General features: G+C 29.8%; 56 protein-coding genes (2 of these 56 cut by a window edge). 35 read left to right on the forward strand and 21 right to left on the reverse strand.

Annotation, left to right across the window (positions count from 1 at the left end; genetic code table 11):
- A protein-coding gene (locus tag ACKTTQ_RS08325) for a PhoH family protein (protein WP_093871611.1) crosses the window boundary here: on the reverse strand, positions 1 to 676 show its 5' portion. Its footprint begins 275 nt before the window's first position; only the first 676 of its 951 coding nucleotides appear in the window; the start codon lies at positions 674 to 676; the stop codon falls past the left edge of the window.
- A 120-nt stretch (positions 677 to 796) separates the two neighbouring features.
- On the opposite strand from ACKTTQ_RS08325, the gene ACKTTQ_RS08330 reads away from it, so the two are divergent.
- Genes ACKTTQ_RS08330 through gldG form a run of 5 tightly spaced genes read left to right on the forward strand, consistent with a single transcriptional unit; the run spans position 797 to position 4,850 of the window.
- Positions 797 to 1,663: an SAM hydrolase/SAM-dependent halogenase family protein gene (locus ACKTTQ_RS08330; RefSeq protein WP_113787352.1), complete on the forward strand. Its 867-nt coding sequence runs from the start codon at positions 797 to 799 to the stop codon at positions 1,661 to 1,663.
- A 2-nt stretch (positions 1,664 to 1,665) separates the two neighbouring features.
- Positions 1,666 to 1,962 carry a putative quinol monooxygenase gene (locus tag ACKTTQ_RS08335; RefSeq protein WP_113787353.1) on the forward strand — a complete coding sequence of 99 codons (297 nt, stop codon included), beginning with the start codon at positions 1,666 to 1,668 and terminating at the stop codon, positions 1,960 to 1,962.
- Positions 1,962 to 2,504: a GNAT family N-acetyltransferase gene (locus tag ACKTTQ_RS08340; protein WP_299134903.1), complete on the forward strand. Its 543-nt coding sequence runs from the start codon at positions 1,962 to 1,964 to the stop codon at positions 2,502 to 2,504. Before ACKTTQ_RS08335 ends, ACKTTQ_RS08340 begins: the two co-directional genes overlap by 1 nt.
- A complete protein-coding gene (gene gldF, locus ACKTTQ_RS08345) occupies positions 2,498 to 3,217 on the forward strand; it encodes a gliding motility-associated ABC transporter permease subunit GldF (protein WP_093871615.1) in 720 nt (239 codons plus the stop codon). The genes ACKTTQ_RS08340 and gldF overlap by 7 nt, the downstream gene beginning before the upstream one ends.
- A complete protein-coding gene (gene gldG / locus ACKTTQ_RS08350; protein ID WP_408048935.1) occupies positions 3,210 to 4,850 on the forward strand; it encodes a gliding motility-associated ABC transporter substrate-binding protein GldG in 1,641 nt (546 codons plus the stop codon). The genes gldF and gldG overlap by 8 nt, the downstream gene beginning before the upstream one ends.
- On the opposite strand, the gene ACKTTQ_RS08355 is transcribed toward gldG, so the two are convergent.
- The gene (locus tag ACKTTQ_RS08355) at positions 4,847 to 5,605 is read right to left on the reverse strand and encodes an NAD(P)-binding domain-containing protein (protein ID WP_408048936.1); all 759 of its coding nucleotides are present in this window, start codon (positions 5,603 to 5,605) and stop codon (positions 4,847 to 4,849) included. The two genes, gldG and ACKTTQ_RS08355, sit on opposite strands and share 4 nt — an antisense overlap.
- Positions 5,592 to 6,257, reverse strand: a complete 666-nt coding sequence (locus tag ACKTTQ_RS08360; protein ID WP_093871618.1) for an aquaporin — start codon at positions 6,255 to 6,257, stop codon at positions 5,592 to 5,594. Before ACKTTQ_RS08360 ends, ACKTTQ_RS08355 begins: the two co-directional genes overlap by 14 nt.
- Positions 6,258 to 6,359: 102 nt before the next feature.
- Between ACKTTQ_RS08360 and ACKTTQ_RS08365 the strand changes: the two genes are divergently transcribed.
- Positions 6,360 to 7,202, forward strand: coding sequence for a DUF2911 domain-containing protein (locus ACKTTQ_RS08365; protein WP_408048937.1), 843 nt, complete (start codon positions 6,360 to 6,362; stop codon positions 7,200 to 7,202).
- Positions 7,203 to 7,292: 90 nt separating this feature from the next.
- Here the strand turns inward: ACKTTQ_RS08365 and ACKTTQ_RS08370 are convergent, their stop codons facing one another.
- From ACKTTQ_RS08370 to ACKTTQ_RS08385, 4 genes are all read right to left on the reverse strand, one after another.
- Positions 7,293 to 7,760, reverse strand: coding sequence for a GNAT family N-acetyltransferase (locus tag ACKTTQ_RS08370; protein ID WP_408048938.1), 468 nt, complete (start codon positions 7,758 to 7,760; stop codon positions 7,293 to 7,295).
- Positions 7,747 to 9,420: a sodium:solute symporter gene (locus ACKTTQ_RS08375; protein WP_408048939.1), complete on the reverse strand. Its 1,674-nt coding sequence runs from the start codon at positions 9,418 to 9,420 to the stop codon at positions 7,747 to 7,749. Before ACKTTQ_RS08375 ends, ACKTTQ_RS08370 begins: the two co-directional genes overlap by 14 nt.
- A 120-nt stretch (positions 9,421 to 9,540) precedes the next feature.
- On the reverse strand, positions 9,541 to 10,284 hold the full coding sequence (locus ACKTTQ_RS08380) for a hypothetical protein (RefSeq protein WP_408048940.1): 744 nt from the start codon (positions 10,282 to 10,284) through the stop codon (positions 9,541 to 9,543).
- 112 nt (positions 10,285 to 10,396) lie between these two features.
- The gene (locus ACKTTQ_RS08385; RefSeq protein WP_093871623.1) at positions 10,397 to 10,747 is read right to left on the reverse strand and encodes a 4Fe-4S dicluster domain-containing protein; all 351 of its coding nucleotides are present in this window, start codon (positions 10,745 to 10,747) and stop codon (positions 10,397 to 10,399) included.
- Positions 10,748 to 10,818: 71 nt separating this feature from the next.
- Here ACKTTQ_RS08385 and ACKTTQ_RS08390 point away from each other — a divergent pair, with 71 nt between their 5' ends.
- The 6 genes from ACKTTQ_RS08390 to ACKTTQ_RS08415 all read left to right on the forward strand — a co-directional run bounded on the left by ACKTTQ_RS08390 (position 10,819) and on the right by ACKTTQ_RS08415 (position 17,064).
- The gene (locus ACKTTQ_RS08390; RefSeq protein ID WP_093871624.1) at positions 10,819 to 11,880 is read left to right on the forward strand and encodes an acyl-CoA reductase; all 1,062 of its coding nucleotides are present in this window, start codon (positions 10,819 to 10,821) and stop codon (positions 11,878 to 11,880) included.
- 52 nt (positions 11,881 to 11,932) lie between these two features.
- Complete coding sequence (gene serC, locus ACKTTQ_RS08395; RefSeq protein ID WP_408048941.1) at positions 11,933 to 12,997, forward strand: 3-phosphoserine/phosphohydroxythreonine transaminase; 1,065 nt, start codon at positions 11,933 to 11,935, stop codon at positions 12,995 to 12,997.
- Between the two features lie 70 nt (positions 12,998 to 13,067).
- Positions 13,068 to 14,021: an NAD(P)-dependent oxidoreductase gene (locus ACKTTQ_RS08400; protein ID WP_408048942.1), complete on the forward strand. Its 954-nt coding sequence runs from the start codon at positions 13,068 to 13,070 to the stop codon at positions 14,019 to 14,021.
- Positions 14,022 to 14,024: 3 nt separating this feature from the next.
- Entirely contained in the window at positions 14,025 to 15,263 is a 1,239-nt protein-coding gene (locus ACKTTQ_RS08405; protein ID WP_093871627.1) for a DUF1015 domain-containing protein, read from the forward strand.
- 11 nt (positions 15,264 to 15,274) lie between these two features.
- A complete protein-coding gene (locus tag ACKTTQ_RS08410) occupies positions 15,275 to 15,937 on the forward strand; it encodes a YggS family pyridoxal phosphate-dependent enzyme (protein WP_408049029.1) in 663 nt (220 codons plus the stop codon).
- A gap of 29 nt (positions 15,938 to 15,966) precedes the next feature.
- On the forward strand, positions 15,967 to 17,064 hold the full coding sequence (locus tag ACKTTQ_RS08415) for a 3'-5' exonuclease (RefSeq protein WP_093871629.1): 1,098 nt from the start codon (positions 15,967 to 15,969) through the stop codon (positions 17,062 to 17,064).
- 49 nt (positions 17,065 to 17,113) lie between these two features.
- Here ACKTTQ_RS08415 and carB read toward each other — a convergent pair whose 3' ends face one another.
- On the reverse strand, positions 17,114 to 19,963 hold the full coding sequence (gene carB, locus ACKTTQ_RS08420; protein ID WP_093871630.1) for a carbamoyl-phosphate synthase large subunit: 2,850 nt from the start codon (positions 19,961 to 19,963) through the stop codon (positions 17,114 to 17,116).
- Positions 19,964 to 20,069: 106 nt separating this feature from the next.
- Entirely contained in the window at positions 20,070 to 20,231 is a 162-nt protein-coding gene (gene rpmH, locus ACKTTQ_RS08425) for a 50S ribosomal protein L34 (RefSeq protein WP_093871631.1), read from the reverse strand.
- A 219-nt stretch (positions 20,232 to 20,450) separates the two neighbouring features.
- Between rpmH and ACKTTQ_RS08430 the strand changes: the two genes are divergently transcribed.
- The 3 genes from ACKTTQ_RS08430 to ACKTTQ_RS08440 all read left to right on the forward strand — a co-directional run bounded on the left by ACKTTQ_RS08430 (position 20,451) and on the right by ACKTTQ_RS08440 (position 24,477).
- Positions 20,451 to 22,064, forward strand: coding sequence for a CTP synthase (locus ACKTTQ_RS08430; protein WP_093871633.1), 1,614 nt, complete (start codon positions 20,451 to 20,453; stop codon positions 22,062 to 22,064).
- Positions 22,065 to 22,254: 190 nt separating this feature from the next.
- Positions 22,255 to 24,141 carry a membrane protein insertase YidC gene (gene yidC, locus ACKTTQ_RS08435; RefSeq protein ID WP_408048943.1) on the forward strand — a complete coding sequence of 629 codons (1,887 nt, stop codon included), beginning with the start codon at positions 22,255 to 22,257 and terminating at the stop codon, positions 24,139 to 24,141.
- A gap of 162 nt (positions 24,142 to 24,303) precedes the next feature.
- Positions 24,304 to 24,477 (forward strand): hypothetical protein, encoded by a 174-nt coding sequence (locus ACKTTQ_RS08440; protein WP_158530854.1) that lies wholly within the window; start codon positions 24,304 to 24,306, stop codon positions 24,475 to 24,477.
- A 60-nt stretch (positions 24,478 to 24,537) separates the two neighbouring features.
- On the opposite strand, the gene ACKTTQ_RS08445 is transcribed toward ACKTTQ_RS08440, so the two are convergent.
- A complete protein-coding gene (locus ACKTTQ_RS08445) occupies positions 24,538 to 26,256 on the reverse strand; it encodes a T9SS type A sorting domain-containing protein (RefSeq protein ID WP_408048944.1) in 1,719 nt (572 codons plus the stop codon).
- 799 nt (positions 26,257 to 27,055) lie between these two features.
- Here ACKTTQ_RS08445 and ACKTTQ_RS08450 point away from each other — a divergent pair.
- Positions 27,056 to 28,321, forward strand: a complete 1,266-nt coding sequence (locus tag ACKTTQ_RS08450) for a S8 family serine peptidase (RefSeq protein ID WP_093871636.1) — start codon at positions 27,056 to 27,058, stop codon at positions 28,319 to 28,321.
- A gap of 444 nt (positions 28,322 to 28,765) precedes the next feature.
- On the opposite strand, the gene ACKTTQ_RS08455 is transcribed toward ACKTTQ_RS08450, so the two are convergent.
- Entirely contained in the window at positions 28,766 to 29,125 is a 360-nt protein-coding gene (locus tag ACKTTQ_RS08455; protein WP_113787372.1) for a hypothetical protein, read from the reverse strand.
- Positions 29,126 to 29,185: 60 nt separating this feature from the next.
- Positions 29,186 to 29,449 carry a hypothetical protein gene (locus ACKTTQ_RS08460; RefSeq protein ID WP_408048945.1) on the reverse strand — a complete coding sequence of 88 codons (264 nt, stop codon included), beginning with the start codon at positions 29,447 to 29,449 and terminating at the stop codon, positions 29,186 to 29,188.
- A gap of 532 nt (positions 29,450 to 29,981) precedes the next feature.
- Between ACKTTQ_RS08460 and ACKTTQ_RS08465 the strand changes: the two genes are divergently transcribed.
- On the forward strand, positions 29,982 to 32,456 hold the full coding sequence (locus tag ACKTTQ_RS08465) for a TonB-dependent receptor domain-containing protein (protein ID WP_408048946.1): 2,475 nt from the start codon (positions 29,982 to 29,984) through the stop codon (positions 32,454 to 32,456).
- 207 nt (positions 32,457 to 32,663) lie between these two features.
- Positions 32,664 to 33,119 carry a helix-turn-helix domain-containing protein gene (locus ACKTTQ_RS08470; protein WP_408048947.1) on the forward strand — a complete coding sequence of 152 codons (456 nt, stop codon included), beginning with the start codon at positions 32,664 to 32,666 and terminating at the stop codon, positions 33,117 to 33,119.
- A 95-nt stretch (positions 33,120 to 33,214) separates the two neighbouring features.
- Here the strand turns inward: ACKTTQ_RS08470 and ACKTTQ_RS08475 are convergent, their stop codons facing one another.
- A complete protein-coding gene (locus tag ACKTTQ_RS08475) occupies positions 33,215 to 33,388 on the reverse strand; it encodes a hypothetical protein (protein ID WP_176974425.1) in 174 nt (57 codons plus the stop codon).
- 149 nt (positions 33,389 to 33,537) lie between these two features.
- Between ACKTTQ_RS08475 and fumC the strand changes: the two genes are divergently transcribed.
- The 4 genes from fumC (at position 33,538) to ACKTTQ_RS08495 (ending at position 40,153) form a co-directional block, all read left to right on the forward strand.
- Positions 33,538 to 34,935: a class II fumarate hydratase gene (gene fumC, locus ACKTTQ_RS08480; protein ID WP_093871640.1), complete on the forward strand. Its 1,398-nt coding sequence runs from the start codon at positions 33,538 to 33,540 to the stop codon at positions 34,933 to 34,935.
- An 85-nt stretch (positions 34,936 to 35,020) separates the two neighbouring features.
- Positions 35,021 to 35,494 (forward strand): nucleoside deaminase, encoded by a 474-nt coding sequence (locus tag ACKTTQ_RS08485; protein WP_408048948.1) that lies wholly within the window; start codon positions 35,021 to 35,023, stop codon positions 35,492 to 35,494.
- A 250-nt stretch (positions 35,495 to 35,744) separates the two neighbouring features.
- Positions 35,745 to 38,933, forward strand: coding sequence for a LodA/GoxA family CTQ-dependent oxidase (locus ACKTTQ_RS08490; RefSeq protein ID WP_408048949.1), 3,189 nt, complete (start codon positions 35,745 to 35,747; stop codon positions 38,931 to 38,933).
- A 98-nt stretch (positions 38,934 to 39,031) separates the two neighbouring features.
- Positions 39,032 to 40,153 (forward strand): NAD(P)/FAD-dependent oxidoreductase, encoded by a 1,122-nt coding sequence (locus tag ACKTTQ_RS08495; protein ID WP_408048950.1) that lies wholly within the window; start codon positions 39,032 to 39,034, stop codon positions 40,151 to 40,153.
- A 41-nt stretch (positions 40,154 to 40,194) separates the two neighbouring features.
- On the opposite strand, the gene ACKTTQ_RS08500 is transcribed toward ACKTTQ_RS08495, so the two are convergent.
- The 4 genes from ACKTTQ_RS08500 to ACKTTQ_RS08515 form a co-directional block, all read right to left on the reverse strand.
- Positions 40,195 to 40,848, reverse strand: a complete 654-nt coding sequence (locus ACKTTQ_RS08500) for a trypsin-like serine peptidase (RefSeq protein ID WP_408048951.1) — start codon at positions 40,846 to 40,848, stop codon at positions 40,195 to 40,197.
- A gap of 282 nt (positions 40,849 to 41,130) precedes the next feature.
- Positions 41,131 to 42,630: a hypothetical protein gene (locus tag ACKTTQ_RS08505; RefSeq protein ID WP_408048952.1), complete on the reverse strand. Its 1,500-nt coding sequence runs from the start codon at positions 42,628 to 42,630 to the stop codon at positions 41,131 to 41,133.
- A gap of 229 nt (positions 42,631 to 42,859) precedes the next feature.
- On the reverse strand, positions 42,860 to 43,243 hold the full coding sequence (locus ACKTTQ_RS08510; RefSeq protein ID WP_369813928.1) for a DUF6768 family protein: 384 nt from the start codon (positions 43,241 to 43,243) through the stop codon (positions 42,860 to 42,862).
- Positions 43,236 to 43,796 carry an RNA polymerase sigma factor gene (locus ACKTTQ_RS08515; RefSeq protein ID WP_408048953.1) on the reverse strand — a complete coding sequence of 187 codons (561 nt, stop codon included), beginning with the start codon at positions 43,794 to 43,796 and terminating at the stop codon, positions 43,236 to 43,238. Before ACKTTQ_RS08515 ends, ACKTTQ_RS08510 begins: the two co-directional genes overlap by 8 nt.
- A 133-nt stretch (positions 43,797 to 43,929) precedes the next feature.
- Here ACKTTQ_RS08515 and rlmD point away from each other — a divergent pair, with 133 nt between their 5' ends.
- From rlmD to ACKTTQ_RS08565, 10 genes are all read left to right on the forward strand, one after another.
- Complete coding sequence (rlmD, locus tag ACKTTQ_RS08520; protein ID WP_408049030.1) at positions 43,930 to 45,381, forward strand: 23S rRNA (uracil(1939)-C(5))-methyltransferase RlmD; 1,452 nt, start codon at positions 43,930 to 43,932, stop codon at positions 45,379 to 45,381.
- 6 nt (positions 45,382 to 45,387) lie between these two features.
- On the forward strand, positions 45,388 to 45,873 hold the full coding sequence (locus ACKTTQ_RS08525) for a DUF6452 family protein (RefSeq protein WP_093871647.1): 486 nt from the start codon (positions 45,388 to 45,390) through the stop codon (positions 45,871 to 45,873).
- Positions 45,854 to 46,564 (forward strand): DUF6048 family protein, encoded by a 711-nt coding sequence (locus ACKTTQ_RS08530; RefSeq protein ID WP_408048954.1) that lies wholly within the window; start codon positions 45,854 to 45,856, stop codon positions 46,562 to 46,564. The genes ACKTTQ_RS08525 and ACKTTQ_RS08530 overlap by 20 nt, the downstream gene beginning before the upstream one ends.
- Before the next feature lie 61 nt (positions 46,565 to 46,625).
- Complete coding sequence (locus ACKTTQ_RS08535) at positions 46,626 to 47,573, forward strand: isopenicillin N synthase family dioxygenase (protein ID WP_408048955.1); 948 nt, start codon at positions 46,626 to 46,628, stop codon at positions 47,571 to 47,573.
- A 2-nt stretch (positions 47,574 to 47,575) separates the two neighbouring features.
- On the forward strand, positions 47,576 to 47,899 hold the full coding sequence (locus tag ACKTTQ_RS08540) for a translation initiation factor (RefSeq protein ID WP_093871650.1): 324 nt from the start codon (positions 47,576 to 47,578) through the stop codon (positions 47,897 to 47,899).
- Positions 47,900 to 48,057: 158 nt separating this feature from the next.
- Entirely contained in the window at positions 48,058 to 49,002 is a 945-nt protein-coding gene (locus ACKTTQ_RS08545; RefSeq protein ID WP_093871651.1) for a DUF1835 domain-containing protein, read from the forward strand.
- Positions 49,003 to 49,872 (forward strand): nucleoside phosphorylase, encoded by an 870-nt coding sequence (locus tag ACKTTQ_RS08550; protein ID WP_299134967.1) that lies wholly within the window; start codon positions 49,003 to 49,005, stop codon positions 49,870 to 49,872.
- The gene (locus ACKTTQ_RS08555) at positions 49,873 to 50,733 is read left to right on the forward strand and encodes a substrate-binding domain-containing protein (RefSeq protein WP_408048956.1); all 861 of its coding nucleotides are present in this window, start codon (positions 49,873 to 49,875) and stop codon (positions 50,731 to 50,733) included.
- 17 nt (positions 50,734 to 50,750) lie between these two features.
- Complete coding sequence (locus ACKTTQ_RS08560) at positions 50,751 to 50,906, forward strand: hypothetical protein (protein ID WP_158530857.1); 156 nt, start codon at positions 50,751 to 50,753, stop codon at positions 50,904 to 50,906.
- Positions 50,907 to 50,979: 73 nt separating this feature from the next.
- On the forward strand, positions 50,980 to 51,282 hold the full coding sequence (locus tag ACKTTQ_RS08565) for a hypothetical protein (protein ID WP_299134974.1): 303 nt from the start codon (positions 50,980 to 50,982) through the stop codon (positions 51,280 to 51,282).
- Between the two features lie 421 nt (positions 51,283 to 51,703).
- Here the strand turns inward: ACKTTQ_RS08565 and ACKTTQ_RS08570 are convergent, their stop codons facing one another.
- A complete protein-coding gene (locus tag ACKTTQ_RS08570; RefSeq protein ID WP_408048957.1) occupies positions 51,704 to 52,345 on the reverse strand; it encodes a protein-L-isoaspartate(D-aspartate) O-methyltransferase in 642 nt (213 codons plus the stop codon).
- Positions 52,346 to 52,532: 187 nt separating this feature from the next.
- Between ACKTTQ_RS08570 and ACKTTQ_RS08575 the strand changes: the two genes are divergently transcribed.
- The 3 genes from ACKTTQ_RS08575 to ACKTTQ_RS08585 all read left to right on the forward strand — a co-directional run bounded on the left by ACKTTQ_RS08575 (position 52,533) and on the right by ACKTTQ_RS08585 (position 56,265).
- Positions 52,533 to 53,492 carry a Gfo/Idh/MocA family protein gene (locus ACKTTQ_RS08575; RefSeq protein ID WP_093871655.1) on the forward strand — a complete coding sequence of 320 codons (960 nt, stop codon included), beginning with the start codon at positions 52,533 to 52,535 and terminating at the stop codon, positions 53,490 to 53,492.
- Between the two features lie 84 nt (positions 53,493 to 53,576).
- Complete coding sequence (locus ACKTTQ_RS08580) at positions 53,577 to 54,464, forward strand: 3-hydroxybutyryl-CoA dehydrogenase (RefSeq protein WP_299134978.1); 888 nt, start codon at positions 53,577 to 53,579, stop codon at positions 54,462 to 54,464.
- A 16-nt stretch (positions 54,465 to 54,480) separates the two neighbouring features.
- Positions 54,481 to 56,265, forward strand: coding sequence for an aminopeptidase P family protein (locus ACKTTQ_RS08585; RefSeq protein WP_408048958.1), 1,785 nt, complete (start codon positions 54,481 to 54,483; stop codon positions 56,263 to 56,265).
- A 31-nt stretch (positions 56,266 to 56,296) separates the two neighbouring features.
- Here ACKTTQ_RS08585 and ACKTTQ_RS08590 read toward each other — a convergent pair whose 3' ends face one another.
- The 3 genes from ACKTTQ_RS08590 to ACKTTQ_RS08600 all read right to left on the reverse strand — a co-directional run.
- Positions 56,297 to 56,752 (reverse strand): HAD domain-containing protein, encoded by a 456-nt coding sequence (locus ACKTTQ_RS08590; protein WP_408048959.1) that lies wholly within the window; start codon positions 56,750 to 56,752, stop codon positions 56,297 to 56,299.
- 90 nt (positions 56,753 to 56,842) lie between these two features.
- Entirely contained in the window at positions 56,843 to 57,400 is a 558-nt protein-coding gene (locus ACKTTQ_RS08595; RefSeq protein WP_408048960.1) for a YbhB/YbcL family Raf kinase inhibitor-like protein, read from the reverse strand.
- A 97-nt stretch (positions 57,401 to 57,497) separates the two neighbouring features.
- Positions 57,498 to 57,671: the final stretch of a helix-turn-helix domain-containing protein gene (locus ACKTTQ_RS08600; protein WP_408048961.1), read on the reverse strand. 657 nt of this gene lie beyond the right edge of the window; the window shows 174 of its 831 coding nt (coding positions 658-831); its start codon lies off the right edge, out of view; its stop codon occupies positions 57,498 to 57,500.

Consider the following 57,671-nt stretch of genomic DNA (forward strand, 5'->3'; position numbering starts at 1 on the left):
TATCTAATGTTCTACCACGCATAAAGGCCAAAGGTGCTATTTGAATTATTCCTTTTTCTAAATGAGACTCTAATCGTTCATGCGGAATCATATCCCTTAATGCATCATATAAAGGTTGCATATAAGGGTCTAGTTTCTCTTTTAAATCACCTGGAAGAAATCCTAAATTCTCACCAGATTCTACCGCTGGTCTTGTTAAAATTATTCTACGAACTTCTTTCTCCTTTAATGCTCTAACAGCTAATGCCACTGCTGTATACGTTTTTCCTGTTCCTGCTGGACCAACAGCAAACAACATGTCATTTTTCGTCATTAACGAAACCATTTTACGTTGATTTTCTGTTTGAGCTTTAATTTGTTTACCACTAACTCCATGTACCAATACATCAGATACTTTTCCTGACTGTGGCTTATCTTCTTTTCCTGTAGAGGTTATTAAACGTTCTATAACATTTTCATCAAGTTTGTTATACTTCATATAGTATTTGATTAGCATACCAACACGCTTTTCAAATTCATCTAAAATTTCGGGTTCTCCATAAATTTTTAATTTATTTCCTCTAGCAACAATTTTTATTTTTGGGAAGTATGTTTTTAATTGACTTATGGTGCTGTTTTGAGCTCCAAAAAAGTCGTTTGGATTAATTTCTGTTAATTCAATAATACGTTCGTTCAAATGATATAAGTTTTAATATTATTCACACTAAAAATAATGATTATTTTTATTGAATTGCTTAGTTTTGCTATAATTTTCAATATAATTTTTCACAATTTAATTAACAAGTAACTAATATTAATGTCTCTTATTACATTAACTACTGATTTTGGAACTAAAGACCACTTTGTAGGGGCTGTAAAAGGAGCTATTTATTCAGAGCTACCAAATGCTATTATAGTAGATATAACTCACGACATATCTCCTTTTAACATTACTGAAACTGCATATATTTTAAAAAATGCTTACAAGAGTTTCCCTGACAACACCATACATATTATTGGTGTAGATTCAGAGCTAAGTATTGATAATAAACATATAGCTATTGAATTAGATAATCAGTTTTTTATTTGTCCTGATAATGGATTAATTTCCATGATTGCATCAGAGGTAAACCCTACTCGAATTGTTGAAATAAACATCCATAATCATACAAATAGTAGCTTTCCTGTTTTAGATATATTTGTTAAAGTAGCTTCACATATTGCTCGTGGTGGTAATTTAAATGTTATAGGTAAAGAAATTTCAAACTATAAAAAGATTACTGAAATTCAACCAAAAGTAAATCAACAACAAACTATTATTAAAGGTGGTGTTATTTATATTGATAATTATGGTAATGCAATTACAAATATTAATAAGAAGTTATTTAGCTCAATTGGTAAGGGGCGTAACTTTATTATAAACGCTAGTAGGTATCAATTTAAAAAAGTATTGAATGGTTATAATGAAATTGTTGACTATACATTACCTGAAGAAAAAAGACAATATGATGGAGACAAGCTAGCTCTTTTTAATTCAGCTGACTTTCTTGAAATTGCTATTTATAGAAGTAACTTAAAAACTGTTGGAGGAGCCTCTACCCTACTTGGTTTAAAGTATCGAGATACTATTACTATTGAATTTGAAGATATTGTTAAGCCTGAATTTGTAACAATAAACCAATAATTATGTTTGTACGTATTGTGAAAATGAGTTTCCACTCAGAAAAAACTGAAGAATTTCTTGCTAATTTTAATGAAAAGAAAGAATACATACGAAAATCATCAGGTTGTCGTTTATTAGAGTTGTATAGAGACAAAACGAACCCTAATATATTTTTTACCTATAGTTACTGGGAAACAGAAGAAGATTTAGAAAATTACAGAAACTCTGAACTGTTTAAAGGAGTTTGGGCAAAAACTAAAATTCTTTTTAATGATAAACCAGTTGCATGGAGTGTTGATAAATTAGCATCTTTGCTTTAATGAAAGAATTATTTAATCCTTTTCCTATTTTAAAAACCGAACGTTTAGTTTTAAGGAAGCTTGTTGATAGTGATCAAAAAGCTACTTTTGAGATACGTTCTAACAAAGAAGTAAATAAATTTATTGACAGACCTGTTCCTAAAAGGATTTCGGATATAGAAGACTTTATAAAAATGATTGACCAATTAATTAACGCCAACAAAGGTGTGTATTGGGCTATTGAGTACAATAATATTTTAATAGGCTCTATTGGGTTGCGTCATTTTAATGAAGACTTTACCTATGCCGAAGTTGGATATGAATTACATACTGATTTTCAAGGAAAAGGCTTTATGAGTGAAGCTTTAAAAGAAGTTTTAAACTATGGTTTCAACAAACTCCTTTTAAATGAAATTGAAGCTTATACGCACAAAAAAAACAAGAACTCTATAAGCTTATTAAAGAAACATAATTTTAACATTCGATCTGAAAAAAAAGATGTAGATTTTGAAAATAATATTATTTTAGGATTAATAAAAACAGATTATAATCATATATGTTAGCCATACTAAAAAAAGAATTCAACTCATTTTTTTCCTCACCCATAGCTTATTTAGTTATTGGTGTATTTTTACTCGTAAACGGATTGTTTTTATGGGTGTTTAATGACAATTTAAATATCTTAAATGCTGGCTTTGCTGATCTTAACAGCTTTTTTTACTTGGCTCCCTGGTTACTATTATTTTTAATTCCTGCTATCACCATGAAAAGTTTTGCAGATGAATTTAGCAACGGAACTATTGAAATATTAAAAACAAGACCTTTGACAGACTGGCAAATTGTACTTGGAAAATTCTTTGCTTCTTTATTATTAGTTAGTATTGCTTTAATACCTACAATAACGTATGTATACACAATTCACAACCTAGGCAAACCTATTGGTAATATCGATATGGGTAGCACACTAGGTTCCTATATTGGAATATTCTTTTTAGCAGCCACATACACTTCAATTGGTTTATTTACCTCAACACTTTCAAAAAATCAAATAGTAGCTTTTATCATAAGTGTATTTATCACTTTTATTTTATTTTTTGGGTTTGAATCTATAAGTAGTTCTTTAGGAAAATCTGGATACACGCTACAACAATTCGGAATTAATGAACACTATAAAAGTATTAGTCGCGGTGTAATAGACACTCGTGATATTATTTACTTTATTTGTGTTACTTTTTTCTTTTTATTCATTACTAAACAACAATTAAAAAATGAGTAAAAAAATTCAACACATACTATTCGTTTTTATAGGTATATTAGTTATAAACTATATAAGTAAAAGTGTATATAAACGTTTTGACATCACTCACAACAAACGTTATTCTTTATCAAAAGTAAGTACAACACTAATCAATAAATTTGAAAATCCTTTATTAATAAATGTATATTTAGAAGGTAATTTTCCTTCAGAATTTAAACGTTTACAAATAGAAACTCGTCAGTTTTTAGAAGAGCTACAAGCTGAAAACTCAAACATACGATTTCGTTTTATAAATCCTGATAATATCAGAGAGGAACTTATTAAAAAAGGAATGCTTCCTAGCAGACTAACTGTTGATGAAAATGGAAACTTATCTGAAGCTATTATTTTTCCTTGGGCTGAAATAAGTTTTGGTAACAAAACAGAATTAGTTTCTTTATTACCAGATTCAGCTTTAAAAACTCAAGAAGCTCAATTACAAAATGCTATTGAAAAACTAGAATATTCGTTTGCTAGTGCTTTTAGTTTAATTTCTAAAAAAGCTAAACAAAAAATAGCAGTTATTTCTGGAAATGGAGAATTGAGTGATATGTATTTGTATAGTATTCTATCTAAACTGAAAAACAAATACAGACTTGCTAAATTCACATTAGACAGTACCCAAAATAATCCTCAAAAAACATTAACTGATTTAACTAAATACGACTTAGCTTTTATAGCTAAACCTACTCAACGTTTTACTGAAAAAGAAAAATTAGTTTTAGATCAATACATTAATAATGGAGGTAGAAGTTTATGGATGGTAGACACAAACTATGCTGACACTGATAGTTTATACAATGAAGGTAAAATGTTAGCTTTTCCTCGTGATTTAAATTTAACCGACTTACTTTTTAGCTACCAAGTTAGAATTAACAATAAACTTATTCAAGATTTATATAGCGCTAAAATCCCGCTAGCTACAGGAAACATAGGTAATCAAGCACAATTTCAACATCTCAATTGGTTTTATCACCCATTAGTTAATGGAAACCCTAATCATCCAATCACAAAAAACATTGCACCAGTTCGTTTTCAATTTACCACTCAAATTGACACTTTAAAAGGAAATATTAAAAAAACACCTTTATTTATATCATCAGTACTAACAAAAAAAATTGGTACACCTAATTTTGTTGAACTACAAAGTATTAGTAAACAACCAAAACAGAATGAATATAATGGTGGTCCACAATTATTGGCTGTTTTATTAGAAGGGAAATTTACTTCTGCTTATAAAAATCGTGTCAAACCATTTAACACTCCAAGCTTTTCTTCTGATACCAAAGAAAATAAAATGATTGTGATAGCAGATGGTGATATCGCTAAAAATCAACTTTTAAAAGGAAAACCTTATGATTTATCAAAAGACAAATGGACAGGTGCATATTACGGAAACAAAGAGTTTTTATTAAATGCCGTTGATTACTTATTAGATGACACAGGACTCATTCAACTTAGAAATAAAACTATCCAAATTAATCTTTTAGATAAACAAAGAGCCTATACAGAAAAACGTTTTTGGCAATTTTTAAACATTGGAATTCCACTTATACTATTAACATTATTTGGTTTTTCTTTTAATTATTGGAGAAAGAAAAAATATAGTTAAATACTCAATAAGTTATCATGAGTAAAAGTATATTCTAATACTTTTTGTATTTTTTCCGAATTTATAATTTTGTATTGTAAAGGCATAGAGTTATCAAAAACTGGTAGCTCCTTTCCCAATATCTTTCTTGCATTTTTATAAAATTCTTCACGAGTTGGATGATGATTTGAACAAACATTAAATACCTCACCAAAGGCATCTTGAATTATCACTTCCTTTATAACTGATATACAATCGTCTTGATGTACCATATTCACAAAACCTTTAGGATATCGTATTGCTTTGTTTTTAAACCAATTTCCTGGTTGCCTATCATAACCAAAAAGACCTGCAAATCGAATAATAGTAGTTTTAAAACTTCTGTTTTTTAAAAATAGCCCCTCTATTTCAACTAAAGGAGAATTAACAGTTTTATCTTCTTCAGTCATTTCTTTATTTAAACTAGGATACACAGAAGTAGAACTAATAAACAACACCTTTTTCACAGGTGATTTCTCTATCCTTGAAATCAAATTACTAAAGTCTTCTATATTTTTAGAGGTAATAGCTATAACTAGAATTTCAGAATTTAAAAAATCACTAATATCATTATCTAAAGAAATATCTACTAAAAAAGGAATGATTTTTAAAGCTCTAAAAACATCCATTTTTTGTTTAGAAGTAGTTGACCCTTTTACTCCGTATCCATTATTTATTAAATCAATTGCTAATGGTTTTCCTAACCATCCGCATCCCAAAATACTAACACGCTCCATCACAACAACTATCGTCTTTTACCAATTTGCATGAAACTACTGCTAGTAATGCACCTAAAATTGGTGCTAAAATATATAACCATAAATGCTCAAAATGTCCAGATACTATAGCAGGAGCTATAGAACGAACTGGGTTCATAGATGCTTTAGTCATTGGACCTGCAAACATAGCTTCTAATAAAACTACTCCTCCAATTGCTATACCGGCCATTACTCCTACTTCTTTACTTCCTGTAGAAACATTAATAATCGTAAGCATTAAAAAGAACGTTAACAATAGCTCTAATACAAAAGCTCTCCAAGGCTCTAAAACAGGTATTGTTGCTCCATAATATTCACTATCTGGAAATATAATCCATAATAGTATACTTGCCAATAAAGCCCCCAATAATTGAGCTATAATATACTTAGGAACTTCTTTCCATGAAAACTTTTTAGCATATGCAAAAGCAATAGTTACCGCAGGATTAAAATGTGCTCCTGAAATTTCTCCAAAAGCATAAATCATAGCCATTACTATTAACCCCCAAGTTATTGCAACACCAACATGAGTTAAATCAGCTCCTCCTGTTATTTCGTTTACAGTCATTGCTCCTGTTCCACAAAAAACAAGTGAAAACGTACCTATTAATTCAGAAATATATTTTTTCATGACTGCAAATATACGCTTCGTTATTTTAAGCTTTTGTTAACATTTTCCATTTATTTTCGTTGTAATTTTAGCAAACTAATTAAAAACAAACCCATTCATATCATGAAAAAAATATTATTAAGTTTGTTTGTTGTGGCTTTATCAACAAACATAAATGCTCAAGTAAAAACTCCAGCTCCGAGTCCTTCTTCAAAACTTGAACAAAAAGTAGGTTTATCTGATGTTTCTGTAGAGTATTCTAGACCAGGAATGAGAGGTAGAACTATTTTTGGAGACTTAGTTCCTTATGGTAAATTATGGAGAACTGGTGCTAATGCTAATACAAAAGTTACATTTAGTGATAATGTTACTATTGACGGAAAAGAATTAAAAAAAGGTACCTATGCATTATACACTAAACCAGGTAAAACTTCTTGGGAAGTGATTTTTTATGCTGACTCTAATAACTGGGGAACTCCTCAAAAATGGGACGATAAAAAAGCTGCGCTTACAACTACTGCTAAAGTAGTACCAATGCCAATGAAAATAGAATCATTTACAATTACAATTGATGATCTTACTAACAATTCTGGAGTTTTAGGTATGTTATGGGAAAACGTTTATGTAGGTGTTAAATTTAACACTCCAACTGACAAAGGTGTTGAGGCTAGTATTGCTAAAGTTATGCAAGGTCCTAGTGCTGGTGACTATTTTTCTTCTGCTGTCTATTACTTACAAGAAGGTAAAGATATAAACAAAGCTAGAACATGGATTAACAAAGCAATTGACATGACTAAAGATCAACCTCGTTTTTGGTATTTACGTCAACAATCATTAATCTTAGCAAAAGCAGGAGATAAAAAAGGAGCTATTAAAGCTGCTAAAGCTTCTTTAGCTGGTGCTGAAAAAAGAGGGAATGCTGACTATATTAAAATGAACAAAGACTTTTTAGCTAAAATGAAATAATTTCATTTTAAAACAATAAAAAAGCCTGGAAATTTAATTATTTCCAGGCTTTTTTATTTGTTAACTTTAATTAATTTTCTTGATACTTAATTACAATATATTTCTTAAATCAACTCGCATGTTTAACAAATTCTTTTTAAAACCTGCTTTTTCATAAGCTTTAATAGCCCCTATATTTTCAGTATAAACATCAAGCCGTACTTCATGAATTTTTTTTGACTTAATCCAATCAAATAAAGCCTGTACAACAATTTTATTTATCCCTCTTCCTCTGTGTGATGGACTTGTATACATAAAACCTAAATAAGCAAACTTATCAAACTTAAAATATTTTTTTGGCGTTACTATACTTGCATAACCTGAACTTACAGGCATATCATTATCAACAACTACTATCACTTCAATATCATCAGCTAAAATCATTGCTTTAATGTCATAATAAGATATTTTTTCTTCCTTTAAAGTTACATCAAAAGGACGCTCAGCCTTAATTATCTCTTGTTCAAACTCTAATAACACTGGTAAATCTTCCAATGTTGCTTTTCTAGTCGTTATCATTTATAAATATATTCTTATCTAATATTTGAATTAAAACAGCTATTAACATTACCAATCCGCAACCTAAAGCGTTTAACCACAAATATGGTAACCAATCTAGATACCATACAGTAACAATCAATATTTGAGTTATAATCGCAGCTATAAACACTGCATTTCCTTTTACAGCTTTTATAAAAAAGGCTAATAAAAACACTCCTAAAACATTCCCATAAAATATAGAACCGATAATATTTACCAATTGTATAAGGTTATCAAATAAATTAGCTACACAGGCTACTATAATAGCTAAAATCCCCCAACCTAAAGTAAACCATTTAGACATTTTTACATAATGCGCATCAGAATATTCTTTAGTAACATTTCTTTTATATAAATCCATCGCTGTTGTTGAAGCTAAGGCATTTAATTCAGAGGCTGTAGACGACATAGCAGCTGATAATATTACAGCTAACAATAAACCAATTAATCCTTTTGGTAAATTATTTAATATGAATTGAATAAATACATAATCTTTATCATTGGTTTCAACCTTAGAATCAGCTTTTTCTATAATTTCTTTTGCTTTTTCTTTAAGCTCTTTGTCGTGTTCATTTAGTTTTTGAATTTGTTTTTTATTTTCATCAGTTAATCCTTCAAAAATTAATGTTTTCTTTTCGTTTTCAATTCTTTGATGTTGAGTTTCTAACTGCTTATATTCCAAAGCATATTCAGATTTAACAACTGCTTCTTGTGCTTTAGGGTTAAAATTCAAAGGAGAACTATTAAACTGGTAAAATACAAATACCATTACCCCAACCAACAAAATAAAAAACTGCATAGGTACTTTTAATAATCCGTTAAAAATTAATCCTAACTGACTTTCTCTTACTGATTTCCCAGATAAATATCTTTGAACCTGACTTTGATCAGTTCCAAAATACGAAAGCATTAAAAATGTTCCTCCTAAAATACCTGTCCAAACTGTATATCTATTATTTAAATCCCAAGAAAAATCTAGCACTTTCATTTTATCACTTGCACCGGCTATTTCAAGAGCTTTTGTAAACGTTATTCCGTCTGGTAAGTAATCTAAAATAATATAAAAAGCAATAAACATCCCTGCAAAAATGACGCCCATCTGTTGCTTTTGAGTTACACTTACTGCTTTAGTTCCACCAGAAACTGTATAAATAATAACTAATAATCCTATTATTACGTTTAAAGTAATCAAATCCCAACCTAAAACAGCCGATAATATAATAGCAGGTGCAAAAATGGTAATTCCAGCAGCTAAACCTCTTTGAATAAGAAATAATATTGCTGTTAATGTTCTTGTTTTTTTATCAAATCGCCCTTCTAAAAACTCATAAGCAGTATATACTTTTAATTTATGGTAAATAGGAATAAAAACTAAACAGATAATTACCATTGCTATAGGTAACCCAAAATAAAATTGAACAAACCCCATTCCACTATGAAAAGCTTGTCCTGGTGTGGATAAAAAAGTTATCGCGCTTGCTTGTGTTGCCATTACTGACAACCCAATAGTCCACCATTTACTATCATTGCCCCCTTTTATATACTCTTCAACATTTTTACTACCTTTAGTTTTCCATGCTCCATAAATTACAATAAACGCTAACGTTAACGAAAGAACTATCCAATCAATACTTTGCATACTCTAGTTATTAAAAATATTAGTAATTATATAAAACAGTACTAAGTACACTAAATTGGCTACTAAAACAAGTGTGTATTCACGTTTCCATGTATATTTTTGGGGACTCATAATATTATTTTATTGTTTTGGTTTTTCAAAAAAACTATCAGCTAATGGTGCTTTACTTAACAATGCTGAAGAAAATTGAGTAGGTTCTCTAGTAGGTTCTAGTGGATTACCATCTTCATTTTTCTTGTACCAAGTTATTGATTTTGGTAATACTAAACCGTTAACATTTTCCCAATCATTATATCTAATAATATTAAATTTACTAGATGGTTTTTTAGAAAAATAAGTAACAGTGTACCCTAACCATTCCATTTGATATGTTTCAGGATGGTAATATATAAAATAATTATCATCAGGAGAAGTTCCTACATTTGCTTTATATGATATTTTTATACCTGGATAAGATACTCCCTCAAATTCTAGAGGTTTAGTTTCTGAATATGTTATTCCATCATCTGCCAATACAAAAGGCATTGCATAGAAATAAAAATACAAATTATAATAAAATTCAGGATTCCCTTTAAAAGCAGCAGAATCTTGTTCTTTCAACCAAACATTTTCTCCATCAAATCCTAATGAATATTTATCTGTACTCACAACTGCTTTTCTTGAATTTAATTCAGTGGTATGTTCTTCATTTTTTACAGTAAAAGATAATGTTTTATAGCTTTTCCAAACATCAATTCCTCCATGCTTTTCTATAACCTTATCCAAACTCTCTGGATAACTTTTTTTGATTTTTTGTTTTTTAACAGACTTATTACACGATATGAATACTACTAAAACTAGTATTACTAAAATTATTTTTTTCATTTTATAAAACGGTTTATAAGTTTTTGTCGAAAATATTTTTTGAAATTACGATTTTTTAAAACAAAAAAATCCTGAGCAAAAACTCAGGATTTAAATTTATTTTCAAAAAAAATTATTCGTTATGCATAAAACGTTGTTTTCCTAACAACTCTTCTTCAGTTTCAACATTATCATCATCAGGCACACAACAATCAACAGGACAAACAGCCGCACATTGAGGCTCTTCATGAAATCCTTTACATTCTGTACACTTATCTGCAACAATATAATAAATTTCATCTGAAATTGGCTCTTGCTCTTCTTCAGCATTTGCGTTATTTCCGTTTGGTAATACAATATCACCCTCTAAATCGGTACCATCAGCATAACGCCAATCATCAGCACCTTCATATATAGCTGTATTTGGGCACTCAGGTTCACAAGCACCACAATTTATACATTCATCTGTTATTATAATTGCCATAATAAATCACTTTCAGTTTTGTAACTTTGCAATCGCAAAAATAGTTCCAATTTAATTTAGAACCAAAATAAATGGATAACATAAAAGGTAGAATAAAAGCTTTTAGTGAATTAGGGAGCTTTTTAAGTCAGTTTTCTTCAGAAAAAATGGCACAAAAAGAAAATGTACTTCATAATGATTTATTTTTTGAAGGCTTCAAGCATCAGTTAAAAATAGCAGGTGAAAACAATACATGGTTTACTAGTGATAATTTATTTTTTGCAACTCAAAGTTGGGCAGAAGCATTGACTTTTGATAACTTAACTCAATGGACTAAAAATGAACAACTAGGCAAAGGGATCTCTAAAAATGTAGCAGTAATAATGGCAGGAAATATTCCTTTAGTTGGGTTTCATGATTTTTTATCTGTACTTATTGCTGGCCACTCTATAACAGTAAAACAATCGTCAAACGACAAACATTTACTTCCTTTTTTAGCTAAATATCTAGAGTATGTTTCTCCTGAGCTAAAAGGAAAAATAGTTTTTACAAATGAAAAACTAACTACTTTTGATGCTGTAATTGCTACTGGAAGTAATAATACTGCTAGATATTTTGAGTATTATTTTAAAAACAAGCCTAATATTATTAGAAAAAGTAGAAATTCTGTTGCTGTTATTACTGGAAACGAAACTGAAGGTGATTTAGAAAGTTTAAGTGATGATATTTTTAAATATTTTGGTTTGGGTTGCCGTTCAGTTTCTAAGCTTTTTGTTCCTAAAAATTATAATTTTGACAGTTTTTTTAAAGGAATGTATAAGCGTCATGAAATTATCAATAATGCAAAATATGCTAATAACTATGATTATAATAAAGCAGTATATTTAATGAGCGAATTTGATATACTTGAAAACGGTTTTTTAATGATTAAAGAAGATAAAAGCTATGCTTCACCAATTGCTTCTGTTTTTTATGAATATTATGATAATTCAGATGATTTGAAAATAAAATTATTTCAAGATAAAGAACAAATACAATGTATTACTTCTAATAACTTTATTGAAAATGAAATACCTTTTGGACATACTCAAAAGCCTAAGTTATGGGACTATGCTGATGGAATTAACACTCTAGACTTTTTGACTAATTTATAAGGTTTAAATTCGTATAATTTGCATCTTTGCTTAACAACACACAAGTAAAAAAATGAAAAAACATAACTTTAGCGCAGGTCCATGTATTTTACCTGAAGAAGTACTTCAAAAAGCTTCTGAAGCTGTTATTAATTTTAACAATGACAATTTATCATTAATTGAAATTTCACACAGAAGTAAACCTTTTGTTGATGTTATTGAAAATGCTAGAAGTTTAGCTTTAGAATTATTAGGCTTACAAAACAAAGGATATAAAGCTCTTTTTTTACACGGAGGAGCTAGCTCTCAATTTTTAATGACAGCGTATAATTTATTAAATAAAAAAGCAGCTTATTTAAATACAGGAACATGGAGTAGTAAAGCTATAAAAGAAGCTAAATTATTTGGAGAATTAGACGAAGTAGCTTCTTCTATAGATAAAAACTTTAATTATATTCCAAAAAATTATAAAATCCCTAGCGACGCTGATTATTTTCACTGTACAAGTAACAACACTATTTACGGAACTCAAATGAAAAGTTTTCCTGAAACTACAGTTCCAATGATATGCGATATGAGTTCTGATATTTTTTCTCGTCAATTGGATTTTTCTCAATTTGACTTAATTTACGCAGGAGCTCAAAAAAATATGGGGCCTGCAGGAACAACATTGGTTATTGTTAAAGAAGACATATTAGGAAAAGTTGAACGAGTAATTCCATCTATGCTCAACTACCAAACTCATATAGAAAAAGATAGTATGTTTAATACACCTGCTGTTTTTCCTATATATGTATCTATGCTAACATTAGAGTGGTTAAAAGATTTAGGAGGAATAGACTTTATAGAAAGTGTTAATAAACAAAAATCAGCACTTTTATACAATGAAATGGATAGAAACCCTTTATTTAAAGGACTTGCTGAAGAAGATGATAGAAGTCATATGAACGCTACTTTTACATTAACTAATAAAGACTTAAAAGAAAAGTTTGATTTCATGTGGCAAGAAGCTAACATTAATGGATTGCACGGTCATAGAAGTGTTGGAGGATATAGAGCAAGCATGTACAATGCATTACCACTATATAGCGTTCAAGCTTTAGTTGATGTAATGCAAGAATTAGAAAGAAAAGCATAAAAATAACGTCATCATTCATTTAAAAAAAGCTTCTCTTTTTCAGATGAATGATGTCAAACTGAATTAAAAAATGAAAATATTAGCAAACGATGGTATTTCTCAAAGCGGAATTGACGCTTTAGAAGAAAAAGGTTTTGAAGTTTTGACTGTTAAAGTAGCACAAGAGCAACTTATAAACTATATAAATGATAACAATATAGATGCAATACTAGTTAAAGGAATTACACAAATACAAGAAGAATTAATTGAAGCTTGCCCTAGTATTAAATTAATTGGTTGTGGTGGTTTAGATATGGACTCTATTGATGTTGATTTTGCAAAAGAAAATGGAGTGCATGTTATTAATACTCCTGAAGCTACTTCACAAGCTATAGCCGAACTTGTTTTTGCTCACTTATTTGGTATGGTTCGTTTTTTACATCAAGCCAACAGAGAAATGCCACTAGAAGGAGAAACAAGATTTAATGCGTTAAAAAGGGAGTTTGCTGCTGGAACTGAACTTAAAGGTAAAACATTAGGTATTATTGGTAATGACCCTTCAGGCAAAGATGTCGCTAAAATAGCGCTTGCAACAGGTATGAAAGTTATATTCTCAGGAAATTATTCAGATGAAAACACTATAACTGTACCTTTTTACAACGGTCAATCTATAGATATTGAAGTAGAAACTGAGCCCTTAAAGGAATTATTAAAAAGTGCCGATTTCATTACTTTTCATACTACTTCTAATGAAGGATATGTCATAGGTAATGATCAATTTAAAGACATGAAAGATGGTGTAGGTATAGTTAATACTTCACAAGGAGGTGTTTTAGATGAAGTTGCTTTGGTTAATTACATTGAAAGTGGCAAAGTGAAATATGCTGCTTTAGATGTTTTTGAAAATGAACCAACACCTGAAATTCAACTATTAATGAATACTGACTTGTCATTATCTCCACATATTGGCTCATCTACTCTTGAAGCTCAAAATAGAATAGGTACTGAATTAGCAAAACAAATTATTGAACTACTTTCTGAATAATATATGGCAATTGTAAAACCTTTTAAAGCTGTTAGGGCTACACGTGATAAAATAGCATTGGTATCTTCAAAATCTTATGAAGCTTATCCTGCAGAACAATTAGATGCTAAATTAGCATTTAACCCTTTTTCATTTTTACATGTTGTAAATCCTGGCTACAAATATCACCAACAAGAAATATCTGGTGATCAACGCTTTAAACTGGTTCATAATCGTTACCTTGAATTTAAAGAGGATGGTTATTTTACTCAAGATGAAATTCCAGCTTTTTATATTTATAAAAAGATAACCCCCACTGATTCTTTTTGTGGAATTATTTCAGCTACTTCCGTTAATGATTATCATAATGATGTAATAAAAAAACATGAAGGTACCTTACGAAAAAGAGAATTACTGTTTGAAGATTACCTTAGAAACACTGGATTCAATGCTGAACCTGTTTTATTAACTTATCCTGATAATGATGAAATTACTTCTATAATAAATAAGTATCAAGAAAACAGAGCTGAATATGAATTTACCACAACTGATAAAGAAACTCACTTACTTTGGATTATAAGTAATAAAGTTGATATTGAAAAAATTACATCCGCATTTGAAAAAGTAGATACTTTATATATTGCAGACGGACACCATCGCTCTACTTCCTCATGTATGCTTGCTGAACATTTAGCTAAAGAAAATCCAGATCATACAGGTAATGAAAATTATAACTTTTTTATGAGTTATTTATTACCAGAAAGTCAACTAAATATTTATGAATTTAATCGATTTATAAAGGACTTAAACGGATTAACTGTTGATGGTTTTCTAATTGAATTAGATACTATTTTCAAAATAGAGAATAAGGGCTTAGAATTATACAAACCAAAAGAAAAGCATAATTTTAGCATGTACTTAAATGGTGATTTCTATTCTTTAAGTTTACGTAAATCAGCTTATGAATTCACAAATGAATTAAGTAAATTAGATGCTCAAATTTTATATCAAACAGTATTAAAACCTATTCTAGGTATTGATGATATTAGAAATGATTCTAAAATAATTTACTCACAAAACAAATCTGGAGGGTTAGAATTGAAAACTAAAGTAGATGAAGGTTCTTTTAAAGTATCTTTCGGAATGTTACCTACCAATATTGACGAATTAAAAGGGATTGTTGATATCGGCTTATTAATGCCTCCTAAAACTACATACATTGAACCTAAACTAAGAAGTGCATTAACCATTTATGAGTTTTAAATTATATCGTTATAATGATAAAAGAAAGTTTACAGAAAATAAAAAACTTATTACCTAAACATGTTACGCTAGTGGCTGTTTCTAAAACTAAGCCTATTTCAGATATTCAAGAAGCATATGATGCTGGTCAAAGAATATTTGGAGAAAATAAAATTCAAGAAATGGCTTCCAAATTTGAGGCACTTCCTAAAGATATTGAATGGCACATGATTGGGCATTTACAAAGAAACAAAGTAAAATACATGGCTCATTTTGTAAACTTAATTCATGGTGTTGATAGCTTAAAAACTTTACAAGAAATAAACAAACAAGCAAAAAAACACCATAGAATAATTAATTGTTTACTTCAAATAAAAATTGCCAAGGAAGATTCTAAATTTGGTTTATCATTTGATCAAGCAAAAGAAATAATAGCCTCAGAAGAATTTAAAAGTTTACAGAACATAAAAATTACTGGACTTATGGGAATGGCAACATTTACTGATAATGAACAACAGTTATCTGAGGAATTTTCATCACTACATACATTCTTTTTACAAGAAAGAATAAATAAATCAGAGCTAACTACACTTTCAATGGGAATGAGTGGTGATTATGAACTAGCTATAAAAAATGGTAGTAATATGGTTAGGATTGGTAGCTCTATATTTGGTCATAGAAATTATATTGCTTAGATTTACATTAACCGCTTAAAGAGAAAGAATTGTACGCAGTTGTAGATATTGAAACCACAGGAGGAAAATTTAACGAAGAAGGTATTACTGAAATAGCCATTTATAAATATGATGGCCATCAAATTGTAGATCAATTTATTAGTTTAGTTAATCCTGAAAGAGAAATTCAAGAATTTGTTGCCAAACTTACAGGTATTAACAATAAAATGCTTAAAAACGCTCCTAAATTTTATGAAGTAGCCAAACGTATCATAGAAATAACTCAAGATTGTATTTTAATTGCTCATAATGCTAATTTTGATTACAGAATTTTACGAACAGAATTTGGTCGTTTAGGCTATGACTACAATAAAAATACTTTATGTACAGTTGCACTTAGTAAAAAATTAATTATTGATTCTCCTTCTTATAGCTTAGGAAAACTTTGTAGACATCTAGGAATACCTGTTACTGATAGGCATAGAGCTAATGGTGATGCGCTTGCTACCGTTAAACTTTTTAAACTTTTATTAGATAAAGATATTGATAAAGAGATCATACAACAATCTGTAAAATACTTTGATAACAGGCATGAAAAACAACGTATTTTAAACATATTAAACAAACTTCCTGAAGCTCAAGGTGTTTTTTATATTCACAACCAAGAAGGAACTATTATCTTTATAGGTAGAGGTAATAACATAAAGCTAGAAGTTAATAAACAGTTTTTAAAGAAAACCTCTAAAGCTGAAAAAGTGTTTAAGAGAGTACATGAAGTAACTTATGAAGAAACTGGAAACTCTTTGCTTACTCGCTTAAAATATCATTTAGATTTAGACAGTGTACGTCCGAAATACAATATTATTCGTAAACGTAAAAAAAACAATACGAATTTTAATAACAATACTTTTTTAATAATTGATAAAGGAAGAATTCCTGAAGAACATGCTGTAATTTTAATAGAAAATAATACTGTACTTGGTTATGCATTTACCAATTTGGCTTTTCAAGAAAACCAAATAAGTATTTTAAAATCAATGCTAACACCTATTGAAAACAAAGAACTAGCTAAAACAATTATTAAAAATTATTTATTAAGAAATAAAGTTCAAAAAATCGTTCGATTAGAAACTGAAGAAAATATTTAATATTTATTTCCTAAAAAAAAAGCCGAAGTTTAAACTTCGGCTTTTTTTATTATTTACTTAAATACATTTTTCTACGTGAATATAAATCGTAAAATTGATCATCTCGTAAATTATCTATAAATAAAATGCTTTCTCCTGTACTCTTCATTTCTGGTCCTAACTTTTTGTTCACATTAGGAAACTTATTGAAAGAAAAAACTGGTTGTTTGATAGCAAAACCTTCTAATTGAGGATTAAAATTAAAGTCAGTTACTTTATTTTTACCTAACATTATTTTTGTAGCATAATTTACATATGGTTCTTTATAAGCTTTGGCTATAAAAGGCACAGTACGTGATGCACGTGGATTAGCTTCAATTATATAAACTTTATCATCTTTAATAGCAAATTGAATATTTATTAATCCAACTGTATTTAATGCTAAAGCTATTTTTTTAGTATACTCTCTAATTTGTTCAAGAATTAACTCTCCTAAATTAAACGGTGGTAAGGTTGAATTTGAATCACCTGAATGAATTCCACATGGTTCAATATGTTCCATAATACCTATTATATAAACATTTTCACCATCACATATTGCATCAGCTTCAGCTTCTATTGCTCCTTCTAAATAATGATCTAATAATAATTGGTTTCCTGGCATTTGGCTTAATAAAGAAACTACATGTTTTTCTAACTCTTCTTTATTAATTACAATTTTCATTCCCTGTCCTCCAAGTACATATGAAGGTCTTACTAAAATTGGAAAATCTAATACCTCTGCTATTGCAGCTGCTTCATCAGCAGTAGTTGCAATATCAAATTGTGGATAAGGAATATCATTTTCTTTTAATAAGTTAGAAAACAACCCTCTATCTTCAGCTAAATCTAAAGCTTCATAACTAGTACCTAAAATCTTAATTCCATATCTAGATAATTTCTCAGCTAACTTCAATGCAGTTTGTCCACCTAATTGAACAATAACACCTTCAGGTTTCTCGTGCTTAATAATATCGTAAATATGCTCCCAAAAAACAGGTTCAAAATATAACTTATCAGCTGTATCAAAATCAGTAGAAACTGTTTCCGGATTACAGTTAATCATAATAGTTTCATAATCGCATTCAGCTGCAGCTAAAACACCATGAACACAACAATAATCAAACTCAATCCCTTGTCCAATTCTATTTGGTCCAGAACCTAAAACTATAACTTTTTTCTTATCAGATACTACACTTTCATTTCCTGTAAAGCGTTCACCATTAACCTCCATATCACTTTCAAATGTTGAATAGTAATATGGTGTTTTTGCTTCGAATTCAGCAGCACAAGTATCTACTAATTTGTATACACGGTTGATACCTAATTCTTCACGCTTATTATATACTTGACTTTCTAAACAACCTAACATATGGGCTATCTGACGATCTCCATATCCTTTTTGTTTAGCTTCTAATAATAACTCTCTATCTAAATTCTCTATAGTATAAGTAGAAATCTCATTTTTAAGCAAATGTAATTCTTCATATTGCTTTAAGAACCACATATCTATTTTTGTGATTTCATGAATTCTACTTAATGGAATTCCCATTGCAATTGCATCGTAAATAATAAATACACGATCCCAAGAAGCATTTGTTAACTTCTCAATAATTTCATCGTAATTTTTATTCTCTTTTGCATCAGCTCCTAATCCATTACGTTTAATTTCTAACGATTGAGTGGCTTTATGTAAAGCTTCTTGGAACGAACGTCCAATTCCCATAACCTCTCCTACCGATTTCATTTGTAAACCTAAGGTACGATCAGATCCTTCAAATTTATCAAAGTTCCAACGTGGTATCTTCACGATTACATAATCTAATGTAGGCTCAAATAAAGCTGAAGTTGATTTTGTAATTTGGTTTTGTAACTCATCTAAATGATACCCCATAGCTAACTTAGCAGCAACTTTTGCAATAGGATAACCAGTTGCCTTACTTGCTAAAGCTGAAGAACGAGATACACGAGGATTAATTTCAATTGCTATGATCTCTTCTTTTTCATCTGGACTTACTGCAAACTGTACATTACAACCTCCTGCAAAATCACCTATAGAACGCATCATATGTATAGCCATATCACGCATTTTTTGATATGTCTTATCACTTAAAGTCATTGCAGGTGCAACAGTAATAGAATCACCAGTATGAATTCCAATTGGGTCCATATTTTCAATAGAACAAATAATAACTACATTATCATTTGAATCTCTCAATAACTCTAACTCGTATTCTTTCCAACCAATTAACGCTTTATCAATCATTACTTCATGAACTGGCGAAACCTCTAATCCACGTCTTAATAATTCGTCAAAATCTTCTTCTTTATATACAAAAGATGCTCCTTCACCTCCTAAAGTAAATGAAGCTCTAATAATTAAAGGAAATCCAAATTCTTGAGCAATCTCTTTACCTTTTAAGAAAGAAGTTGCTGCTGCTTGAGGTGCCATAGGAATACCTATGTCATCCATTAAAAGTCTAAATTTATCACGATCTTCAGTAATATTAATGGCATCAATATTAACCCCAATAATATCTACATTAAAATCATCCCAAATACCTTTCTCATCAGCTTCAATACATAAATTTAATGCTGTTTGTCCACCCATTGTAGGTAAAACAGCATCAATATGAGGATGTTCTTTTAATATTTGAACAATAGACTTTGTATTTAATGGTAATAAATACACGTGATCCGCCATTGACGGGTCTGTCATAATTGTTGCTGGATTAGAATTGATTAAAATTGTTTCAATTCCATCTTCTCTAAGCGATCTTAATGCTTGTGTTCCTGAATAATCAAACTCACATGCTTGACCAATAACGATAGGCCCAGATCCGATAATTAAAATTGACTTAAGGTCTTGTCTTTTAGGCATTACTTATTTTGTTGTATAGTTGTGTGTAAAAATAATAAATTACTTGGGTACAAAAAAAGGCGTTACTAATAAAAAGTAACACCTCTATATGAATGACATTATATCATTATTTTTTTGGTCTTGGAGCTGAAGAAACAGTTAAACTTTTTCTTCCTTTAGCTCTTCTTCTTGCTAATACTTTTCTACCATTAGCAGAAGCCATTCTTTCTCTGAAACCGTGTTTGTTTCTTCTCTTTCTCTTCGATGGTTGGTACGTTCTTTTTGGCATTACTTATATTTTTAAAATATCTTCTTTAAATTATGTCTTGCTTTTGTGAAATTCCGTCTGCTAAAAGCGTGGGCAAATATACAATAGTTTTTTTGTCTGACAAATCCATTTTTTGTTTTTTTAAAAATATTTGTCACTTTATGGAAAGTATATCTTTTTACACTTTTTTGTTTGCTAAAATTATTAGACTTCTTACTTTTGCCCAAACCTAACAATACCATGAATAACACTAAATACGTTTTTGTAACAGGAGGCGTAACTTCATCACTTGGAAAAGGAATTATAGCTGCTTCTTTGGCTAAACTAGTACAAGAAAGAGGTTTTTCTGTAACCATACAAAAACTTGATCCATATATCAATATTGACCCAGGAACATTAAACCCGTACGAACACGGAGAATGTTATGTTACTGATGATGGAGCTGAAACTGACTTAGACTTAGGACACTATGAACGTTTTTTAAACATTCCTACTTCACAAGCTAACAATGTTACTACAGGTAGAATATACCAATCTGTAATTAACAAAGAAAGAAAAGGAGAGTTTTTAGGTAAAACTGTTCAAGTGATACCTCATATTACTGATGAAATTAAACATCGTATTCAAATTTTAGGAAATACAGGTGATTATGATATCGTTATCACTGAAATAGGTGGAACAATTGGAGATATAGAATCTTTACCATACATAGAAGCTGTTCGTCAATTACAATGGGAATTAGGTGAAGAAAACGTAATTGTTGTTCACTTAACATTGGTTCCTTATTTGGCTGCTGCTGGTGAACTAAAAACAAAACCTACACAACACTCTGTAAAAATGTTAATGCAAAGTGGTGTAAGTCCTGATATTTTAGTGTGTCGTTCTGAACACGAAATAAATGATACTATAAAACGTAAATTAGCTTTGTTTTGTAATGTAAAGCAACAAGATGTTATTCAATCTTTAGATGCTGAAACTATTTACGATGTTCCTAATTTAATGTTTGCTGAAGGTTTAGATTATGTTGTTTTAGAAAAACTACGTTTATCTACAAGAAAACAACCTAAATTAAAAGCTTGGAATAAATTTTTAGAAAAACATAAAAATCCAACCTCTACAATAGAAATAGGTTTAGTTGGTAAATATGTTGAACTTCATGATTCATATAAATCAATAACTGAAGGATTTATTCATGCTGGTGCAGCTAATAAAACAAAAGTAAATGTTCGTTGGATACACTCTGAAGAATTAACTCCTGAAAATGCAGCTTCTCAACTAGAAGGATTAAATGGTGTTTTAGTAGCTCCTGGTTTTGGTGATAGAGGTATTGAAGGTAAAATTTCTGCTGTTCAATATGTTCGTGAAAACAACATTCCTTTTTTAGGTATATGCTTAGGTATGCAAATGGCTGTTATTGAATTTGCAAGAAATATTTTAAACTTAAAAGAAGCAAATTCTACTGAAATGAATCCTTCAACCAAGCATCCTGTTATTAATTTAATGGAAGACCAAAAAGAGGTTACTGAAAAAGGTGGAACTATGCGTTTAGGAGCTTGGGATTGTCAATTAAATCAAGATTCGAAAGTTTTTAATGCATATAAAGAAGAAATAATTAGCGAACGTCATCGTCACCGCTTTGAATTCAATAATAAATATAAAGAGCAAATTGAAAATGCTGGTATGCAAACCACAGGTATTAATCCTAAAACTGGATTAGTTGAAATAGTTGAAATACCTTCACACCCTTGGTTTGTTGGTGTTCAATACCATCCAGAATATAAAAGTACAGTGTTAAATCCTCATCCTTTATTTGTCGATTTTATTAAAGCTGCACTTAAGCAATCAAAAAAATAACTTTTAAATCCTGCAAAATTGACTTGCAGGATTTTTTATTTAAAAATGGAATAGCATTTGTGCTATACTGTATATCAAAATTAATCAACGTAAAACTCTTTATAATAGATAGGGTTTTACTACATTTGTCGGGTTTTTCTTTGTACAAGAAAAACATTAACTGACAGGTTGACATTTATAAAATATATCAATGGAACAAAAGAAATTCGATTTTAATTCCTTTATAGGAATGCTTTTATTAGGAGGTATTTTACTTTGGTGGATGAGTACTCAAAAACCAGAAGAAACTCCTGAAACTACTACTGGTACTCAAACAGAACAAGTTTCTGAAACTACTACTCCATCAGAGGATAATACAAGTACAGTTGTTTTAAACGACTCTTTAAAACAAATTGCTTTACAAAATAAATTAGGTGCTTTTTCTTACGGTGCTTTAACTAGTAAAGAAGGTACCTCTATCATAGAAAATAGTTTATTAAAACTTACTATTGATAACAAAGGAGGTCAAATTACTGAAGCTCTAATTAAAAACTTTAAAACTCACGATTCTCTACCGTTATATTTAATTAAAAACAAGAATGCTTCTTTTAATGTTAATTTCGGGACTAATGATAATCGTATTTTAAATACTAAAGATTTATTATTTACTCCTGTTCTTACCAAAAATGGAGACACACAAGTGCTTTCTATGAAATTAAAAGTAGCGGAAGATAAATTTTTAGAGTACCGTTATGAAATAAAGAAAGACGATTACAGAATTAACTTTGCTATTCGTTCGCAAGGTTTAAGTAACGTAATTAATGCTTCTCAACAAATTAATTTAGATTGGAACTTAAAAGCTTTTAGTCAAGAAAAAAGTTTAAAAACAGAGAATACCATGTATTCTTGGTTTTATTATAAAGCCGATAGTGAAGTTGATTATTTAAGTCCAGGAAATTCTGAAGTTGTAAATGATGTAAATTGGGTTTCTTATAAACAACACTTTTTCTCTTCAGCTTTACTTAGTGAAACAGCTTTTAATAATGCTACACTTACTTCTACTGATTTGGTTAAAGACCAAAAGAAAGATACCATTTTCACTAAAGCTTATGAATTAAAAGCTCCTTTAGCTTTGAAAAATGGAGAATTAAATTATAACATGCAATGGTTTTATGGACCTACAGATTATAATTTACTTAAAACCTATAAAGGAACGGATTTAGATCAAACAGCAGATTTAGGTTGGGGTATATTCGGTACATTAAACCGTTATGTATTTTATCCAGTATTTAATATGCTTAAAGGTTTCATTGGTAACTATGGTTTAATCATTATTTTAATGACAATAGTAGTTAGAATTATAATGTCTCCTGTATTATACAAGTCATATTTATCAAGTGCTAAGATGAAAGTGATTCGTCCAGAAATGGAAGAAATCAACAAAAAGTACCCAGGTAAAGAAAATGCAATGAAGCGTCAACAAGAAATTATGGCTGTTCAGCGGAAAGCTGGAGTAAGTATGATGTCTGGTTGTATTCCTGCATTAATGCAAATGCCTGTTTTCTTTGCTTTATTTAAGTTTTTCCCAACCAATATTGACTTTAGACAAAAAAGTTTCTTATGGGCAAACGATTTATCATCTTATGATACTATTTATAAGTTACCTTTTGATATTCCTTGGTATGGTAATCATGTTAGTTTATTCCCTATACTAGCCTCAATAGCTATTTTCTTTTATATGAGAATGAACCAAAGTCAACAGGCAAACATGCAAGCTCCTCCACAAGAAGGAATGCCTGACATGAGTAAAATGATGAAGTATATGATTTACTTCTCTCCTATTATGATGTTGTTTTTCTTTAATAACTATGCTAGTGGATTAAGTTTATATTACTTCATTTCTAACTTATTAACTATTGCAATTATGTTTGTAATTAAAAACTTTGTAATAGATGAAGCTAAGATTCATGCAAAAATTGAAGAAAACAAAAAACGTCCTGAAAAGAAAAAAAGTAAATTCCGTGAACGTTTAGATACAGCGATGAAGCAAGCTCAAGAACAACAAGCTGCTCAACAAAGAGGTAAAAACAAAAAATAATAGTAGTTTATAACTACACTATAATTTTACTACAGACCAGAAGATATTTAATTCTTCTGGTTTTTTTATGATTATAATATAAAAATCACCCATAAAGGGTGAGTAAGCTGAACAAAAAATAATGTAGTTTTAAGAATAATAATCTTTTAAAAATAAAATACCATGCTAGAAATCTTAAAACTTAACGGAGTTCAAAAATTAGAAAGAAAACAACAAAAGAGTATTAATGGTGGAGTTTGCCCTCAACAAGGAGAATATTGTGTTCCAGGAATACCAATTCATTGTATTACAGCTGATCCTTATCTTTGTATCAACAATAAATGGGTGAAATTATAAGCAAAAAAAGCCGATTAGAATTTATATACTAATCGGCTTACTATTTTTCAAATAAAATATCTATTCAATTACTAATTTTTTAGATATTCTTTCTTTTAATGTTTTAATCAATACAATATAAACACCTTTATCTAAAGCTTTAACATTAATAGAACTTTCTTTTTTCCATCTAGTTCTATACACTATTTTCCCATATTTATTAGTTATCTCTACCTCTGCTCCTTCTAAACTTAAATTACTCTTTAAATACACCTTTTCTCTTGAAGGATTAGGATAAAGCTGTACTAACTGAATTTTATCAGTGTTTAAATCCATCTCTTTTATCTTTTTCATATTTTCATTATGATTGTCATCAGAAACTTCATATTTTTTTTCTGCTATAAAATTATATTTCAACTTAGTTTTATCTTCACTCAACATGCTTTCCTCTTCATATATAAAGAAAACTTTATCTGTATAACTAATTTGAGAACAGTTAGTTCTTGATATATGCCTTACTAAATAATACATTCCATGCTGTACGTTTGGCACACTATAATTATGAGTTGGCGTAGTAGAATTTACTATTGTATGTAAACTCCAAGAAGAAAGGTTAGGATATGTATTTACAGTATTTTTAAAAACAATCCAGTTACTTACAGCATTTGTAGATACTGTTGCATTTACATTAAGACTAGGTGATCCATTAGTAGGTGAATTAATAGACCCGCTGAAATTAGAATTTACTACTCCGTTAAATGTATACGGTATTTTAAATACTTTCCTTTGTTCCTTCCAACTACAAGTAGAGGTCCATACACCATGCTTTACCATATAATATTTACCTCCAATATTAGGAACATTATACGAGCCAGATATTGCATTTACATACCCCACTACACTAACAACATTAGCATCTGCAGTACTAAAACTATTCATTTCCGATATTTCATACTGATGCGCTGTTCCATTTGGATTTACCCCACTATTAACAACATTAATAGACACTGTATTAGATGATTCATTACATGTAATACTTGTTGTAAATGCTGCATTCAAATTACACACTACTTTAGAAATACTTACATCATCAATTAAAATGGCTCTAGCATTATTGTTTCCCATCTTTTCAATAGGCCACATCTTTAATCTAATTTCAACTTTATCATAAATACTTGCTTCTCCTTGGCTTATTACAAATGTAGTTTTATACTCTTTCCATTGAAAATTAGTTACGCTTGGTGATGTATAAATAACCTTACTTTGCGTACAAGAATTACCTTTACGTAGCACCACTTCTACATTATAATAATTAACAGGATCAAAGAGTGGATTAGAAAGCATATAAAAGTTTTTAGCTCTTGCTAAATATAAAGACAAGTCATAACCTCCAGCTTGTAATGAGTTTTTTAATGTTCCTCTTATCCTCTCTTCACTTGCTGGGCTAGGTGGATAAATCGCTGTATATATTCCTGCATATCTATTTCTCCCTGATCTTTCCGGTAGTCCTGCTGATGTAGTAAATTTATTATTTGGTACCTTCATTTGAGCTGAAGGACTGTTTTTATCAAATAAATCTGAACTCGGAAATGTACTTTGAATATTAGAATTATAAGGAATACACTCCCCTTTATAATGACTCCAATAAGTTGCACGCTGAAGCTGCCCTTGATTATTAGGTATTGACCCTAGTTCAAAACTGGGATTTTCAACTAGATTTTGTGACATTCCTAATTGGGTAAAAAATATAGTTATTAAAAAGCATAAAATGCTTGACTTTTTATTGTTTTGATTCTTCATCTTTTAATTGTTTTTTTGGGATTAATCGTTAAATAGTACCTACTCTTTTTAGTAAAGGATTTTCGGTTTCCTCCATAATAATTAAAAATGATAATTACTCTAAAACTGAAATATTTACTTACAGCATAGTAATTGCACATTGTGTTTCCTAAAAATAGCCTTTGAAAAAAAATGAGGAAATAGTATAATTTCTTTGAAAAATTATTAATAACAACTAGTAGTTTTAAAGTTTTATTTCAAAAACTAGCAGTACATTCATTAGTAGTAGGAATCTCCTTTTTTATTGTTTAATCATAAAATATGAGTTCTCGAATGTAAAAACTTTAGTGCATCATTTGGTTAACTAGTTTCCCTATTAAGTGTTTTTCTTTCCAAATGAAATAAATACTCTTGTAATTTATATATAAAATGCTGATTTAAATAAACTAGAAAGAGCTTTAAAATAAACTCTCTCTATTTTTTTTAAAAAAAACTTCGAAATCATCATTTTAACGAAATTCAAAAAATAAAAAACTTTAATTTTTCAAAATTTTCTACTACAGAAAAACTACTCTAATGTTAAGTAATTGTTAATTTAACAATATAAGCACTCTTAATTTACATTTAAAATAGTAATCTTTTTTTAACTTCTAAAACTCTCTTTTTCTCAATGTTTTCAATAGCAACATAGTTGCTTTAATAAATATAAGTACTTATTTTATACAATATAAAAACCTAAAAAACAAATACTTATGAATATTTTTAACATTTAATATTTTAGAAGATTTTATACTTTTGATTCAAATTAAAACCCTTCATTATGAAAAAATTAAACAATTTTTTTGTGAGTGCACTTTCAATTGCATTCTTAATTACTTCTTGTCAGAACGAAAATGTTTCTGACCAAAGCACACAAAATGTAGAACCTATAGCGAGTGAGGGAAAAATCATTCCAGGCCAATACATTGTTGTATTTAAAAACTCAACCATTAATCCAGCCTCAAGGGTATTGTCAAAATCACCTATTGTCGGTAGAAAAGCGAAAGCTAGTTCGGTAAGAAAAATTTCAGAAAACTCAATTTCAGAAATCAACCGTATACTTACAGATCATAAGGTTGATCAATCAAGAGTTTTGAATTATTACACTACCAAAATTTCTGGTATTGCCGTGAAATTAAACAAAGAAGAAGCTCTTGCTTTCTCGAAAGATGAAAACGTTGCTTCAATCGAGTTTGATCGTATTGTTGAAATACCAAAATTCGAAATTGAAGAAACTACTTCTTCAAATGGTTCACAAAGAATGGCTCAACAAACCCCTTGTGGTGTAAGTAGAGCTGGTGGTTTTGCAGATGGATCTGGAAAAAACCAATGGATTTGGGTAATTGATAGTGGTATTGACTTAGATCACCCAGATTTAAATGTTGTTACCAACACAACTTATGCAAAATCTTTTGTAGGTGGATCTGCAAATGACTGTAATGGACATGGTACACACGTAGCAGGAACTGCAGCTGCTAAAAACAATGGATTTGGTGTTGTTGGAGTTTCTGCAGGTGCTGCGGTAGTACCAGTACGTGTATTTGGTTGTAGCGGTGGTAGTAGTACATCTACCATTCTTGCAGGTATTAACCATGTTGGACAATATGACATTCCTGGTGATGTTGTAAACCTAAGTTTAGGTGGTTATTATGGTAGTGGCTGTTCTAATAGTTCTGCTTACAAAAGCGCTTTATTATCACTTTCAAACTCTGGAAGTTATATAGCTATTGCAGCAGGAAATGATAGTGATAATGCTGCTTATTACAATCCTGCTTGTATAAGCGGAAGTAATATTTACACAGTTGCTTCTATGACTTGTAATCGTGGCTTTTCATCATTTTCTAATTACAACATGAATCCTATTGACGCTATTGCAACTGGAAGTAGTGTACGAAGCACTTATTTAAATGGTGGTTACGCTACCTTAAGTGGTACTTCAATGGCTTCTCCTCATGTTGCTGGTATTATGCATGCTAGAGGAAGAGGACCAAGATTTTCAGGTTCTGTAAGACATAGAGGTGAAAACTATCCTATTGCAGTAAGGTAATTTGTTACTAAGTTTATTTTGAATTAAATCCCACCTTTGAAGAAGAGCAAAGGTGGGTTTTTAATAATATCTCTTTCTATTAAAACAACACGCTAACTTTAAAAACCTCTTCATTAAATAGTTTTACATCTTTTCTTATTTAACAAAGCTTTAACTAAAGTGTATTAAACCATTATAGACCTTCGTTGTCTAAAGTTTTTATAAACTAATTCAATGAAAAAAATTACAATACTCTCACCTACCGCTAGTATTTATTAGTAGAAATTAAGACTGTCTCATTCTAAAAAAGTAAACTCCTTCTTAAACAAAAAACTACCCTAATTCTTAAATTAAGGTAGCTTATATTATTTTTAATTTCTATTTGTTATCCCTTAATTAGTACCGCCACTAATTTTGAAAACAAGAGATAGCTAGGGATTGAATATAATTCAATTAATTTTTATTTTAATTAATTAATTCATAAATTCTTTTTCCTCTTTTATAAGTATTATACCTGCCCAAATTAATATCATTATTTGAAGGATCTAATCTTGAATATATAATTTTAAATTCTTCCCCTATACAACCATCAACACCATTTTCACACTTAAAAGAATAGACGTTGCATTCGCTTACATATTTTTTATTTTTCACCCTAAAAGAATACTTTAAATAATATTTACCACCAGCTTTATAATAATCTATAATTTTTGCTTTAGCTTCTACTTTATTATTTACAAGTTCTTTATCTCGATATGTTAAATACAATACTGTAAATATGAAAAATAAAAAAGCTACTAAGGTTGCTATTTGATCTCTATTCATTTAACTACTATTTTTCTAATTATTATTTAATAGACTATCTATAAACGGTTTTCAAACATCTTAATCACAATAATTAGAGTTGTCCAATTCTTCTAAAAGTTTTGACAATTTATTTTCAATTATTAGAACATCTCTTTTACCAATTACTTTTTTATTTTGGTAGTTTACGCTTATAAGATGACTTATGAAACCTTCTTCAAGTTTGAAATTTGGATATTTCTTGAGATAATATGGTAAATAGGATGGGCAAATAAAAACACCATCAGTATAATACGAATCAGGAAAGATCAATTCATCATTTTCAAAATTGATAAAATACCCCATCCAACCAAGAACAAATGTTCCTGCTTCAAGAAAATTTATAATTTCATTAATTTGAGGATCAACAAAACTTTCTCTAATTCAATCCTTCAGGGAAATTCCCTGCCTGATGTTATTATATTCTTTTAAAAAACCAACTAAATTCAAAACTTTATAAATTTTCCTTTAACATATATAATTAAAACTTCAATAAAAATTGCTATTTTCATGATTCTTTCACCTCTACTCCACCCTATATTTACTATCGATTACAAAAAATGAGTATTTTATTAAAAAAACACTCTACAAATTAATATAAAATAGCTTAAATATTATTGTTTTATCGCTAAAACCTTACTCATAAATTCCACTAATTATAAAAAATAACAGAATCTATGGTTTTTTAATAATATCTCTTTACATTAAAACAACACGCTAACTTTAAAAACCTCTTCATTAAATAGTTTAACATCTTTTCTTATTTAACAAAGCTTTAACTAAAGTGTATTAAACCATTATAGACCTTCGTTGTCTAAAGTTTTTATAAACTAATTCAATGAAAAAAATTACAATACTCTTAGTTTTTTTAAGTATCACCCTTTATGCTCAAAAACCTAAAACAAAACGAAATATTCCTAAAGTAAGATTAACAGGAAAAATTATAGAAACAAAATCTAAGCAACCATTAGAATATGCCACAGTTGTTTTAACACACATAAAAAACAAAAGAGTTACCGGTGGTGTAACTGATGTTAAAGGGAATTTTGATATTCAAATCCCTAAAGGAATGTATGCTATAAAAATTGAATTTATTGGCTTTAAAACTAAATCTCTTCCTAATAAAGAATTAACTCAAAATGTAAATTTAGGTACTATTACACTTAATGAAGATGCTGAAACTTTAGAAGAAGTTGAAATTATTGCAGAGAAATCTACTGTAGAAATACGCTTAGACAAAAAAATATACAATGTTGGAAAAGACATGACTGTTAAAGGTGGTAACGCTAGTGATGTTTTAGATAATGTACCATCTGTAAATGTTGATGTAGCTGGAGCAGTTAGCCTTCGTGGAAATGAAAATGTTCGTATTTTAATAGATGGTAAACCTTCTGCTTTAGTAGGTTTAAATGGAACAGATGCTTTACGTAATCTTCCTGCAGATGCTATTGAAAAAGTAGAAGTTATTACATCTCCTTCCGCTAGATATGATGCTGAAGGAACCGCAGGTATTTTAAATATTATTTTACGCAAAGGAAAAATAACCGGTTTTAATGGTTCTGTGAACTTAACAGTAGGAAATCCTGATATGCTTAGAATATCTCCTAATTTAAATTTCAGAACAAAAAAATTAAACATCTTTTCAAACTTAGGTTACTCATACAGAAAAGGCCCTGGTAATTCTCAAAGTTTTTTTACAAATTTTGAAAGTGACGGAACTGTTAAAGATTATAGGAATGAAGACAGGGTTTTTGACCGAAAAAATAACAACTACAATGGTTCATTAGGTCTTGAATACTACATATCTCAAAATAGTTCAATAACTGGTACTTATTTCTATAGAAAATCAAAAGGAGAAGATATTGCTACTAATATTACTAAAAACTTTGATATTAATAGAGATTTGATTTCTACAGAAAATAGAATTGAAAATGAAAATGAGGATGGTAAAGACAATCAATTTTCTATAAATTACACGAATAACTTTGATGGTAATGGTAAAAAACTAATTATGGATTTTCAGTATGGAGACAGCAAAGAAATAGAGGATTCTCCTGTGACAATCAACGATGTTTTATCTGAACAAAATTCACAAATTACAGAATCAAAAGATAAGCTTTTTCAAATAGACTATATATTACCTATCGGTGAAAATAGCCAAGTTGAACTTGGACATAAAACCACTTTACAAGATTTATATTCTGACTTCAAAGTTAGACTAAGACAACCTGATGGCTCTTTTGTTGAGAGTAGCTCTTCAAATGCAATAGATTTTAAACAAAATATATATGCCTTTTACGCACAGTACGGAAATAAAATTAACAAATTCTCTTATCTATTAGGTTTGCGTACAGAAATTACAGACATTGATTTAAAAGTATTAACAACAAATCAGTTTTCTGATAAAAACTATACAGAATGGTTTCCTACTGTTAACCTTGGTTATGAATTAAATGACTCTGACAACCTTACCTTAGGATATAGTAGAAGGTTACGAAGACCTCGTCATTGGTTTTTAAATCCTTTTGAATCTCGTAGTTCTGCTACAAATGTATTTAGAGGTAACCCTGATATCAATCCTACTTTTACTAGCTCTTTCGATTTAGGATACACAACAAAAATTAGAAAGTTAACTTTAAACTCTTCTATTTATTACCAATACTCAACAGATATAATGCAAGGTGTATCAATTATAGAGGAACGAATTATTAATGGTACACCTACAAATGTTTTTGTTCGACAACCTGTAAACCTTAGTGACCAAAGTCGCTACGGTTTTGAACTAACAACTAACTATTCTCCTGCTAAATGGGCAAAATTATCAGCTACTTTTAACTATTTCAAATTTAAAACTGATGCCTTTTCTTATGTATATACAGCTCCAAACGGAAGTAAAATCACAACCAATTTAGAAGAAGTTAATAACAGCAGTTGGTTTACACGTTTTAATGCTCGAATTACATTACCTGCAAAAATTCAATGGCAAACACGTATCATGTTCCGTGGTCCACAAGAAACTGCTCAAAGTGAAAGAAAAGGTATGTTTGTAGCCAACCTATCATTTAGTAAAGATATTTTTAAAGAAAAAGCTTCTTTAGTTTTAAATGCAAGTGATTTATTTAATACTCGTAAGAGAGAAACAACTACCTATAATGGAGACAGAGCCAATCCTAGTAATATAATTGATGGTAGCTTTCAATGGAGAGAACGTCAAATATCTTTAAGTTTTACGTATCGTTTTAATCAAAAGAAAAAACGAGAACGTCCACAAAGAGGTAACGATAATGGCGGTGGTGGAGAATTTGGAGGATAATTTCTTTTAAATTTTAACACTAAAAAGAAACACGGAGAAACTATTTTTTCCCGTGTTTTTTTTAATAGTTGAAAACATTTAACCACTAAAAAATTAGATATCTTACATCTAACACTAAACTGTCACTCTCATGTCTACTGTATTTCATTTAAAAAAATACTCATTCGCTATCTTTGCATTACAATTAATCTTAGAATCAAAACAACAATGGAGTACGAAGCTATCAATTTAAAAGACATCAAAAAAATGCGGTTAGAACGCCATTGGTCACAAGATCAACTAGCAGAAATGAGTGGCTTAAGCAAACGAACAATTCAACGAATTGAAAGCGGAGAAAATGCAGGGTTAGAATCAATAAAGTCATTAGCTGCTGTTTTTGAAATTAACATTACTAATTCTAATAAAAAAATTGAACAAATTAAACTAGAAGAAGAATACATTCAAAAAGTAAAAGGTTTTTATAAGCTTTTTTTTATTTCACTTTTAAGTTTAGTTCTACCTTTTATAATTGCAATTAATGATTCAAGCAATTGGCCTCTATTTTTATGGATACTCGCTTCTTGGTTAATTGTTTTAGGAATATACTCACTTAATTCTTTTGATTTTTTTGAAGAAGAATGGAAAAAGAAAATAATTAGTAAAAAGTTTAATAAGAACCAATAAAAGCTTAATTCAATTGTATACTAATATTCCATCTATACCAATTAAAAAAGCTCGTTCATGATGAACGAGCTTTTTTTATATTTTGTAAAAACTACCTACTTACCTTCAGCAGCTTTTTTAGCTTCTCTTTTTAATTTTATGTTTTCCCAGATAGTTCCACCAATCCAATAAGGAACTACAAATGTTAATAAGAAAATTAACAACCAAAATCCAGCTGTAAAAATAAACATAAATAAAACTAAACCTGAGAATTCTGAAAAATCTAACATTTGTTTTTTATTAAAATTGTTACGAGCTACAAAATTATAACTATTTTTCGTTACTAGCAATAAAATCTGATAAAAATCAACTACTAAATCTATTAGAATTTGTAATTTTGGTCATCATTAATTTTTAGCATTTTAAAAATCATTTACAAATGAAATACAGAATCGAAAAAGATACTATGGGACAGGTAGAAGTACCTGCTGATAAATATTGGGGAGCTCAAACCGAGCGTTCTCGTAATAATTTTAAAATCGGTCCTGCTGCGTCTATGCCTTTAGAAGTGGTATACGGATTTGCTTACTTAAAAAAAGCCGCAGCTTTTACAAACTGTGAATTAGGTGTATTGGCTCAAGAAAAAAGAGATTTAATAGCACAAGTATGTGATGAAATTTTAGAAGGTAAACACGACGATCAATTTCCTTTAGTAATTTGGCAAACAGGTTCAGGTACACAATCTAACATGAATGTGAATGAAGTTGTTGCAAATAGAGCGCATGAAATTGCAGGAAAAGTAATTGGTGAAGGAGAAAAAACAATCCAACCTAATGACGATGTAAATAAATCACAATCATCTAACGATACTTTCCCTACAGGAATGCATATCGCAGCTTACAAAAAGATTGTAGAAGTTACCATTCCTGGAGTGGAGCAATTACGTGATACTTTACAAGCAAAATCAGAGGCTTTTAAAGATGTTGTAAAAATTGGCCGTACTCACTTAATGGATGCTACTCCCCTAACCTTAGGACAAGAGTTTTCAGGGTATGTTGCTCAATTAAACTTCGGTTTAAAAGCATTAAAAAACTCATTAGCACATTTAGCTCAATTAGCTTTAGGTGGAACTGCTGTAGGTACAGGTTTAAATACTCCTGCTGGATACGATGTATTAGTAGCTAAATATATTGCTGAGTTTACCAAACTTCCTTTTATTACTGCTGAAAATAAGTTTGAGGCTTTGGCTGCACATGATGCTTTAGTTGAAACTCACGGATCTTTAAAACAATTAGCTGTTTCTTTAAACAAAATAGCAAATGATATTCGCTTAATGGCATCTGGACCTCGTTCAGGTATTGGAGAATTAATTATTCCTGCTAATGAACCTGGTTCTTCTATTATGCCTGGAAAAGTAAATCCAACCCAAGCTGAAGCTATTACTATGGTTTGTGCGCAAGTTATGGGGAATGATGTTGCCGTTACTGTTGGTGGAACTCAAGGTCATTACGAATTAAATGTTTTTAAACCAATGATGGCTGCTAACGTATTACAATCTGCTCAATTAATTGGAGATGCTTGTGTCTCTTTTGATGTTAATTGTGCTGCTGGTATTGAACCAAATCATTCTAGAATTACTGAATTAGTGAATAATTCATTAATGTTAGTTACTGCTTTAAATACAAAAATCGGGTATTATAAAGCTGCTGAAATCGCTAATACAGCACATCAAAATGGTACTACTTTAAAAGAAGAAGCTGTTCGTTTAGGATATGTAACCCCTGAACAATATGACGAATGGGTAAAACCTGAAGACATGACTGGAAGTTTAAAATAAACTTTTTAATAAACATATAAGTTTAAAAAGGTTGTAAATAAATTACAACCTTTTTTCATCTCTACTATTTAAATAATTTCAAAAAATGAATAAACACGAAGAATTTATGAGTGAAGCTGTAAAAGCAGCTTTAAGAGGAATGCAAAACAACGAAGGAGGACCATTTGGGTGTATTATTGTAAAAGACGGAGAAATTATAGGTCGTGGTAATAATAAAGTTACCTCAACAAATGACCCTACTGCTCATGCAGAAGTTACTGCTATTAGAAATGCATGTAAAAATTTAAGCTCTTTTCAACTAGAAAGCTGTATTATTTATACATCTTGTGAACCATGCCCTATGTGTTTAGGTGCTATTTATTGGGCTAGGCCTGAAAAAGTTTTTTATGGAAGTAATCAAGTAGATGCTGCAAACATTGGTTTTGATGATGAGTTTATTTACAAAGAAATTCCTTTACCTTATGAAAAACGTAGTATTCCGTTTGAACAAGTAGGCCGTGAAATAGCGCTAGAGCCTTTTGAAAAATGGACTGAAAAGCAAGATAAAACAGAATATTAAATTATGCTTTATCTAAAAACTCCACAACATTTTGTTGTGGAGTTTTTCATTTATAAAAATCATGTGTATTTTTTACTTAGTCTTTTCTTATTTCACAACTCTGACAAATTTCTTAATAGACATAGTTTTACTACATTTTCTTCTATACCCAAAATTAAAACGTTCATGATTTTTTTTAAATTAACTACGCCATTTATTCCCTATTTTTAAAGGTATTTAACAATTTCACTAAGTAATAAACTAACTAACAATGACAAAACCTCTAAATGAAAAGTCATCTTCTTGCTGGAACTGCGATGGAGATATTACCTTAGTTACACAACGTCTTAAAGAGATGTTTGTAGAAATGGGACAAAAAACTAGAATTGAAAACGGTCAAAAACCTGCTGAAAGAGCTGTTTTCAGAAAGCAACATGGTATAGCCTATGGTCGTTTTGAAATAAATAAAAATATAGACGAGAAATTTAAAGTTGGAATATTTGCAGGAGATACTTATGAATGTGCCGTTCGCTTTTCAAGTGACACAGGACCAACATCTCCAGATTTACATTCTACCTTAGGGGTAGGTTTAAAATTATTTGGTGTTGACGGACCAAAATTACTAGGTGATGGAACTAATGCTGATTTCATTTTTCAAAATATTGATCGATTTTTTGCTCGTGATGCTAGTCAAATGTGCAGTTTTACTACTGCTGGTGTTATTGATCGTGACTATAGCTCTTATATTGGAAAACACCCTGAACTTGCTAGCATTTTACAAGCCATGACTAAAGAAGAAGCTAGTGTATTAAGCGCAAGTTATTGGGCAATTCTCCCTTTTAAATTAGGTGACTCTCAAATTGTAAAATATCGTTTGGTTCCTGATGATACTTATAAAGGAACCCCTTTTAATGATACAAATTATTTAGGCTTAGACCTGCAACAACGTTTAGTAAAAAAAGAAGCTACTTTTCGTTTTGAAATACAACTAAGAACCAATGACGCTACTATGCCATTGGATGATGCGCAAGTAGTTTGGAGTACAGAAGAGAGTCCATATATATGTATTGCTAAACTACATTTACCTCAGCAAGATGTTTCAAGTATTGGTCAAGCTGAATTTGGAAGTAATTTAGCGTTTAATATTTGGAGAACGTTACCACAACATGAACCATTAGGTTCTATTGCACAAGCAAGAAAAGTAGTATATGCTGCAAGTGCTGAAGCAAGACACCAAGCGAACGGACAGCAATTACACGAACCAAAAAGCATCAATCCAAATTTTGAAGGAAATACTGATGAAAACAGTGACTGCATTGTAAAAGCAGGTATCTATCCTCCTATTGGAGTTATGAGAGTTGGAAATAGCAAAGATGAATACTTTCTTGGGCCTTTAGTTGACAATCCTGAGCCACAAACCGATCCGTATGCGTATAGAGATAAAACTGGTGCTTTAAAAAGACAAGCTGCTCAATTTAGAATTTATGGATTCAATGCAGCTGGTAAAGCTGTAAAAGAATTAACTGCAGAAAACTCTAACATTACATGGCATAGTCATTTATCAAATCAAAAATCTTCATGGTATCAATTCAACATTGCTTTAGATATTCCAGAAGCTGCAGATAGTCCTCCTTCTTTATTACGTAACATAGATGTAAAGGACAGAAACTCTTTATTAATAGATGGTGGGGCTAAATCTATTTCTGGAACAAACATTAAGGATGGTCCTTTTTTTGAAGGAGAATTTTTATCTAAAAAAGTGTATTTAGGGGAAATGCATACCGATGAAAAAGGTCGTTTAATTATGCTAGGTGGACATGGGAAATCAGAAAATATAAATGGAGATATTGCTATTACTTTTGCTAATAATGAAGGTTGGTATGATGACATTTCTGACGGACCTGTTACTGCCGAAGTTGAATATAATGGAAACAAGCTTATAGTAGATCCTGCTTGGGTTATTTGTGCACCACCTGATTATGCACCGATGCAAAAGTCAGTACGTACTATGTGGGATTTAATGCGTGATGTAGCTGTAAAATCTAAAATGTTAGTTCGTCCTACAAGACCGTCTTTCACTAAAGATATTTTACCTATTTTTCAACGTATGACTGATTTACAATGGGTAAATGCAGGTTTTGCCGGTGCTTTTGGATTTGGAGGACAATTTAACTACACCACTAACGAATGGATTAAACGATTAGGAAACCCATCTTCTGCATATATGGAAATGCGTAGAACAATTTCAAATAATTTCCGTCGATTTGATGTTACAGGTGCTGAAGCACCTCAATTATGGCCTTGGTTATATGGTGATGCTATTAGTATTCCGTCAACAGGTTCTGTTCGTCAACATGCCACATTATCAAATTTACAGTTAGAGTTTTTAGACCAATGGGTTAAAGGAGATTTTGATGCCGATTATATAGATATGACAGGATGCCCACACACACCAAAAGCTCAATCAATAGATGACTTACCTATAACTGAACAACCAGATATGCTTACCAAAGCTGCAATGGAGTTTTGTTTAGCTGATGCTTTTCATCCTGGATGTGAAATGACCTGGCCTATGCGTTCTTCAGGAATGTACATGGCTCCTTTCCGAATTAAACACGCTCCAAAAACACCTCCAGTTAATACTATGTATTATGGACCTATCATGAATAATGAAGTACTCCCTTTAGCTAAAGGACCTATTTTAGGGGGACAAGTAGCTGGTAGTATTACTCGTTGGATGGCTATTCCTTGGCAAACTGATACTGCAAGTTGTAGAGATGGTTATACCAGTGAATATGACCCATATTTACCAACATTTTGGCCTGCTAGAGTTCCTAATAATATTTTAAATGAAGAACGTTATGAAGAAGCTGTTGACACTAATCTATCTGAAGAAACTCGTATCCAAGCTTTTAATTACCGTACTGAATGGCTAGATAATCTTCCTTTAGATGGTGCATCTCCAACCTATACGAATCAAATTAACAGTATGGTTAAATATTTTGATAAACTAGCAGTTGTTCAAAAACGTCCTGGAGTAACTCATGATCCTAATTTCCCTAAAGAAATGCAAGTTGGAATTACACCTACTCCTGAGCAAGAAGCTACATTATTAAAAGCTACTCTAGCAGATTTAGATACTATTTTAAATAGTAGTCATACTTTAAATGATGCTACTAAAAATATACTAAACGCAGCAGTAGATAAACTTTCTCATGACAACCTTTTAAACGAACAATTCTTATTAGAAGGAGCTAAAGGTGAATTACTAACGTTAGTAGAAGATGAATTAACAAAAGATTTTACTCCATCTTCAAACGTTACTAACACCATTAATCTTATTGCTTCTAAATTACATACAATGAAACAATCAGACTCACATCAGCAAGAAGTTTCTAAAAAAGTAGAAGTAGGTATTCCTGAAAAAATGACACGTTTTTCAAGATATACTCCTAAATAAATTACTTTTATAATTATTCAATAAACACAATCTTGTAAAAGTATTACAAGGTTGTGTTTAAAAGTAAATTAAATATTAACTCTTTTAACACTCACTTTGTGAGAAAAACAGATATACTTATTATTGGCGGAGGTATTGCGGGTTGCATTGCTGCAATCTCCTTAGCTAAGGATTATAATGTTACTTTAATAGACAAACAAATAACTCCTTCTGATCGAATTGGTGAATCATTAGCTCCTGCTGCCCAAAGAATTTTAAAGAAACTAGATCTTTTAGAAAATGAATCAGATGAATTTAAACAAACATTATTTAGTAATAACCTTGGTATGCAATCATACTGGGGAAGCAATCAACTTCATATTGTAGATCATCTTAAAAATCCTGATGGGTTTTCTAAAAGCTTAGATAGGGCAAAATTTGAAACATACCTCAGAAAAAAAGCATTAGACAGAGGTGTTCTTTGTTTATGGGGAATACGTCTTTTTAATAGCGTTTACGAAGAAAATATATGGAGAGTAACCGGTAAATCTGATAATTTAAAAAACAGAACTACTCATGTTATTGAAGCAAGTTTTGTTATAGATGCTACAGGAAGACAATCTCACTTTGCAAAAAGTATAGGAATTAAACGAATTCAATATGATAAATTAATTTCATGTTGGATAAGTATGCCTAATACCAATATAAACACTATGAGTACTATTATTGCTGAACAACAAGGTTGGTGGTATAGTGCAGTTTTACCTAATAATACCAGAATTATTTCTTTTCAAACTGATTCAGATATCATAGATAAAGCGATACTTAAAAATTCTGAATCTTTTTTAGCACTTCTTAAAACGAATCAAATAATGAGTTCGTTAATACCTAAAAATAAAAAAGATATTACTTTTCATGGAACTGTTAGTGCTAATTCAACACGTTTAGAACAGGTTGCTGGTAAACAATGGATTGCTTTAGGAGATGCAGCTATTAGCTTTGACCCTTTATCTTCTCAAGGTATGTTTAATGCAACGGCTAATGCTATGCAAGTTAAGGACCTACTAACAAATTTTAATATTATTAATGATTTTAGCTTAGCTAAAATGGAAAACTTCAACAATACTTATTCAAATCAAATAGAGCATGTGTGGAGTCACTATTTAAAGCATAAAAATTTATTTTATAAAGCAGAAGCAAGATGGAAAGAAAGTACTTTTTGGAAAAGGAGAAACTCCTAACCTTTTATTAAATTAAAACTAGGCCTTTAAAAAAAGAAAGTTTAATTAGAATGTTTATTTAGCCATGAGATTACATTTTTATTAAAAAAAGCTGCGACATTTAACTTTTGTTCAACAAAACCAATAATGTTTTCATTTCCTCCATGATGAACTCCAATAACAAAATATCCATCTTCATCTTTATACCATAAAGGAGCTCCGCTATCTCCTTGACAAGTATACATTGGATACCCAATAATTGTATTTCTATCATTAATTTTTATAGTAGAATACAATGCATTTTTCTCTATTAATTCTCCTTTAGAATCACATGGGAATCCTGTTAAGTGTAACCTTTTATTATTTAATTCGTAATTATTTAAATACTTAAAAAAAGTTACATTCCTAACATATTTATTAGGGTTTGTAATTTTAATAATTGCAATATCATTTTCAACTCCCTTATTTTTTTCTTTATATAAAAAAAACTTAAAATCTTTTTTCTTTAAAACAATATTTTCTCCTCCTATACTATAAGATATTTTAGTAATACCTTTATTAATGATATTATGTTTAGCTGTTACAATGATATTTTCTTTAATAAAAGAACCTGTTCCACTAAATCCGTCATGAAAAAAATGATACCATCTCTTAACAGTAAACTTTATAATTGAGTTATAAGGATCTGTTTTTTTTACATTACTATCCAATATCACTCTATTTCCTTTTCACTCCTCTTCACCAGTACAAATACAATTTTGAGCTGTTATACGTGTATTTATACAAAACACTATAAATACCAATAAATAAAAATTTACCTTCATCTGTTTACTCTATTATAAAAATTTACAATACAATTTATTTATTATTATTTACTTTTAAATACTTAGTACTAGCGATATTTCAAAAGCCAGTAACTTTAAACATTATAACAAAAAACAAACCTCCTCAACCATGTATTTAGTTGGGGAGGTTTTGTAAAGTCAATCTTAAAAACTTTACTTCAATCTATTCTCTATAAACTCTTTTACTTCCTGTTTCGCTTTTAGCATTTCAACTTCATCAGATGTTTTTCCTTCTGCTCTTTTTATAAATGAATCGAACAGGTGACTCATATAAATTGGTGAAGTATCACTAGTATAACTTACAGCATTATGACAGCTAAAGCAATTAGCTAATGTGTTTACATTAACATCTTTTAAACTACTTTTAAAAGTTTGTGTGTAAGTTTCCATTGTAACATTTGCACAATTTAAAGAACCTCTCGCTACTGATCCAGGTGTCCCGCTTCCTACACTATATTTTAACTTCACTAATAATTCAGCTTGTTGTTTTGATGATAATCCATCAGTATCAACCCAAATAGAACCGTTATAAAAATAATTTGCCCATACATCTTTTAAATTCTTTTTTACACAATTGTTAATATTTACTATGTTTTCGAAATTTACAGGCTCTTCTTGACTTGTTTTCATAAATCCTCCTGTAGAATCTCTAGGTACACCAAACTTAAAAATATCGTATACTTTATATAATGTTGATGCTTGTTTTTTAATCGTATCCCAATAAATACCATTAATTCCTGTGGTACTACCTTTAGCAAATAATAACTTATCTGAAGATGAACTTGCTTTATCTTCTTTCCAATTATAATTTGGTGCTAAATCATAATTCTCAAAAGTTGCCCAAATAAATTCAGGATGGTTTTCTACTACTCCAACAACATGCATTCCTAATAAAGCCACTTCTTTATTGGTAAAATTCCCTTTTCCATCATCTACAGCTCCAACCGTTGTAAAATAATTAGCACGTTTATTTACAGGAATTGCATCAATAGAAGTCCAAGAAACTTTTAACTCTAATGATCCAACTGGAAAAGATGATAAATTATCTTTAGCTAATGTTCCATTTAAAATAGAGTCTTTAAATTTTTCAGCTGCGTTTTTTAATGTTGGTGAAACATGAATTGAATAAAAAACTGTCTCTTCTTTGTTATGTGCATTATTATATGCTGGATTTGTTCTTAAAATTCCTGATGAACCAGCTTGTGCAGTATCTTCTAAAACCACAGATGCTCCAGGCACTGGTGTTACACTTCCCAAGTGAGAATCTACTTGATACATTTTTTTTGGGTTTAAAAATAATGGTAAAGTATCTCCAACATACAATGGAACTTCCTTTCCATCTAATTTTACTAGCAATTTCTCTATTTGATATTCAGGTTTTGTTACCCATAAAAACTTTTGCCATGACCATTGATGAAAAATAGCATTTGTAGTACTTATTGTATCAAACGGACTGCCTATTCCCTCTTCTGGAGCAGGTGTTTGAGAATGTGGAAACCAATTGCTTTCACACAAGCTTTCTATTTCTAACTTATTATAAGCTACTTCAGTTTTTACTTTTATTTGTTCTTTTTCTTTCTTTTTACAAGAGTTTAAAAACACCAAGCTCAAAATGAGCATAGTTCCTAAAGCTAGTTTAAATGATAATTTCATGATTGATTAGTTTTTGATTGTTAAACAAAGTTCTAAATTTTAACAACCTTTTATTAAAAAAATGTCATGAAACCCTAAATTACAGTTATAAAAAGAGTTATTTTAATATCAAGTGTATAAATAGTTACCTTTTGAAAGTAAAAAAGTTGCTTACATAGTATCATAAGCAACTCTCTTAGTATTACATAACTTTATAAAATCGATTTTAATTATTCATATAAAAAATATTTCATTGATCTAGTTTTCCTGATAATGATGACACCTGTAATTCCAATCTTTTTATTTCTCTTAATACCGCATTTTTATCCATTTGTAACCATGCAAAAATTTTCAACATGCTAACTCCTAATAAGAACACAACTGAACCTAACGCCCATTTTATTAACTCTTTTGTTTCTTCTGATTCAAAAAAATGAATAGTACAATACACAAACAACCCAAAAAACACAAGAGTCATAATGTTCATTAAATACATAATCCATTTATTTTTTCCTTGAAAAAGCCCTCCCACCATTTGAAACATATTTTGTTCCTCTAACTCTTCATAAAATTTAGCTTCTTCTTCTGATAATGTTTCCTTTATTAATTTATCTATATCTTCTATATTATTCATAATTTATATGTTTTAAAATTGTTTTTAATTTCTCTCTTGCATGAAACAATCTAGATTTAGCAGTTCCTACAGAGATATTTATTAATTCGCTAATTTCATTTAAAGAATAATTTTGTGTGTAAAAGAGTTGTATCACTATTTTTTGATTTTCGGGTAACTTTTGAATCCCTTCTCTTAATCTTTTCTTATAAATAGATTCTTTATTTTCAGGTCCCTCAGTACAAATATTTACCGTATTATCTTTATAATATTTCTCTAATTTTAATTTTCTTTTTTTATTTAAACGTAAATAATCTATAGCTTTTCTTTTTACAATACTAATAGCCCAGCTTTTAAACTTATCTGGTTCCTCTAAATTTTCTATTTTCTTTAAAATCACCTTCCAACTTTCTTGAGCTATATCTTTTGCTACATCAGCATCTTTAACATACCAAAAAGCTAGTTTACAAAATTGTAAATGCCATTTTTTGACCAAAAAAGAAAATGCTTCTTTCTTTCCTAATTTATAGGCCAACACTAATTCTTTATCTGATGAATTATTATTATTTTTCATAATCGATTACAATACATAGACGCCCAAAAAGTTAAAAGGTTCAATTTAATTTTAAAAATAATAATTAATGTTTATGTTTAAAGTACTTCAAACAATATCTTTTCCTAATTTTGCAAACCATAAAATATTTACAATGCCACGTAGAGAACGAAATAAATTTGTTAAAAAAAATCAGGATTTAGAAATATTAATTGAAGATTATGCTTTTGGAGGAAAAGGAATTGGTCGAATTCGTTCTGATGAAGGAGTTTTTGTAGTCTTTATTCCTAATACCTTGCCTGGTCAATTGGTAAAAGCACGTGTTGTGAAATCTAAAAAAAACTATGCGGAATGTAAGTTAATTGAAGTTTTAAAACCTTCAGATAATGAAATAGAAGTTCCATATCAAGATATTCCTGGGGCTCCTTACATTCAATTACCTATAAATTTACAACACCAGTACAAAAAAGAAAGTACACTATCTCTTTTTAAACGTATTGGTAAAGTTTCTAACATAGAAGATTTATTTGATGAATTTATAGCTTCTCCAAACGTATTTCATTACCGTAACAAAATGGAATATGGTTTTTCGGCAATTGGTTATGATCGAAAAAACAAAACTGATATAGATGAATTTACATTAGGTTTTAAACGTCGCGGTACTTGGTGGATGGGTGATAATTTAGACAAAGATTCTGGCTTATTCGATAAACTGGTTGAAGACAATCTAAAAAGTATTAGAGAATATTGCCAAGAAACTAATTTAGCTCCTTGGCATGGCCCAAAAAAAGAAGGTTTTTTCAGATACTTTGTAGTTCGCAAATCATACAAAACTGATGAATTGCTATTTAACTTAGTTACTACATCTTACGATTTACCCAAATTTGATTTGCAAAAATTCGCTCAATTTTTAAAAGATATTTTCGGAGAACGTTTAGCTGGATTATTACATACAATAAATGATGAAGTTGGAGATAGAACAATTGCCACTTCTGGAAGTATTGACTTGGTATATGGAAAAGAGAAAATAGTAGAAGAGTTACTTGGATTAAATTTTGAAATCAGCATGAAAAGCTTTTTTCAAACAAATCCAAAATCTGCTGAAAAATTATATACTAAAGTAGTTGATTATGCTTTAGAAAACAAAGAAGCTATTGACAATACTGTGGTTATGGATTTATTTTGTGGTACAGGTACCATAGGACAAATTATAGCTTCAAATTCTAAAAATGCAAAAATTGTAGGAGTTGATATTATAGCTTCTGCAATTGAAGATGCTAAAAAGAATGCTAAAAGAAATAACATAGAAGGCCTACAGTTTTATGCTGCTGATGTTGGTAAATTCTTATACGAACATCCTCAATATAAAAATAAAATAAGAACCATTATTTTAGATCCTGCACGTGCTGGAATTGCACCAAAAACACTTAAAAAAATCATAAATTTAAATGCAGAAAGAATGGTTTATGTATCTTGTAACCCAGCAACACAAGCTCGTGATACTGAAGAACTAATGAAAGCTGGATACCAGCTTAAAAAAATTAGTTTGGTAGATCAGTTTCCACACACAGCACATATAGAAACTGTTGTTTTATTTGAAAAATAAATTTAAATGAAAAAATACATCTACATTATAATTATAAGTTTTATGGGACTTTCTTCTTGTGAAAAAGATGATTTCTGTACTCAAAATCCTGTAACGCCTAGTTTAATATTACGTTTTCATGATAAAGATGATGTTACAAAGAAAAAAAGTGTAGAACGTTTTTCTATAATTGCTGTTGGAAAAACCGATAGTCTTTTTGTAGACAGAAATACTGATTCTATTGCTATTCCTTTAAATGGACTAGATACCAAAACGGTATATACTTTAAAAATGAATGATGTAGATAATATAAAAACAAACAATAAAATAGCTACTTTAACTATTAATTATACTACAGAAGAAGAATACATTTCTCGTTCATGTGGTTATCGATTTATTTTTAAAGATATTACTTTAACGAGCTCAACACCTTCTTGGATAAATAGTTTATCTACTAAAGATGTTTCTATTATAAACAATCAAATTAAAGCACATGTACAAGTATTTCATTAGTTTTTGTTTAGTTTTTGTTTTTACGAATACCTACTCTCAAAAAAAACAAAAAAAAACAGTAAAAAAAGATACTATAACGTACAAAACTGGGTATGGATTACGTATTGGTGTAGATCTAAGCAAACCAACACTCTCTTTCGTTGATAAAAGCTATAGCGGATTAGAACTTGTTGGTGATTATAGAATTACAAAAAAATGGTATGTTGCTACAGAATTAGGGTATGAAAAAGAAATTAGTTTTGAAGATTTTACAAACTCTACCTCTAAAGGAAGCTATATAAAAATTGGCGCAAATTATAATGCTTATCAAAATTGGCTGGATATGAATAATGAAATTTATATTGGAGCTAGATACGGATTTGCTTTATTTGATCAAACTTTAAATAGTTACACCCCAAATGTTACTAATGGTTCAACTACTCCATATTTTCCTGCAAATACAATAAACACTCCAGTAACTGATACTGGTTTAACAGCGCATTGGGCAGAAATTCAGTTAGGAATAAAAGTAGAAACTTTTAAAAATTTATTTTTTAGTGCAGGTTTTTCTTATAAAATTTTACTTAGCATTGATGATCAAAAGAATTTCAAAACATTATATGCTCCTGGTTTCAATAGAGTTTTTGAAAATAATACAGGTTTTGGTTTTAACTATACAATTTCTTACTTAATACCTTTTGTTAATAAGTAATTTATTAGCATACGCTTGATTTTACTACCTTTACAAAGTAAAAAAGTTAAACTTATTAACAATGAATAAAATCCCTAGCGTAAATTTAGAAGACTTTTTATCTAACGATGAAACTCGTAAACAAAAGTTTATTGATGAAATAGGACACGCTTATGAAAATATTGGTTTTGTAGCCTTAAAAGGACACTTTTTAAATGACAAACTAGTAGAAGGTTTATATACAGAAATTAAAAACTTCTTTGAACTACCAGTAGCAACAAAACAAAAATACGAAGTACCTGGAATTGGAGGTCAAAGAGGCTATGTTTCTTTTGGAAAAGAATCTGCTAAAGGAAAAAAAGAAGGTGATTTAAAAGAGTTTTGGCATTTTGGTCAATATGTTGAAGACAATCCAAAATTAGAAAAAGAATATCCTGAAAATGTTAATGTAGAAGAGCTTCCTAACTTTAATGAAGTAGGAAAAAAAACATATCAAATGCTTGAAAAAACAGCTAAATATGTACTTCGTTCATTAGCTTTACATTTAGGACTTGAAGAAACGTATTTTGATCAATATATCAAAAACGGGAACAGTATTTTACGTCCAATACACTACCCTCCTATCCAAGAAGAGCCAAAAGGAGCTGTTAGAGCTGCTGCTCATGGTGACATTAATTTAATTACATTATTAATGGGATCTCATGGTAAAGGCTTACAAGTACAAAATCACAAAGGAGAATGGATTGACGCTATTGCAGAACCAAATGAATTAATGATTAATGTTGGTGACATGTTATCTCGACATAGTAATAATAAATTAAAATCAACCATTCACCGTGTTGTAAATCCTCCAAAAGAAATGTGGGGTACTTCTCGTTATTCGATACCATTTTTTATGCATCCTATTTCAGAGATGAAACTAGATGTATTAGATAACTGTATTGATGATAACAATCCAAAACAATTTGAAGATATTACTGCTGGTGATTTTTTAAACGAACGTTTGCGTGAGTTAGGATTAATAAAGTAATAATGGATATACAAGATCAACTTAAAAACCTGTTTCCTGATCATAAATTTGAGGAAAAACCTGTTGAAGAAAAACCTGATGTTTGGCTACAAGAAGAACCCATACTTTGTAAATATGAAAAACGTAAAGGTAAACCTATTACTATTTTAGATGGTTATAATGGAGCTACAAGCGACTTTAAAAAACTAGCTAAAGAAATTAAAACTAAACTAAGTGTTGGTGGTAGTTATAAGGATGATAAAATAATAATCCAAGGAGATTACAGGAATGAAATAATGGAAATTTTAAAAGCCAAAGGCTTTAAAGTAAAAAGAGTTGGAGGTTAAACAAAAATGCTGAGAAAAAAAGTTTCTCAGCATTTTTGTTTTTACATTTTTTGTTATATCATTACAAAGTGTTAAAACTCATTTAATTAATAATAACGGCAAAAAATAAACGTTTATTATATATTATTAAGAAATATTATCAATTATCCCCAATAATTATGGCATCTTCTATATTACACATTACAAACGGAGACAGTACTACCCAAGTATTAAATAAACTAAATTTTAATGGATCAATAATTACATGGCGTGAGATGTTATGTGAAGGAAAAACATCTATTGACGTTGGTAGTGAGAACTTTTGGAAAACTCGCTTTGATTTTTTAAAATCTTCTTATAAAGTTTCAAAAAAAACTTTTATTGATTACACCTTAAAAGAATACAGAAATCTTTGTAATCAAAAACAACAAGATGAAATTGTATTATGGTTTGAATATGATTTATTCTGCCAAGTAAATATGCTTGCTGTTATAAGTTGGTTAAAACGTTACAGAAAAGGAAGAAAAATATCATTAGTTTGTAGTGGTGAAATAGAAGGTAAAAAAGGATTATTTGGTTTAGGTCAATTAACAAATACTGAATTAAAAGAACATTATAATAAAAGAGTAGTATTAACTCAAGATGATATTGAGTATGCTGATTATATTTGGCAATTATATTGTTCAGACAGTCCCCTACGTTTAGAAACAGTTCATCAATACAACCCTATGTCACCTTTTGTATATCTTGAAGCTGCTATTAAAGCACATATTCAAAGGTTTCCTTCAATTAAAAATGGATTAAATAAAATTGAAAACTCTATTTTAGAAATTGCCAATCAGCAACATTTTAAAAATAAAAATGAATTAGTTGGCTCAATTTTGGCTTCACAAGAAGTATATGGATTTGGTGATACTCAATACTTTAACAAACTGCAACAATTAAAAAAACTGTTCACTTCCTTTGACCCCGTTAAACTAAGTAAAATGGGAAAAAAAGTATTAAATGACCAAGTAAATTACTATGGTCAAATACGTTCTGATTTTTCGTATCTTGGCGGTTCTAAAAAATATAGCTACTTGTATATAAACAATACCAACAAGCTATTAAAAATAACATCATAAATGAGCATACAACATTCTGAACTAATATTAAATTCAGACGGAAGTATTTATCACTTAAATTTAAGACCCGAACATATTGCTACTGACATTATTTTTGTTGGTGATCAATATAGAGTAGATAAAGTAACAAAACATTTTGACAGTATTGAATTCACTACTCAAAAACGTGAATTCAAAACAACTACTGGAACCTATAAAAATAAACGTTTAACAGTTATTTCAACAGGTATTGGTCCTGATAATATTGATATTGTTTTAAATGAGTTAGACGCTATCGTTAATATAGATTTAGAAACACGTCAAATAAAAAAAGAACATACTTCTTTAAATATAACTCGAATAGGAACCTCAGGGTCTTTACAAAATGATATACCTGTTGATAGTATTTTATTAAGCTCTCATGCTTTGGATTTAAATGGAATGTTACATTCTTATCAAATTGATAAAATTACAACACCAGAAATAGAGAAAGCTTTTATTAACCATACCAATTGGTCTGATAAAAAAGCAACACCTATTATTATTGAAAATGGGAAGTTATTAGAACAAAAACTATATTCTAATTCTATTTATAAAGGAATCACTGCAACTGCAGGTGGATTTTATGGACCTCAAGGAAGAGTCCTTAGGTTAGGTTTACAAGACGCTAATTTAAATACTAAAATTGATAGCTTTAACTATAACAATAATAGAATTACAAACCTAGAAATGGAAACCTCAGCAATTTACGGATTATCGAAGTTGTTAGGTCATAACGCTATTTCTATGAATGCAATTATAGCAAATAGAGCTACCGGTACTTTTAGTAAAAACCCTAGCCAAATAATTGAAGATTTAATTATCTATACGTTAAACAAATTAGTAGAGTAAATGCTTAATTTAAAAGTTGGTGGTGTACCGGAACATTTTAATTACCCATGGTACATTACATTAAAAAATAAAGAATACACAAAGCATAATATAAATTTGCGTTGGAAAGACTATCCAGGTGGTACTGGAGAAATGTGTAAAGCTTTACGTTCTGGAGAAGTTGATATTGCAATTGTACTTACTGAAGGAATCATTAAAGATATTATAAATGGTAATCCTTCTAAAATTACCCAAACTTATGTAAAAAGCCCTTTGATTTGGGGAATTCATGTTGGTGCAAAATCTAATTTTAAAGAAATTCGAGATTTAGAACACGCTACCGTTGCGATAAGTCGATTTGGATCTGGCTCTCACTTAATGGCAATTGTGAATGCACATAACAATGGATGGGATATTGATAAGTTAAAATTTAAAGTAGTTGGAAACTTACAAGGAGGTATTGATGCCTTAACCAATGGAGAAGCTGATTATTTTATGTGGGAACATTTTACTACAAAACCTTTGGTTGACAGTAATATTTTTAGGCGTTTAGGAGATTGTCCAACACCTTGGCCTTGTTTTGTTATTGCTGTTCGTGATGAAATTTTAGAAAACAATTTTGAAGAAGTAAAAAAAGTTTTAAATATTATAAACTCTTGTACTGAAGACTTCAAAAAAATAAAAAACATTGATAAAACACTAGCTATCAGATACGAACAACAAGAAAAAGACATAAAAGAGTGGCTTTCTATAACTGAATGGAATGATGGAAAACCTGCTTCAAAAAACTTAATTACACGTATACAAAATAAAATGGTAGCCTTTAACGTTATTGAAACGAAAGAAGATTCTGGTAAATTAATCAAAAATATGTATATTTGATTTTTAAAATATTAAAAATGAAAAAAGTAGTATTTATTGCAATTTGTATAGTTAGTTTATTAGGTTTTTCTTCTTGTGGTAGCACAAGCCCTTGTGGTTTAGCTAAAACTGATCAAACAAAACAAAACTCTCATCAACAAGAGGTTGTAGTTGCTGAAGCAACTGCCGAATAGTTGATTTCTTTATTCAAATTCAATAAATCCGCTTAAAAAGCGGATTTTTTATTTTTAGTCTTATATTCACGCTATGAAAAAGACATTAAAAAAAATTGTATTTACTATTCTAATACTATTTTTTACTTTTTATTTAACAGACCTGTATTTACTGCGAGGGTATTTTACACCAGCAATTATATATTCATTTTATAAAGAAAATGCAGAGATTGGAAAAGAAGTTAAAAATAAAAACTGCTCTCTGTCTATTGAAAAAAAAGACAACTCCTTTCTCATAAATTTTGAAAATAGAAGTATAAATCCTTATTTAGTTTGGACTTATAGATACGACAAACTATTTTATGAAGTTAATGATTCAATTTTTTTTTTCATTTAAGAGATAAATTTAATTTCCCACAATACAATAATGACTATGAATACGGTCTTGAATGTGGAGCAGGAGAATTTTCTATCAACCCTTTAGAATCCTTTAAAATAAAAAAATCATACAAAGAGTTCGTAAATTCAATTTATTGGAGTGGCGTACACCAATATAATTCAAATCATGATACCGTCAAAGATCTAATTTATAATAAACCTTTATTATTAACCGATCGTAAGAAAAAGTTCAAAATTTTTAAAAGAAATGATTTAAAACCAACAGATTCAACAGAAGTCTCTTTGTATATCCCATTATTTAGTTTCGATCATAAAGAACTTTTTTATGTCAAATCAAATTCAGTGCGAATCTCTTATTTAGACATTATTGAGAATCTAACAATACACGAAAAGAAAATACATAAAGATTTTCGAGAATTTTAATTCTTCTTCTTTAACATTGGAACAAACTTAAAATCTCCTAATTCATGTTTTTCAAACTCTTTAGGTGATTTACGTATAAACAATGTCATTACTTGTTCAGTATCACCAACAGGAATTAACAACATACCTCCCACTTTAATTTGCCCTAACAAAGCTTTAGGTACAAAAGGAGCCCCTGCTGTAACGATAATTTTATCAAAAGGAGCTTGTTCTGGTAATCCCTTATAACCATCTCCAAAAATAAATCGTTTAGGTCTATACCCTAATTTAGGTAAAAACAATGATGTTTTTTTAAACAATTCGTGTTGACGTTCTATAGAATACACCTCAGCTTTTAACTCTAATAAAACAGCAGTTTGATACCCTGACCCTGTACCAATCTCTAATACTTTGTCACCTTCTTTAATTGCTAACGTTTGTGATTGAAAAGCAACTGTATATGGATGAGAAATAGTTTGTTCAGCAGCGATTGGAAATGCTTTATCTTGATACGCATGTGCTTCAAAGCTACTATCTATAAATAAGTGCCTCGGAATTTTACGAACAGCTTTTAAAACTTTTTCATCTATAATTCCTTTTGCTTCTAAAACGTTTGCTAATTGGTTTCTAAGTCCTTGGTGTTTGGTAGTATCTCTCACTAATATCCTAATTTCAGTGGGCTAAAAATAGTAATAAATATCTTTAAAAGTGTATCTTTGTTAGCGTTGATTTTTTTCCAAAAATCACTAACTAAAAATAACACTTTCATTACGAGGATACAACCCATAAAAATAATTATTAAAAAGATTGTTTTTATCTTCTAAGTAATAAAAATAAATATAAAATATGTTAAAAGCTGGAGTTTTAGGAGCAGGTCATTTAGGTAAAATACACTTGCGTTTATTACAACAATCAGAGAAATATGAATTAATAGGATTTTATGATCCTTTTACTGAAAATGCACAAAAAGTTGCTAAAGAATTTGGATATACCCTATTCAATTCTATAGCTGAGCTTATAGATGCTGTAGATGTTGTAGATATTGTAACACCTACTCTTTCACATTTTGACTGCGCACGACAAGCCATTGAAAAAGGAAAACATATTTTTATTGAAAAACCTATAACCAATACAGTATTGGAAGCTGAATCTATAAGAACTTTAGCTAGTCAATTTCATGTAAAAGGACAAGTGGGTCATGTTGAACGTTTCAATCCTGCTTTTACTGCTGTAAAAGACATGATTGATACTCCAATGTTTATTGAAACTCATAGATTAGCTGAATTTAACCCAAGAGGTACTGATGTTCCTGTTGTTTTAGATTTAATGATTCATGATATTGATGTTATTTTATCTGTTGTAAAATCAACTGTAAAAAATGTGCATGCAAGTGGTGTTTCTGTAATTTCAGACACTCCAGATATAGCAAATGCTCGAATTGAATTTGAGAATGGATGTGTTGCTAATTTAACTGCTAGTAGAATATCTATGAAAAACATGCGTAAATCTCGCTTTTTTCAAAAAGACGCTTATATTTCTGTTAATTTTTTAGAGAAAAAGTCTGAAGTAGTTAGAATGAAAGATGTACCAGAAAAACCAGATGAATTTGCTATGATTTTACAAAACGCAGAAGGTGTTAAAAAGCAAATTTATTTTGATAACCCTGAAGTAACAGAAAATAACGCGATTTTAGATGAGTTAGAGTCTTTTGCTGATGCTATTAACAATAACACTACCCCTATTGTTTCTTTACGTCAAGGTACTGAAGCTTTACGTGTAGCACAAATGATTATTGATTGTTTTTAATCCTTTATACTAAGTAAAAATATTCAAGACAAACAAACGAAATTAAAATAAATTATTCAACTGAATAAAAACAAACTACAACACATGAAAAACATAGCCGTAATTGGAGCTGGAACAATGGGAAATGGAATTGCACATACTTTTGCGCAATTTGGATATAATGTACAATTAATTGATATTTCACAAACTGCTTTAGATAAAGGTTTAGCAACTATTACTAAGAATTTAGATAGAATGGTAGCTAAAGAAAGAATTTCAGAAGATGATAAAAATAATACATTAAACAACATCACTACTTTTACAAGTATACAAGATGGTGTTAAAAATGTAGATTTAGTAGTTGAAGCTGCCACTGAAAACGTTGATTTAAAATTAAAAATTTTCAAAGACATTGACGCAGCTTGTGGTTCTGACACTATTTTAGCTACAAATACTTCTTCTATTTCTATTACACAAATAGCAGCTGTAACTAGCAGGCCAGAAAAAGTTATTGGTATGCACTTTATGAATCCTGTACCAATTATGAAGTTAGTTGAAATTATAAGAGGATATAATACAACTAATGAGGTTATGGAGGTTATTGTTGATTTAACTAAAAAAATCAAAAAAGTTCCTGTTGAAGTTAATGATTATCCTGGTTTTGTAGCTAATCGTATATTAATGCCAATGATTAATGAATCAATTGAAACTCTTTATAATGGAGTTGCTGGTGTTTCTGAAATTGATACTGTAATGAAACTTGGAATGGCTCATCCTATGGGACCTTTACAATTGGCTGATTTTATTGGTTTAGATGTATGTTTATCTATTTTAAATGTAATGTACGATGGGTTTAAGAATCCTAAATATGCCCCTTGCCCACTATTAGTAAATATGGTTATGGCTGGAAAACTAGGCATTAAATCTGGAGAAGGTTTCTATGACTATAGTGAAAGTAGAAAAGCTGAAAAAGTAGCAAAGCAATTTTCATAATTCATAACTTATTTTTATGATATCTCAAAGATTAAAAGCTTTAAGAAACTATATGGCGTCTAAGAAATTAGACGCTTTTATAATTCCATCAACAGATCCTCATCAATCTGAATATGTGGCTAACCACTGGAAGTTACGTGAATATTTTTCAGGTTTTACAGGATCAGCAGGTACACTAGTGGTAACTAAAGATATTGCTGGTTTATGGACGGATTCTCGTTATTTTTTACAATTTGAAGATGAATGTAATGATAGTGAAGTAATACTTTGTAAACAGTCTATTCCTCATGCTCCAGAACATGTTGAATGGATTTGTAACCTACTTAATGAAAACACCATAATTGGTGTTGACTATCGTCAATTTTCAAAGTCTCAAATAGATTACATACTAAGCTTTACCTCTACTAAAAATATTCAGCTACAAAACGAACCAAAATTCACTGATGGTATTTGGACAGACAGGCTGGCTTTACCTAATTTCCCTGTAGATGTCCATCCTATAGAGTTTTCAGGAGAAACTACTGCTTCGAAAATTGATAAAGTTCAAACTGAAATAAAAAATCAAGATGCGCAATACTATCTATTTTCTTCTTTAGATGAAATAGCTTGGCTATTTAATATTCGCTCAAGCGATGTAGATTTTACACCATTAGTAACAGCTTATGCTTTGGTAGGTGCAAATACTTCTATTTTATTCTGTAATAAATCTCGTTTTTCGCAAAGTGCTATCGCCACTTTTGGCGAATTAAATATTTCTGTTCAAGAATATGATACTGTAGTTTCTTTACTTAATGAAGTACCTAAAGAAAAAACTATTATTACTGATCCTTCTACCTTAAACTATTCATGTTTTAATGCTGTTAGTGGTCGTTTTATTTATCAGAACTCTATTGTTAAAGAATTAAAAGCTATTAAAAATGAAATAGAAATTGAAGGTGCTAAAAACTGTATGTTAAAAGACGGTGTGGCACTTACCAAGTTTTTTATTTGGTTAGAACAGGAGTTAGAAAATAGAGAAATTTCCGAGTATGAAATTGGTAGAAAACTAGATAACTTTAGACAACAACAAGAATACTATACTGGTGAATCATTTGCTGCAATTGTTGGTTACAAAGGAAATGGAGCTATTATTCATTACACAGCACCAGAAGAAAATTCTGCAATGGTTAAAAATGAAGGGATATTATTAGTTGATAGTGGAGCACAATATAAAGATGGAACTACAGATATCACTCGTACTGTTTGGTTAGGAGGCACTCCTTCAACAGAACTAAAAACAGCGTATACTAGTGTTTTAAAAGGGTATATTGAGTTAGAACAACTACAGTTCCCTATAGGAACTACTGGTGCTCAAATAGATGCTTTTGCTCGTATGCATTTATGGAAAAACGGATTAGATTATCCACATGGTACAGGTCATGGTATTGGAAGCTATGGTATGGTACATGAGCCCGCACAAGGTTTTGCAACTGGAGCAACTACAGCAAGAGGTACAACACCTCATTTATCTCACCAACTAACCACTATTGAACCTGGATGTTATGTAACTAATCAATTTGGTATTAGGACCGAAAACATTGTTGTTTCAAAAGTTGTAAAGGAAACAGCATTTGGAAAGTTTTTAGGTTTCGAAGCGTTAACCTTATGCTATATAGATACTAACTTATTAAACTTAGAACAATTAAGTACTTCTGAAATTAATTGGTTAAATAACTATCATCAATTAGTTTCTGATAAACTATCTCCTCTTTTAAATGAGAAAGAAAAACAATGGTTACAACAGAAATGTAAAGCGTTATAAATAAAAAAACAGCCTATTAAAGGCTGTTTTTTTATCTAACTTTACTAAATGCTTCTTCTAATTTACTTTTATCAAAACCTTTTAAATAGCTAGTTAATATTAATTTTTGTTTATACATTAACTCTAGTCCATTTAATGATTTATCATCATCAATTATCAAAAAATCAGAAACTTTAGTTTCTTTAATAAATTTTAAAACTTCATCCTTTCTATTCTTACAATTATCATAAGTAGGCAAAAAACCTTTTATCGAACTTTTAATATTTCTATTTTTAAAAATTAAATTAAATTCCTCTAATTTTTTCACCGTTCTTCTTGTTGAACTTAACCAAATCTCAAATTCAGCCATTGATAAAAGAATATTTAAATTATTAATACAATCTTTATTAAATTTAGAATAACCATCAGTATCTATCTCATCAGCTTTCCACATTGGAGTAGTTATTAAAACTCCATCTAAATCTAAAATCAAAGTTATTTTTGGCATTACTTATTTTAATAATTATATATAATCAAATATAACTATTAGTGTCTAGATATTTATTTTAAAAATATACTTAAATAAATTATGGCCCCTCTATTTTTCACCTCTTTTATAATATGCTATTATACTAGCTTTGGCTAATGAATTATTCCATAAATAATAACCAACTACTGCAGGATTTGTATTTTTATTTAACCCTAATGATTCAGTTTTTAAAGCATATACTGTAATAATATATTGATGTGTTCCATGGCCTTTAGGAGGACATGGTCCACCATATCCAGTAACTCCATAATCAGTAACACTTTGTACGGCTTTCTTTGGTGTGAGTTTTAATTTTAAATTACCAGCTCCAGAAACTAATTCACTAGTAGTGTTAGGAATATCAAATACAAGCCAATGCCACCAACCACTGCCTGTTGGTGCATCAGGATCATACATAGTTACCGCAAAACTTTTCGTTCCTTCAGGTGCATTTGTCCATGCTAACTGAGGTGATTTATTTTTACCTGTACAACCAAAACCATTAAACTCTTCTTTTTTTGTTGCTTCTCCTCCTAAATCTTTACTTGTTAAGGTAAATGTATTTTGAGAAAAAGTAGTTGTGGATAATCCAAGTAGTACTAATAAAATAAAATTTAGTTTCTTCATAATATTTGTTTTTAATTATATCTACAAAATTATGAGCAAAAAGGCTAAATAGTATATTTAGTATAGTTCAAAAAGTGTTGTTAAAAGTTCAACTTAATTAATATTGTTTTGGGGTCACTCCAAACTTTCCTTTAAAAGCCTGAATGAAACTCGATAAACTTTCATATCCAACCTCTTCAAAAATCTCTGTTGGTCTTTTAGATTCATTTTTTAATAAAAAGGCGGCATGTTCAAGCCTTTTATCTTGAAACCATTTACTTGGTGAAGTATG

The organism is Tenacibaculum halocynthiae, from assembly GCF_964512825.1.
Lineage (GTDB): Bacteria > Bacteroidota > Bacteroidia > Flavobacteriales > Flavobacteriaceae > Polaribacter > Polaribacter halocynthiae.

What these genes read in the sequence shown, in the direction of transcription:
- ACKTTQ_RS08330 (WP_113787352.1), top strand. Translation starts at nt 797, where the DNA reads ATGTCTCTTATTACATTAACTACTGATTTTGGAACTAAAGACCACTTT.
- ACKTTQ_RS08335 (WP_113787353.1), top strand. Translation starts at nt 1,666, where the DNA reads ATGTTTGTACGTATTGTGAAAATGAGTTTCCACTCAGAAAAAACTGAA.
- ACKTTQ_RS08340 (WP_299134903.1), top strand. Translation starts at nt 1,962, where the DNA reads ATGAAAGAATTATTTAATCCTTTTCCTATTTTAAAAACCGAACGTTTA.
- gldF (WP_093871615.1), top strand. Translation starts at nt 2,498, where the DNA reads ATGTTAGCCATACTAAAAAAAGAATTCAACTCATTTTTTTCCTCACCC.
- gldG (WP_408048935.1), top strand. Translation starts at nt 3,210, where the DNA reads ATGAGTAAAAAAATTCAACACATACTATTCGTTTTTATAGGTATATTA.
- ACKTTQ_RS08355 (WP_408048936.1), bottom strand. Translation starts at nt 5,605, where the DNA reads ATGGAGCGTGTTAGTATTTTGGGATGCGGATGGTTAGGAAAACCATTA.
- ACKTTQ_RS08360 (WP_093871618.1), bottom strand. Translation starts at nt 6,257, where the DNA reads ATGAAAAAATATATTTCTGAATTAATAGGTACGTTTTCACTTGTTTTT.
- ACKTTQ_RS08365 (WP_408048937.1), top strand. Translation starts at nt 6,360, where the DNA reads ATGAAAAAAATATTATTAAGTTTGTTTGTTGTGGCTTTATCAACAAAC.
- ACKTTQ_RS08370 (WP_408048938.1), bottom strand. Translation starts at nt 7,760, where the DNA reads ATGATAACGACTAGAAAAGCAACATTGGAAGATTTACCAGTGTTATTA.
- ACKTTQ_RS08375 (WP_408048939.1), bottom strand. Translation starts at nt 9,420, where the DNA reads ATGCAAAGTATTGATTGGATAGTTCTTTCGTTAACGTTAGCGTTTATT.
- ACKTTQ_RS08380 (WP_408048940.1), bottom strand. Translation starts at nt 10,284, where the DNA reads ATGAAAAAAATAATTTTAGTAATACTAGTTTTAGTAGTATTCATATCG.
- ACKTTQ_RS08385 (WP_093871623.1), bottom strand. Translation starts at nt 10,747, where the DNA reads ATGGCAATTATAATAACAGATGAATGTATAAATTGTGGTGCTTGTGAA.
- ACKTTQ_RS08390 (WP_093871624.1), top strand. Translation starts at nt 10,819, where the DNA reads ATGGATAACATAAAAGGTAGAATAAAAGCTTTTAGTGAATTAGGGAGC.
- serC (WP_408048941.1), top strand. Translation starts at nt 11,933, where the DNA reads ATGAAAAAACATAACTTTAGCGCAGGTCCATGTATTTTACCTGAAGAA.
- ACKTTQ_RS08400 (WP_408048942.1), top strand. Translation starts at nt 13,068, where the DNA reads ATGAAAATATTAGCAAACGATGGTATTTCTCAAAGCGGAATTGACGCT.
- ACKTTQ_RS08405 (WP_093871627.1), top strand. Translation starts at nt 14,025, where the DNA reads ATGGCAATTGTAAAACCTTTTAAAGCTGTTAGGGCTACACGTGATAAA.
- carB (WP_093871630.1), bottom strand. Translation starts at nt 19,963, where the DNA reads ATGCCTAAAAGACAAGACCTTAAGTCAATTTTAATTATCGGATCTGGG.
- rpmH (WP_093871631.1), bottom strand. Translation starts at nt 20,231, where the DNA reads ATGCCAAAAAGAACGTACCAACCATCGAAGAGAAAGAGAAGAAACAAA.
- ACKTTQ_RS08430 (WP_093871633.1), top strand. Translation starts at nt 20,451, where the DNA reads ATGAATAACACTAAATACGTTTTTGTAACAGGAGGCGTAACTTCATCA.
- yidC (WP_408048943.1), top strand. Translation starts at nt 22,255, where the DNA reads ATGGAACAAAAGAAATTCGATTTTAATTCCTTTATAGGAATGCTTTTA.
- ACKTTQ_RS08440 (WP_158530854.1), top strand. Translation starts at nt 24,304, where the DNA reads ATGCTAGAAATCTTAAAACTTAACGGAGTTCAAAAATTAGAAAGAAAA.
- ACKTTQ_RS08445 (WP_408048944.1), bottom strand. Translation starts at nt 26,256, where the DNA reads ATGAAGAATCAAAACAATAAAAAGTCAAGCATTTTATGCTTTTTAATA.
- ACKTTQ_RS08450 (WP_093871636.1), top strand. Translation starts at nt 27,056, where the DNA reads ATGAAAAAATTAAACAATTTTTTTGTGAGTGCACTTTCAATTGCATTC.
- ACKTTQ_RS08455 (WP_113787372.1), bottom strand. Translation starts at nt 29,125, where the DNA reads ATGAATAGAGATCAAATAGCAACCTTAGTAGCTTTTTTATTTTTCATA.
- ACKTTQ_RS08460 (WP_408048945.1), bottom strand. Translation starts at nt 29,449, where the DNA reads ATGGGGTATTTTATCAATTTTGAAAATGATGAATTGATCTTTCCTGAT.
- ACKTTQ_RS08465 (WP_408048946.1), top strand. Translation starts at nt 29,982, where the DNA reads ATGAAAAAAATTACAATACTCTTAGTTTTTTTAAGTATCACCCTTTAT.
- ACKTTQ_RS08470 (WP_408048947.1), top strand. Translation starts at nt 32,664, where the DNA reads ATGGAGTACGAAGCTATCAATTTAAAAGACATCAAAAAAATGCGGTTA.
- ACKTTQ_RS08475 (WP_176974425.1), bottom strand. Translation starts at nt 33,388, where the DNA reads ATGTTAGATTTTTCAGAATTCTCAGGTTTAGTTTTATTTATGTTTATT.
- fumC (WP_093871640.1), top strand. Translation starts at nt 33,538, where the DNA reads ATGAAATACAGAATCGAAAAAGATACTATGGGACAGGTAGAAGTACCT.
- ACKTTQ_RS08485 (WP_408048948.1), top strand. Translation starts at nt 35,021, where the DNA reads ATGAATAAACACGAAGAATTTATGAGTGAAGCTGTAAAAGCAGCTTTA.
- ACKTTQ_RS08490 (WP_408048949.1), top strand. Translation starts at nt 35,745, where the DNA reads ATGACAAAACCTCTAAATGAAAAGTCATCTTCTTGCTGGAACTGCGAT.
- ACKTTQ_RS08505 (WP_408048952.1), bottom strand. Translation starts at nt 42,630, where the DNA reads ATGAAATTATCATTTAAACTAGCTTTAGGAACTATGCTCATTTTGAGC.
- ACKTTQ_RS08510 (WP_369813928.1), bottom strand. Translation starts at nt 43,243, where the DNA reads ATGAATAATATAGAAGATATAGATAAATTAATAAAGGAAACATTATCA.
- ACKTTQ_RS08515 (WP_408048953.1), bottom strand. Translation starts at nt 43,796, where the DNA reads ATGAAAAATAATAATAATTCATCAGATAAAGAATTAGTGTTGGCCTAT.
- rlmD (WP_408049030.1), top strand. Translation starts at nt 43,930, where the DNA reads ATGCCACGTAGAGAACGAAATAAATTTGTTAAAAAAAATCAGGATTTA.
- ACKTTQ_RS08525 (WP_093871647.1), top strand. Translation starts at nt 45,388, where the DNA reads ATGAAAAAATACATCTACATTATAATTATAAGTTTTATGGGACTTTCT.
- ACKTTQ_RS08530 (WP_408048954.1), top strand. Translation starts at nt 45,854, where the DNA reads ATGTACAAGTATTTCATTAGTTTTTGTTTAGTTTTTGTTTTTACGAAT.
- ACKTTQ_RS08535 (WP_408048955.1), top strand. Translation starts at nt 46,626, where the DNA reads ATGAATAAAATCCCTAGCGTAAATTTAGAAGACTTTTTATCTAACGAT.
- ACKTTQ_RS08540 (WP_093871650.1), top strand. Translation starts at nt 47,576, where the DNA reads ATGGATATACAAGATCAACTTAAAAACCTGTTTCCTGATCATAAATTT.
- ACKTTQ_RS08545 (WP_093871651.1), top strand. Translation starts at nt 48,058, where the DNA reads ATGGCATCTTCTATATTACACATTACAAACGGAGACAGTACTACCCAA.
- ACKTTQ_RS08550 (WP_299134967.1), top strand. Translation starts at nt 49,003, where the DNA reads ATGAGCATACAACATTCTGAACTAATATTAAATTCAGACGGAAGTATT.
- ACKTTQ_RS08555 (WP_408048956.1), top strand. Translation starts at nt 49,873, where the DNA reads ATGCTTAATTTAAAAGTTGGTGGTGTACCGGAACATTTTAATTACCCA.
- ACKTTQ_RS08560 (WP_158530857.1), top strand. Translation starts at nt 50,751, where the DNA reads ATGAAAAAAGTAGTATTTATTGCAATTTGTATAGTTAGTTTATTAGGT.
- ACKTTQ_RS08565 (WP_299134974.1), top strand. Translation starts at nt 50,980, where the DNA reads ATGAAAAAGACATTAAAAAAAATTGTATTTACTATTCTAATACTATTT.
- ACKTTQ_RS08575 (WP_093871655.1), top strand. Translation starts at nt 52,533, where the DNA reads ATGTTAAAAGCTGGAGTTTTAGGAGCAGGTCATTTAGGTAAAATACAC.
- ACKTTQ_RS08580 (WP_299134978.1), top strand. Translation starts at nt 53,577, where the DNA reads ATGAAAAACATAGCCGTAATTGGAGCTGGAACAATGGGAAATGGAATT.
- ACKTTQ_RS08585 (WP_408048958.1), top strand. Translation starts at nt 54,481, where the DNA reads ATGATATCTCAAAGATTAAAAGCTTTAAGAAACTATATGGCGTCTAAG.
- ACKTTQ_RS08590 (WP_408048959.1), bottom strand. Translation starts at nt 56,752, where the DNA reads ATGCCAAAAATAACTTTGATTTTAGATTTAGATGGAGTTTTAATAACT.
- ACKTTQ_RS08595 (WP_408048960.1), bottom strand. Translation starts at nt 57,400, where the DNA reads ATGAAGAAACTAAATTTTATTTTATTAGTACTACTTGGATTATCCACA.